This window comes from Mycoplasma sp. CSL10166, from assembly GCF_017116885.1.
Taxonomy (GTDB): domain Bacteria; phylum Bacillota_I; class Bacilli_A; order Mycoplasmatales; family Metamycoplasmataceae; genus Mycoplasmopsis.
The window spans coordinates 115,344-161,696 of the sequence record NZ_JAFIRF010000002.1 but is presented as its reverse complement, the minus strand read 5'-3'; the positions used below and the strand labels follow the sequence as shown (position 1 = coordinate 161,696).

The 46,353-nt window shown below is 27.4% G+C and carries 41 protein-coding genes and 1 tRNA gene; 26 read left to right on the top strand and 16 right to left on the bottom strand.

Annotated features, from left to right (window positions below):
* Nucleotides 1-207 precede the first annotated feature (207 nt).
* Both recA and JXZ93_RS03025 read left to right on the top strand, forming a co-directional pair.
* Nucleotides 208-1,179, top strand: a complete 972-nt coding sequence (recA, locus tag JXZ93_RS03030; RefSeq protein ID WP_205851978.1) for a recombinase RecA — start codon at nucleotides 208-210, stop codon at nucleotides 1,177-1,179.
* 50 nt (nucleotides 1,180-1,229) lie between these two features.
* Nucleotides 1,230-1,781, top strand: a complete 552-nt coding sequence (locus tag JXZ93_RS03025; protein WP_205852689.1) for an inorganic diphosphatase — start codon at nucleotides 1,230-1,232, stop codon at nucleotides 1,779-1,781.
* A 51-nt stretch (nucleotides 1,782-1,832) separates the two neighbouring features.
* Here JXZ93_RS03025 and JXZ93_RS03020 read toward each other — a convergent pair.
* A tRNA-Lys gene (locus JXZ93_RS03020) sits at nucleotides 1,833-1,908 on the bottom strand.
* 63 nt (nucleotides 1,909-1,971) lie between these two features.
* Between JXZ93_RS03020 and gltX the strand changes: the two genes are divergently transcribed.
* The 13 genes from gltX (at nucleotide 1,972) to rplA (ending at nucleotide 15,375) form a co-directional block, all read left to right on the top strand.
* The gene (gltX, locus tag JXZ93_RS03015; protein ID WP_205851980.1) at nucleotides 1,972-3,381 is read left to right on the top strand and encodes a glutamate--tRNA ligase; all 1,410 of its coding nucleotides are present in this window, start codon (nucleotides 1,972-1,974) and stop codon (nucleotides 3,379-3,381) included.
* A gap of 1 nt (nucleotide 3,382) precedes the next feature.
* Nucleotides 3,383-3,757, top strand: a complete 375-nt coding sequence (locus tag JXZ93_RS03010; RefSeq protein WP_205851981.1) for a hypothetical protein — start codon at nucleotides 3,383-3,385, stop codon at nucleotides 3,755-3,757.
* Nucleotides 3,758-3,953: 196 nt separating this feature from the next.
* A complete protein-coding gene (locus JXZ93_RS03005; protein ID WP_205851982.1) occupies nucleotides 3,954-6,440 on the top strand; it encodes a valine--tRNA ligase in 2,487 nt (828 codons plus the stop codon).
* Complete coding sequence (locus tag JXZ93_RS03000; protein WP_205851983.1) at nucleotides 6,428-7,258, top strand: bifunctional 5,10-methylenetetrahydrofolate dehydrogenase/5,10-methenyltetrahydrofolate cyclohydrolase; 831 nt, start codon at nucleotides 6,428-6,430, stop codon at nucleotides 7,256-7,258. The genes JXZ93_RS03005 and JXZ93_RS03000 overlap by 13 nt, the downstream gene beginning before the upstream one ends.
* Nucleotides 7,259-7,274: 16 nt before the next feature.
* Nucleotides 7,275-8,249, top strand: coding sequence for a 6-phosphofructokinase (pfkA, locus tag JXZ93_RS02995; RefSeq protein ID WP_205852688.1), 975 nt, complete (start codon nucleotides 7,275-7,277; stop codon nucleotides 8,247-8,249).
* A 314-nt stretch (nucleotides 8,250-8,563) separates the two neighbouring features.
* Nucleotides 8,564-9,553, top strand: a complete 990-nt coding sequence (locus JXZ93_RS04285; protein WP_308699353.1) for a LacI family DNA-binding transcriptional regulator — start codon at nucleotides 8,564-8,566, stop codon at nucleotides 9,551-9,553.
* Nucleotides 9,554-9,591: 38 nt separating this feature from the next.
* The gene (locus JXZ93_RS02985; protein WP_205852687.1) at nucleotides 9,592-10,668 is read left to right on the top strand and encodes a potassium channel family protein; all 1,077 of its coding nucleotides are present in this window, start codon (nucleotides 9,592-9,594) and stop codon (nucleotides 10,666-10,668) included.
* Complete coding sequence (locus tag JXZ93_RS02980; protein ID WP_205851986.1) at nucleotides 10,661-11,488, top strand: deoxyribonuclease IV; 828 nt, start codon at nucleotides 10,661-10,663, stop codon at nucleotides 11,486-11,488. Before JXZ93_RS02985 ends, JXZ93_RS02980 begins: the two co-directional genes overlap by 8 nt.
* Nucleotides 11,489-11,604: 116 nt before the next feature.
* Nucleotides 11,605-11,757 (top strand): 50S ribosomal protein L33, encoded by a 153-nt coding sequence (gene rpmG, locus JXZ93_RS02975; RefSeq protein ID WP_174892645.1) that lies wholly within the window; start codon nucleotides 11,605-11,607, stop codon nucleotides 11,755-11,757.
* A gap of 81 nt (nucleotides 11,758-11,838) precedes the next feature.
* Nucleotides 11,839-12,921, top strand: coding sequence for a M24 family metallopeptidase (locus tag JXZ93_RS02970; protein WP_205851987.1), 1,083 nt, complete (start codon nucleotides 11,839-11,841; stop codon nucleotides 12,919-12,921).
* 12 nt (nucleotides 12,922-12,933) lie between these two features.
* Nucleotides 12,934-13,833 (top strand): MurR/RpiR family transcriptional regulator, encoded by a 900-nt coding sequence (locus JXZ93_RS02965; RefSeq protein WP_205852686.1) that lies wholly within the window; start codon nucleotides 12,934-12,936, stop codon nucleotides 13,831-13,833.
* A 232-nt stretch (nucleotides 13,834-14,065) separates the two neighbouring features.
* On the top strand, nucleotides 14,066-14,677 hold the full coding sequence (gene rplK, locus JXZ93_RS02960) for a 50S ribosomal protein L11 (RefSeq protein WP_205852685.1): 612 nt from the start codon (nucleotides 14,066-14,068) through the stop codon (nucleotides 14,675-14,677).
* 14 nt (nucleotides 14,678-14,691) lie between these two features.
* Nucleotides 14,692-15,375 carry a 50S ribosomal protein L1 gene (gene rplA / locus JXZ93_RS02955; RefSeq protein WP_374962877.1) on the top strand — a complete coding sequence of 228 codons (684 nt, stop codon included), beginning with the start codon at nucleotides 14,692-14,694 and terminating at the stop codon, nucleotides 15,373-15,375.
* A 247-nt stretch (nucleotides 15,376-15,622) separates the two neighbouring features.
* Here the strand turns inward: rplA and obgE are convergent, their stop codons facing one another.
* From obgE to JXZ93_RS02930, 5 genes are all read right to left on the bottom strand, one after another.
* Entirely contained in the window at nucleotides 15,623-16,891 is a 1,269-nt protein-coding gene (gene obgE, locus JXZ93_RS02950) for a GTPase ObgE (RefSeq protein ID WP_205851991.1), read from the bottom strand.
* A gap of 150 nt (nucleotides 16,892-17,041) precedes the next feature.
* Nucleotides 17,042-19,021 (bottom strand): excinuclease ABC subunit UvrB, encoded by a 1,980-nt coding sequence (uvrB, locus tag JXZ93_RS02945; protein ID WP_205852684.1) that lies wholly within the window; start codon nucleotides 19,019-19,021, stop codon nucleotides 17,042-17,044.
* 46 nt (nucleotides 19,022-19,067) lie between these two features.
* Nucleotides 19,068-19,793 carry a glucosamine-6-phosphate deaminase gene (gene nagB / locus JXZ93_RS02940; RefSeq protein ID WP_205851993.1) on the bottom strand — a complete coding sequence of 242 codons (726 nt, stop codon included), beginning with the start codon at nucleotides 19,791-19,793 and terminating at the stop codon, nucleotides 19,068-19,070.
* A gap of 2 nt (nucleotides 19,794-19,795) precedes the next feature.
* A complete protein-coding gene (gene nagA / locus JXZ93_RS02935) occupies nucleotides 19,796-20,917 on the bottom strand; it encodes an N-acetylglucosamine-6-phosphate deacetylase (RefSeq protein ID WP_205851994.1) in 1,122 nt (373 codons plus the stop codon).
* Nucleotides 20,910-21,761: an N-acetylmuramic acid 6-phosphate etherase gene (locus JXZ93_RS02930; protein WP_205851995.1), complete on the bottom strand. Its 852-nt coding sequence runs from the start codon at nucleotides 21,759-21,761 to the stop codon at nucleotides 20,910-20,912. Before JXZ93_RS02930 ends, nagA begins: the two co-directional genes overlap by 8 nt.
* Nucleotides 21,762-22,011: 250 nt before the next feature.
* Between JXZ93_RS02930 and JXZ93_RS02925 the strand changes: the two genes are divergently transcribed.
* Both JXZ93_RS02925 and JXZ93_RS02920 read left to right on the top strand, forming a co-directional pair.
* Nucleotides 22,012-22,293 (top strand): hypothetical protein, encoded by a 282-nt coding sequence (locus JXZ93_RS02925; RefSeq protein WP_205851996.1) that lies wholly within the window; start codon nucleotides 22,012-22,014, stop codon nucleotides 22,291-22,293.
* Nucleotides 22,293-23,954: a PTS transporter subunit EIIC gene (locus tag JXZ93_RS02920; RefSeq protein ID WP_205851997.1), complete on the top strand. Its 1,662-nt coding sequence runs from the start codon at nucleotides 22,293-22,295 to the stop codon at nucleotides 23,952-23,954. Before JXZ93_RS02925 ends, JXZ93_RS02920 begins: the two co-directional genes overlap by 1 nt.
* 79 nt (nucleotides 23,955-24,033) lie before the next feature.
* Here the strand turns inward: JXZ93_RS02920 and tsaD are convergent, their stop codons facing one another.
* From tsaD to JXZ93_RS02900, 4 genes are read right to left on the bottom strand one after another with little or no spacing between them, the layout of a single operon-like run.
* A complete protein-coding gene (tsaD, locus tag JXZ93_RS02915) occupies nucleotides 24,034-24,966 on the bottom strand; it encodes a tRNA (adenosine(37)-N6)-threonylcarbamoyltransferase complex transferase subunit TsaD (RefSeq protein ID WP_205852683.1) in 933 nt (310 codons plus the stop codon).
* Complete coding sequence (locus JXZ93_RS02910; protein ID WP_205852682.1) at nucleotides 24,966-25,523, bottom strand: hypothetical protein; 558 nt, start codon at nucleotides 25,521-25,523, stop codon at nucleotides 24,966-24,968. Before JXZ93_RS02910 ends, tsaD begins: the two co-directional genes overlap by 1 nt.
* A gap of 1 nt (nucleotide 25,524) precedes the next feature.
* On the bottom strand, nucleotides 25,525-25,911 hold the full coding sequence (gene tsaE, locus JXZ93_RS02905; protein ID WP_205852000.1) for a tRNA (adenosine(37)-N6)-threonylcarbamoyltransferase complex ATPase subunit type 1 TsaE: 387 nt from the start codon (nucleotides 25,909-25,911) through the stop codon (nucleotides 25,525-25,527).
* Complete coding sequence (locus JXZ93_RS02900) at nucleotides 25,892-26,758, bottom strand: DegV family protein (protein ID WP_205852681.1); 867 nt, start codon at nucleotides 26,756-26,758, stop codon at nucleotides 25,892-25,894. Before JXZ93_RS02900 ends, tsaE begins: the two co-directional genes overlap by 20 nt.
* Before the next feature lie 48 nt (nucleotides 26,759-26,806).
* On the opposite strand from JXZ93_RS02900, the gene tapR reads away from it, so the two are divergent.
* Both tapR and tyrS read left to right on the top strand, forming a co-directional pair.
* Nucleotides 26,807-27,397 carry a TyrS-associated PheT N-terminal domain-related protein TapR gene (gene tapR / locus JXZ93_RS02895; protein ID WP_205852002.1) on the top strand — a complete coding sequence of 197 codons (591 nt, stop codon included), beginning with the start codon at nucleotides 26,807-26,809 and terminating at the stop codon, nucleotides 27,395-27,397.
* Complete coding sequence (tyrS, locus tag JXZ93_RS02890) at nucleotides 27,382-28,626, top strand: tyrosine--tRNA ligase (RefSeq protein WP_205852680.1); 1,245 nt, start codon at nucleotides 27,382-27,384, stop codon at nucleotides 28,624-28,626. Before tapR ends, tyrS begins: the two co-directional genes overlap by 16 nt.
* A 37-nt stretch (nucleotides 28,627-28,663) precedes the next feature.
* Here tyrS and topA read toward each other — a convergent pair whose 3' ends face one another.
* On the bottom strand, nucleotides 28,664-30,523 hold the full coding sequence (gene topA / locus JXZ93_RS02885; RefSeq protein ID WP_205852679.1) for a type I DNA topoisomerase: 1,860 nt from the start codon (nucleotides 30,521-30,523) through the stop codon (nucleotides 28,664-28,666).
* Nucleotides 30,524-30,710: 187 nt separating this feature from the next.
* On the opposite strand from topA, the gene rpsF reads away from it, so the two are divergent.
* From rpsF to rpsR, 3 genes are read left to right on the top strand one after another with little or no spacing between them, the layout of a single operon-like run.
* The gene (rpsF, locus tag JXZ93_RS04280; protein ID WP_205852678.1) at nucleotides 30,711-31,139 is read left to right on the top strand and encodes a 30S ribosomal protein S6; all 429 of its coding nucleotides are present in this window, start codon (nucleotides 30,711-30,713) and stop codon (nucleotides 31,137-31,139) included.
* A gap of 29 nt (nucleotides 31,140-31,168) precedes the next feature.
* Nucleotides 31,169-31,735, top strand: a complete 567-nt coding sequence (locus JXZ93_RS02875; RefSeq protein ID WP_205852677.1) for a single-stranded DNA-binding protein — start codon at nucleotides 31,169-31,171, stop codon at nucleotides 31,733-31,735.
* Nucleotides 31,736-31,753: 18 nt separating this feature from the next.
* Nucleotides 31,754-32,014: a 30S ribosomal protein S18 gene (rpsR, locus tag JXZ93_RS02870; protein WP_205852676.1), complete on the top strand. Its 261-nt coding sequence runs from the start codon at nucleotides 31,754-31,756 to the stop codon at nucleotides 32,012-32,014.
* A 72-nt stretch (nucleotides 32,015-32,086) separates the two neighbouring features.
* Here the strand turns inward: rpsR and JXZ93_RS02865 are convergent, their stop codons facing one another.
* Complete coding sequence (locus JXZ93_RS02865) at nucleotides 32,087-32,488, bottom strand: hypothetical protein (protein WP_205852675.1); 402 nt, start codon at nucleotides 32,486-32,488, stop codon at nucleotides 32,087-32,089.
* Between the two features lie 170 nt (nucleotides 32,489-32,658).
* Here JXZ93_RS02865 and JXZ93_RS02860 point away from each other — a divergent pair, with 170 nt between their 5' ends.
* Entirely contained in the window at nucleotides 32,659-33,393 is a 735-nt protein-coding gene (locus tag JXZ93_RS02860; RefSeq protein ID WP_205852674.1) for a nitroreductase family protein, read from the top strand.
* A gap of 39 nt (nucleotides 33,394-33,432) precedes the next feature.
* Here the strand turns inward: JXZ93_RS02860 and mip are convergent, their stop codons facing one another.
* Genes mip through JXZ93_RS02845 form a run of 3 tightly spaced genes read right to left on the bottom strand, consistent with a single transcriptional unit; the run spans nucleotide 33,433 to nucleotide 41,210 of the window.
* On the bottom strand, nucleotides 33,433-36,465 hold the full coding sequence (mip, locus tag JXZ93_RS04275) for an Ig-specific serine endopeptidase MIP (RefSeq protein ID WP_205852673.1): 3,033 nt from the start codon (nucleotides 36,463-36,465) through the stop codon (nucleotides 33,433-33,435).
* Nucleotides 36,466-36,475: 10 nt separating this feature from the next.
* Complete coding sequence (locus JXZ93_RS02850) at nucleotides 36,476-38,830, bottom strand: putative immunoglobulin-blocking virulence protein (RefSeq protein WP_205852672.1); 2,355 nt, start codon at nucleotides 38,828-38,830, stop codon at nucleotides 36,476-36,478.
* 37 nt (nucleotides 38,831-38,867) lie between these two features.
* A complete protein-coding gene (locus tag JXZ93_RS02845; protein ID WP_205852671.1) occupies nucleotides 38,868-41,210 on the bottom strand; it encodes a putative immunoglobulin-blocking virulence protein in 2,343 nt (780 codons plus the stop codon).
* Nucleotides 41,211-41,463: 253 nt separating this feature from the next.
* On the opposite strand from JXZ93_RS02845, the gene JXZ93_RS02840 reads away from it, so the two are divergent.
* Nucleotides 41,464-42,795, top strand: a complete 1,332-nt coding sequence (locus JXZ93_RS02840; RefSeq protein ID WP_205852013.1) for an MATE family Na+-driven efflux transporter — start codon at nucleotides 41,464-41,466, stop codon at nucleotides 42,793-42,795.
* Between the two features lie 23 nt (nucleotides 42,796-42,818).
* On the opposite strand, the gene ptsP is transcribed toward JXZ93_RS02840, so the two are convergent.
* On the bottom strand, nucleotides 42,819-44,519 hold the full coding sequence (gene ptsP / locus JXZ93_RS02835) for a phosphoenolpyruvate--protein phosphotransferase (protein ID WP_205852670.1): 1,701 nt from the start codon (nucleotides 44,517-44,519) through the stop codon (nucleotides 42,819-42,821).
* A gap of 272 nt (nucleotides 44,520-44,791) precedes the next feature.
* On the opposite strand from ptsP, the gene JXZ93_RS02830 reads away from it, so the two are divergent.
* Both JXZ93_RS02830 and JXZ93_RS02825 read left to right on the top strand, forming a co-directional pair.
* Nucleotides 44,792-46,009, top strand: coding sequence for a YitT family protein (locus JXZ93_RS02830; protein ID WP_205852015.1), 1,218 nt, complete (start codon nucleotides 44,792-44,794; stop codon nucleotides 46,007-46,009).
* A gap of 75 nt (nucleotides 46,010-46,084) precedes the next feature.
* Entirely contained in the window at nucleotides 46,085-46,321 is a 237-nt protein-coding gene (locus tag JXZ93_RS02825; protein WP_205852669.1) for a hypothetical protein, read from the top strand.
* The last annotated feature ends 32 nt before the right edge of the window (nucleotides 46,322-46,353 follow it).

The window sequence follows — 46,353 nt, the reverse complement described above, 5'->3', positions numbered from 1 at the left end:
ATACATTTAGCTGACCATTACTAATAAATTGATAGGTTTAGAAGTTAAGATGTATTTAAGACATTTTAATGAATTATTAATTACTATTCAGTTTTCAAAGAATAAGCCCAGAAGGGCATTTTTTTATGCGTTTTATCTCTTTTTAATAAAAAAGGTTTTTTTAAAGTTCTTTTTTAGTTTTATTAATAAATATTATTCGGAGGAATAATGAATAATGATAACGAATTAAAAAATATTATAAATATAATAGAAAAAAAATATGGAAAAGAGACTATAATGTTTCTAGGAGAAGTTCCAGAAATTGATTTAGAAACATTTCATAGTGGAAGTTATATTTTAGATGATTTATTAGGGGGTTTTGGGTATCCTAAAGGAAGAATTATAGAAATATATGGGCCTGAAAGTTCAGGAAAAACAACACTAACTTTGCATGCTATTGCAGAAGTTCAAAAAAATGGTGGGCTCGCAGCGTTCATTGATGCAGAGCATTCGATAGATCCATCTTTTGCACAAAAAATTGGCGTAGATATAGAAAATCTTATTTTATCTCAACCTGATTCAGGAGAACAAGCCTTAGATATCGTTGACATATTAGTCAAATCAGGAAAAATTGATCTTATAGTAGTAGATAGTGTTGCCGCCTTAGTGCCTGAAGCAGAACTAAATGGTGAAATGGGCGACCAACAAATTGGTGCACAAGCTAGACTTATGTCAAAAGCACTAAGAAAAATTACTGCGAATTCAAATAAAAATAAAACAACAATAATTTTTATAAATCAAATTAGAGAAAAAGTGGGTGTTATTTTTGGTAGTCCAGAAACAACTCCTGGAGGTAGAGCTTTAAAATTTTATTCATCAATAAGGGTTGAAGTGAGAAAAGGAAGTCCTATTATCGAAAATAAAGATATTATTGGTGCCGAAATAAAACTTAAAGTTGTAAAAAATAAAATAGCTCCTCCTTATAAAAATGCTCAAACAGAATTTTATTTTAATGCAGGAATTGATAAAATAAGTGAATTAGTAGATATTGGAGAAAAAATAGGTAAATTTACTAAAAAAGGTTCATGATATTATATTGACGGCAATAGTGTTGCTCAAGGTAAAAAAAATATGAGAGAGTATTTAAGTGAAAATGTAAATTTACAAAAAGAAATAATAAATTTTATTAAAGAAAATTAAAGTTTATTATAAAGTGTAATTATTGTTTTTAAATATTGTATAATATAGGAATGAAAAATATAATTGATGTAAAAATTGAAATTCAAAAAAATTCAAGAATAAAATATGAATATAACAGAAAGACAAATTTAATAGAAGTTGACCGTATTTTACGTGGAGATTTTGTTTATCCATGTAATTATGGTTTTGTACCTAACGCTTTAGATTGAGACGGGGATGAATTGGATGTGTTACTATATTCTGATGAAACATTCCAACCAGGTGTTTTATTAAAAGCTAGAATTATAGGTGCAATGAAAATGATTGACGATGGAGAAACAGATACAAAATTAATTGCAGTTCATGCCGATGATTATCGTTTGGATAATATTCAAACTTTAGAAGACTTACCTGAACCTTTTTTAAAAAATGTTGAAACTTTCTTTAGTACATATAAAAATTGAAAAAGACCAGGAATTACAAAAGTCTCTGGTTTTGAAAATGTAAATTGAGCATTACATGAGTACGAAGAGTGTGTACATTTAATGAATAAATATGGTTCAATGGACAAAAAAGAATTTATTAAAAAAATGCAAAAAGAACATCCTGAAAAGTATGAGTAAAATAAAAATGCTAGAAAACTAGCATTTTTGATTAAAAAAAGTATAAAAAAATGGTACATCATACAGGGTTCGAACCTGCGACCCACTGGTTAAGAGCCAGTTGCTCTACCTGCTGAGCTAATGATGCACTCTAATTATATTCTTTTTATAAAAATAAAAATTATTTTTTTAAAAAAAGGAGATTTTTAAAATGAAGAAAATAAGAACAAGATATGCTCCAAGCCCAACAGGTTATTTACATATAGGTGGTGCAAGAACCGCTTTATTTAATTACCTATTTGCGAAGCATTATAAAGGTGATTTTATTTTTAGACTTGAAGATACCGATATCAAAAGAAATGTGGTTGGAGGTGAAGAGTCACAATTAGATAATTTAGCCTGATTAGGAATAATACCAGATGAATCGCCACTTAATCCTATAGAAAAATATGGTAAGTATAGACAAAGTGAAAAAATAGATAGATATAGAGAAGTTTTGGAATATTTATTTAAATTAGGTGTGGCCTATAAGGCTTATGATACAACAGAAGAATTAGAACAACAAAAACTTGAAAGTGATCAAAAAGGTATTCCAAACTTTAGATATAATAAAAACTGATTAAAATTAAGTGATGAAGAGAAACAAAAAAGGGATAAATCAGGGGAATATTCTATAAGATTAAGTATTCCTAAAAACGAAGAATTATCTTGAAACGACATTGTTAGAGGAAAAATTTCTTTTAATTCTAACGATATAACAGATTGGGTAATATTTAAATCTGATGGATATCCAACATATAACTTTGCGGTTGTTGTAGATGATCATGATATGGAAATTACTCATGTTTTAAGAGGTGAAGAACACATTGGCAATACTCCAAAACAATTAGTTTTATACAATTATCTAAAATGAGAAAAACCAGAATTTGGTCATTTAACAATTATTACAAATATGGAAGGTAAAAAACTTTCTAAACGTGATACTAGTTTAAAACAATTTATTTCGGATTATAAAGAAGAAGGCTACATACCACATGGAATATTTAATTTTTTAACATTATTGGGTTGAACTTCAAAAGATGGTTCTGAATTAATGACACATGATGAAATAATAGAAAAATTTGAACCTGAAAGACTAAGTAAGAGTCCATCTAAGTTTGATATTTTAAAAATGAATTGATTTTCAAAACAATATTTAAAAAATATGAATAATCTAGATTTAATAAAATTATTTAGAAATGAAAAATTATTTTCAGAAGAATGATTATTTCTCTTTATTGATACTTTTAAACAAAGTTCAACTACTATAAAGGAATTATTTTCAAATTTAGAAATTTATAAAAATCCAACAAATAAAGAAATCGAATTCACTAGTGAAGAATTAATTGTTGTTAGAACTTTTAAAAAGATGTTAGTCGAAAAAATAAAAGACAGTAAATTTACTGTAGAAGATATTCAAGAAGTTATACAAAATGTACAAAAAGAATTAAATGTAAAGGGTAAAAAATTATTTATGCCCATTAGATTAGCTTCTACTTCTCAAGAACATGGTCCAGAGTTAGCTAAAGCTATTTATTTATTTGGATACGAATTTATTTTAAAATCATTGGATAAATATTAAAATGAAATTAAAATTTTTATCGTTAATAAATCAGAATGGTGAATCTAATAAAATTCAATTCGAAGTAGAGTGTAAGTTGAATGTAAATGGTAAGTTTACTTCATTTGAATTTATAGATCCACAAAGCAAAGAAAAAAATCTCATCGAAATTAGTGAAGATGAAATTAATATTTTTTCATCTAGTGCATCTATTTTCTTAAAATATAATCAAAAAATAAAATTTGATTATGAAATTGAAAATCAGATTTTACCTCTTAGTTCAAAATGAACGAATAAAGACTTTTCGAAAAATAAATATAACTTTACATATTCTCTAAGTAGTTCTGATTTTGAAATTGGGACCTATCAAATTTCTATTGAAATAATTCGAGATTAAAATACTAATTAAAAACAAACTGAATATTATGGTTTGTTTTTTTACAAAAACTATTTTATTTTAATTATAAGTTTTAAAAAAGGGTAAAAGAAAGATATAAGGTTTGGTATTGTGAATTTATTCTTTTAGTTAAAATAATGTATAATTTAAATATTAGGATAATGGTTATTGATTACACTATAAAGAAGGGATTTTTATGGACAAAATTTACAATCATAAAGAAGTAGAAAAGGGTATTGAAAAAAAATGAAGAGATAAGAAATTTTTTATGACACATGATGTTAAAAAGAAACCTTTTTCAATTTTGCTACCTCCACCGAATGTAACAGGAAAATTACATATTGGGCATGCTCTTGATTCTTATATTCCGGATACAATTATTAGATTCAAAAAGTTAAAAGGTTTTGATGTTTTATGATTACCTGGTATGGATCATGCGGGTATCGCTACTCAATCTAAAATAGAAGATATTTTATTTAAGACAACCGGACAAACTAGACATGATTTAGGTTATGAAGCATTTATAAATAAAATTTGAGAATGAAAAGAAGAGTATGCGAATTATTTTAGAAATCAATGACAAACACTAGGTTTAGCTTTAGATTATTCTAGAGAGCGTTTTACCCTTGATGAAAATAGTAATGAAGCAGTATTGAAAGTTTTTGTAGATTTGTACAATAAAGGTTTAATTTATAAAGGTGTAAGAGCGGTGAGTTGAGATATAAAATTACAAACCGCAGTTTCTAATATCGAAATAAATAATGTACCAACCGAACAAAAAATGTTTTACATTAAATATTATTTAGAAAATTCTAATAAATATTTAACAGTTGCAACTGTGAGAACCGAAACTTTATATGGCGATGTAGCATTGGTTGTTAATCCTAAAGATAAAAGGTTTACTAATTTAGTAGGGAAACGCGTTATGCACCCTCTTAGAAATGTTTTAATACCTATTATAGAAGATAGTTATGTTGACCCAAAATTTGGAACAGGTATAATGAAATTATCAACCCATGCAGAAAGTGACATTGAAATAATTCAAAAACATGGTTTTGAATTAATTGAAACAATTGATAAATATGGTTATTTAAAAGTTCCTAATTCTCAATTTGATAAGATGGAACGCTTTAAAGCTAGAGATGCAATTGGTGAATATTTAAGTAAAAATAATATGCTAGAAAAAGTTGAAATAACAACTTCTAATATTTCAATTTCTGATCGTTCTAAAACAGTTATTGAAACTTTAATATTACCTCAATGATTTTTAAAAATGGATTCATTTAAGGAGTTGATATTAAAAGATTTAAAATCAAAAGACGGGGTCGAGTTTTTACCTAAAAAATATAAAAAAACAATGAAGCAATGAATGGATAAAGTTTATGATTGAACTATTTCAAGACAGCTTTGATGAGGACATCAAATTCCTGCTTGATATAAAGATGGTGAAGTAAAAGTTCAAATCGAGTCACCTGGAGAAGGATGAATAAGAGAAACTGATGTTTTAGATACTTGATTCTCATCTGGATTAGCACCATTTGTATTTATGGGTTGACCTAAGAAGAATAGTATTTTAAAAAGATATTATCCAACTAATTTAATGGTTGCGGGGACTGACTTAATTTTCTTTTGAATAGCTCGTATGTACTTTTTTGGGCTTGAATTTATGGATAAAATTCCGTTCAAAAAAGTTATGTTACATGGGCTTGTTCGTGATTCTCAAGGTAGAAAATTTTCTAAATCATTAAACAATGGAATAGACCCTATTGAAGTCATCGAAAAATATGGTTCAGACGCTTTACGTTGATCTTTAATTACTAACTCAACCCCTGGATTTGATCTCAAATTTTCGAATGAGAAAATCGAGAGTGCTTGAAAGATAAATAATAAATTATGAAATATAGCAAATTACATTAATGAATTGCCTGAAAATCATTCAAATGAAATGGTTGATGCAGATAAATGAATATTGGATAAATTATCAGTATTGTCAAAAAACATTAATCGTTTAATGAAAAAATATGATTTTACAGTAATTGGTTCTGAAATTTATAAATTTATTTTTAATGATTTAAGTAGTTGATATTTAGAATTTATTAAAGTTAACAATAACAAAAAAACAACATTAGAAATATTTAAAAAAGTTTTAATAATTCTCCATCCTTTTATGCCTTTTATAACTGATAAAATTTATTCAGAATTATATAAAAGTGAAATTTTAGAATATAAATGACCTAGATTTTATAAAAAAGACAAATCTAAGTATATTGATAGTGTTATTTTAGTTGTAAACGAAATTCGTAAATATCGTGAAGAATACAATATTTCAAAAAAAGAAGTTATCGAATATTTTACAGACATAGAATTAGATATTCATTCTCGTAATATCATTAATAAAATGACAAATTCAACATTTAAACAGAATAATGATTATTTAATTTCAATAAAAGGAAAATCTTTATTTATTGTTGTTTCTGATGATCAAAAAAATCAAAATAAAATTTCTTTATTAAAGAAAATAGAGACAACAAAATTCGAAATAAATAGAGCCGAAAAAATCCTTTCAAATAAGAGATTTGTAGAGAGTGCACCTAAGGAAAAAGTTGATGCTGAAAGACAAAAATTAGAAATGCATCGTAGTAATTTAGAAAAATACGAAGAGGAATTAAAATGAAAATATTAAGTGGTAAAGAATTAGCAAAACAAGAAACAGAAAAACTAAAAGAATTAGTAAAAAAAATAGATCCGGATGATAAACCTGTTCTTTCTATTGTTCAAGTAGGGGATAATCCAGCTTCTACAAAATATGTAAATGCTAAATTAAGAAAGTGCGAAGAAATAGGTATTAAAGGGATTTTACATAAATTTCCTGAAACTATAAGCCAAAATTCGTTGCTTAAAAAATTAGATGTAATTAACGAAAGTTCTACTGGTGTAATAATTCAATTACCTTTACCAGATCATATTCCACAACAAGTTATATTGGATGCTGTTCCTACAATTAAGGATGTTGATGGTTTAAGTAGTCGAAATGAATTTATTTTATACAATGATATCGAAGAAAATCATTTTGTTCCTGCTACTGCTAGAGCAGTTTTGGAATTAATGGAATATTATAACATCGATGTAAAAGATAAAAAAGTTTGTGTAGTAGGCAGAAGCCATGTTGTTGGTAAACCTCTTGCGCATATAATAAAAAGAATGGGCGCTGACGTAGCGACGTATAACGAAAATACAGGTGTTAAGGGAGTCGAAACCGGCGATATAGTCATTGTCGCAATTGGTGTTGCCGAATATATAAAAGAACAAAATATAAAAGAAGGTGCAATAGTTATAGATGTAGGTACAAATTTAGATGCTAAATTAACTGAAAAATTAGTTGGTGATGTGGATGCTGAGTCCGTTTCTAAAAAAGCTTCCGCATTATCTCCTGTTCCTGGTGGAGTAGGGCCTATGACTGTTGTTTGCTTATTAAAAAATTTATTAGATATTTATAGATAATTAAAAAGAGGATAAAATGAGAAAAATAGCTATTTTAACATCTGGTGGTGATGCTCCAGGTATGAATAACGCCGTTAGAGCGGTGGTTAAAGGTGCTAAATCAAATGGTTTAGAAGCGTTTTTAGTTTATGAAGGTTATAAAGGTTTATATAACGATAATATAGTTAGTGCGGATAATGTTGATTTAGATTTATTTTTAAATCAAGGTGGTACTGCAATTTATTCAGCAAGATTTCCTGAGTTTAAAAAACCAGAAGTAAGAGAAGTTGCAATTAATAATCTTAAAAATAGAGGAATAGATGCTTTAGTTGTTATTGGTGGTGATGGAAGTTATCAAGGAGCTCAACTTTTACATCAATCAGGAATTAAAACAATTGGGTTACCAGGTACTATTGATAATGATATAGCTTCAAGTGATTTTACTATTGGTTATGATACAGCGTTAAATACAATAGTTGATGCGATTGATAAAATAAGAGATACTGCTCGTAGTCATAAAAGAATTATGATAGTTGAAGTTATGGGTAATGGTTGTGGTGATTTAGCACTTTACTCAGGTCTTGCAACAGGTGCAGAAATTATTGCTACTAAAGATTTTCAACCTTCAATGGAGGAAATTGCAAATACATCATTACAATTGACTAAACAACCTAACCGTAGAAGTTTAGTTATTGTTGTTTCTGAAAAGTGTTATGATATTAAACAACTTGAAAAAATAGTACAAGATAAAACAGGTTGAGATACACGTATAAACCCATTAAATCATATTCAAAGAGGTGGAAGACCTTCGGCTCAAGAAAGAGTTTTAGCAACGTTATTAGGTTCTAAAGCAGTTGAGTATTTAATTGAAGGAAAATCAGGTTTGGCAGTTGGAATTTTGAATAATGACGTTGTTGGAATACCAATTTTAGAAGCTTTATCAATGAAAAATGCTTCCAAAGAAAAAGCGGTTCAAAGAGCTATTAAATTTAATAAATTGAACCAATCATAATAAAAAATAGTTAACAGTATATTAATTTATTGTTAATTATTTTTTATTTTATTATTTTATGTTATAATATTATTGATTCTTACGTAAGGTAAGTGTGAGATCCTTTTAAAGATCACTTCTTGAGACATTAGCCCTCCTTTCAAATTAATAATTAAATTAGAACATAAAAGATTAAAAAACACTTGTTAAAGGTGTTTTTTAATCTTTTATTTTCAATTCAAAACCAATTATGATAATCACTTTTAATTATTATTTTCAATATCTTAATTTGTTAAAATGTTAAAAATAGTTGTTTTTTAATATATAATAATTTTATGAAGAAAAAAATTTCGTACAAAGATATTGCTGAACAAGCAAATGTTTCGGTTTCTACAGTTTCAAGATTTTATAATGATGGTTATGTTTCAAAAAAAGCTAGAGCTAAAATCACTGAGGCAATAGAAAATAATAATTTTTATCCTAATACTGGAGCAAGAATAGTAAGAGGTAGAGATAATTCAGTTTTTATTATTATGCCCATATGAGCTCAAAATCTTTATTCTTCAATTGTGAGTGGGATAACAATAGCTTGTGCTCGTAAAGGAAGAAGGGTTAATACAACTTATGCTGGTAATTCTACTAAAGAATATATTGATGCAATTAGATACGCTTTTTCGTGGAAACCATCTGCAATTGTCGTTTTTGTTCCTCAATACTACAAAGAATTATTTGATTTTTTAAAGGGTTTAGAGGACATTACAGTAATATTATACGAACATCAAGTTAACGGAATTAACTCAATAAAAGTCGATATTACGAAAGGTTTTTACACATTAACTGAAAAATTACTGAATTCATCAGCCAATAGAAACGAAGATGGATCGTTAATAAGTAAAAAAGTTGCATTCATAAGTGATGGTAGACTTTCGAATACTCAAAAAACCGAAAGATACCAAGGTTTCGAGCGTGCATGCGTTGATAATAATTATGATTATTATGAATATAGTTTTAGTTCTAAAAAAACTCTAGAAGATATTGCTCAAATTTCTAAGTTTTTAAGACAATACAATATTCATAATGTTGTTTGTTCGACTCACGAAACTTATGTAGCTTTAGCTCAAGCACTAGGTACTAAAGAATATAATTACACTGATATTGGTTATCAATCCATATATGATAATATTAAAAAATATGTAGCTAAAATTTTTATTGATTATCCAAATTTAGGCTTTAGGATTGAAGATATGATTACTAAACATAAAATAAATAATGAAATAATAACAAAAACTATACCAATTGAAATTATCGAAACCGCAAAAAGATAAATCTTTTTGGTTTATCTTTTTTAATTAAAAGGAGAAAAATGAAGAAAAGAAATTATAAAATGATTTTTGAATTTTTAACGCCAATAGTTTGAAACTTTAATGATGATATGAAAAATAAAAATAACATTTATAAAACTCAGTCTAAATTATTCAAATTTGTTTATATATTATTGGTTATTTTAGCTTCTTTAGTATCTGTTTTGTCGATTGCTACAACTGCTAAAATATTTGGGCAAGGCTGGAAAAATTTTATTACAATACTACAAATTTTTACTTTTTTCTTTTTTATTGTTGATTATATACTACATTTATTGACGTATAGAACATATAAAAAAATAGATAATCATACTATGTTGTATGAGAGCTCATATAAGTTTATTTTTTCAATTAAAGGTATTGTAATATTGCTATCCATTTTGTCTTCGTTACATATTATTGAATATTTTATAGAGGTAGATTCTACTTCGCAAAAAGCTTTCGAATTCTTTAAGTTACTTAATTTTTTTAGATTTGCAAGACTTTTTTGAATTTTAACAATTTTTACTCCTTTTGCAATAATTGCTGCCGCATTCAAAAAGCAAAAAAAAGTTTTAACATATGTTTTACTTTTAGCTATATTGTTAATATTTATTTTTGCCATTATCATTTGAAGTAACGAAACATCTTATTTAGAGGAACAAAGAAATAACTTTTTATTGTCCAATAAAATAAAACCAAGGGAAGATTCATGAAAAATTTATCTTGAGGCACAAGAATCTAATAATAAAGAACTTTATTTAAAAGAACATTTATATTATGATCAAGATAAAATAGCTATTTATGATGCCATTTTCCCAAATTACGACCAATTAAAATCGGGTTATGTAATTACATTTTTAGATGCAATATATTTTGCAACTATTACGTTAACAACAATTGGTTATGGAGATTTACTACCACATTCTCCAATAACAAAAATAATAGTTTCAGTAAATGCGTTAGTTGCTTTAGCGATAATTGCAATTCCATCTGGTATTATCGCCGGTTCGTTTTTAAATGAAATGCAAGAGCATTTAAAAAAACAAAAGAAAGAGAAGTCAAAGTTAAATAATGAAAAGGAAGTAAAAAATGATTAAATTAGGTTCACATATATCTTTTAAGAGTCCTGGTTATTTGGTTGATTCCGTTAAGGAATCTATGAATAATAATGCAAATACAATGATGATTTATTTAGGTGCCCCACAAAATACTAAAAGAGTTAGTGTTGAAAAGTTTAATCTTGAGGAGTATGAAGCTAGATTTCAAAATTTTATACCTAAAGAAGACATCATAGTTCATGCTCCTTACATTATAAATCCCGCATCTTTAGAAAAATCTAGTTTTGCAAAAGAATTTTTAATTGAAGAAATCAAGAGAATGAATTACTTAGGTTTAAAATATTTAGTTTTACATCCTGGGGCATATACTATTTATAGCGAACAAGAAGCATTGGATGAATTAGTTCAGACCTTAACATATGTAATCGAAAATACTTCAGATGTTGTCATATGTATTGAGACTATGAGTGGTAAAGGAACTGAAATTGGAACAAATTTTGAACAATTAAAATTCTTAATAGATTTTGTTAATTCTGAACGTCTTAAAATTTGTTTAGATACATGCCATATGTGAGATTCTGGATATGATTTGCAAAGTTATGATGAGTTTAAAGAGGAATTAATAAGATGAGATATATTAAAACATGTTAAAGTTATACATTTAAATGATTCTAAGAACGAAGTTTTTTCACATAAGGATAGGCATGCAAATATTGGCCGCGGTACAATCGGATTAGAAACATTAAGAAAATTTGTTCATGATCCAGATTTTGATAACATTCCTATTATTTTAGAAACACCCGTACCAGAAGATGGACCAATTTATGATCAAGAAATTGAAATGTTAATTCGAAAATAAATTATTTATTTTTTAAAAAACCAAAATTAAAAAAAAATTTTTAAAAAAATAAAATTAAATTATAATATAAATACTATTTATACAATATTTAAATAAAACATGTAAAGGAGCATATTATGGCAAGAGAAGGTTATACATTAGTTTGTACAGTATGTAAAATGGAAAACTACATTTCTAAGAAAAACAAAAAAACTCACCCTGAAAAAATTGAACTAAATAAATTTTGTGCAAAATGTGGTGCACATACAGCTCACAGAGAAAAGAAATAATAATATTTTTGATGCTTTTAGCATCTTTTTTATTATTTTTTTATTTAACATATATAATTTATATAATAAAGGAAGGTAAAAATGAATAGAACAAAACTTGATATTTTTTTTAACAACAACCCTGAAGTTGATGCTCTTATATCTGAAGCTCCCCAAACAAGATTGTGATATGCTGGAGTTCAAACAACTGATGGTTTTATTATAATAGAAAGAAATAAAGCAACACTTTTTGTTGATGGTAGATATATCGAATACGTTAGAGCAAATGCTAAAAATGTTGATGTTCAATTATTACAAAGAACAAAAGAAGGAAGCTCAATAAAGAAATTCTTTGAAGAAAAGAAATTTAAAAAAATAGCCTTAGAGAAAGATTACTTAATTAAAGATGTTGAAAATTACATTTTGTCATTAACAAATTTAACCTCTAAAGATGTAGTATGAGTAAGTGCTCAAGAATTAAGAATTTTAAAATCAAAAGAAGAATTAAAATATTTACAAGAGGCTGTTAATATTTCGTTAAAATCACTCGAACAATTAAAAGAATGAATTAAACCTGGTATGAATGAAAAAGAAGTTGCGGCCAAATTAAATTATTTACTAAAAATGAACGGTGCCGAAAAGGAGGGTTTTGATGAAATAGTTGCTGCTGCACAATATGCTTCTGAACCTCATCATCATCCAAGTGAGAATAATTTATTAATTGAAAATCATTTGTTAAAAGTTGATTTTGCCGCAAGATATAAAGGTTATACAGCCGATATAACAAGAACTTTTGTAGTAGGTGACCCTAAAAAAACAAACCCTGAGTTATTAAAAATTTTAAAGATAGTTGAAGAATCGGCCGCAGAAGGGCGTAAAATAGTTCGTCCAGGTATTAAAGCTTCAGAAATTGATAGAGTTTGCCGTGAATATATTGAATCAAAAGGATATGGTAAATATTTTGTTCATTCTACTGGGCATGGTCTCGGTATTGATGTGCATGAATTTCCAAATGTTTCTTCATCTAGTGATGTTATTTTAGAACCTGGTATGGTTTTAACTGTAGAACCAGGTATTTATATCGAAGGTCTTGGTGGAGCAAGAAATGAGGATGATGTATTAGTAACAGAAGATGGTTACTATGTATTATCAAAACCGGAGGAAAAGAAAAATAATTTCTTTTAATAGAGGTTAAGTATGAAAATTAATATTATTGATTTACAAAATCTTGACAAGGAGAAAATTGACAAGGTTTCTATTGACACAATAAATAAAATTAGAAATTTTATTGAAAACAAAACAGATGATTTTTTAAAAATGAATTCTTCTGAATTGGCAGAACATTTAGATTTATCTCAATCAACAATTTCTAGATTTGCAAAAGGGTTAGGTTTTAAAAGTTATTCTGATTTTAAAATATATGTTTCTAAAAGATTGCAATTAAAACAAGATACTTATGATGATAATATAGATAATTCAAATATTAATTCTATCAATCAAGTTTCCAACAACATAAAAACCCATTATATATATTCGGTACAAAAAACTGTTGAAAGATTTATAGACAGTAATGATTTAATGGGATATATCAATACAATAAGAGAAAATAAGGTTAATGTCATTTTCGCAATCGGAGAATCTGGAATGGTGGGACGTTATTTTTCGTGAAGTATTAGAAAAATTGGTTTTAATACTATATTTGTGGATAACATACACTCATTTTTTGGTTACTCGAGTTTAATAACATCTTACAAGAAAACTCATGTAACAATAATTTCAAAAAGTGGAAAAACATTAGAAGTTAAAAATATTATTAACTTTTTAATAAAAAACAACGTTACTTATTCAATTTGAACTAAAAATACAAAAATAAAACCCGAAAATTGTAAAAATATACTTCTTTTAGAAAGTATTGAGCAAAATTATCGTATTAGTCATATTGGATCAAAAATTTCAGCATTCTTAATTAGTGATATTATTTTTTCTTACTTATCATCAGTTATTGATCAAAAGAAAATAATTTTTAAAGAAATTAACAATCAAATAAAAGAATGAAATTCATTGCTTCCTGATATGGAACAAAAAGAAGAAAACTAAAGAAAGAGGCAATTTAAAATGCCTCATTTTTTTAGTTTTCTTTTTTATTTTGCCTATAAAATGACATGAAAAAAATTATTCCCTTATATTAAAGGGATAAAAGAATTGAAAGAAAATTATTAAAAAAAATAGATTATTATATAATATTAAAGCAATATAGGAATATTGCCAAAGTGGGAGATATTTTTAATTAAAATATCGTTGGACCACAATATCGAAAGGATACATAAATATGGCAAAAAAAGAAATTCAAAGAATTGCTAAATTGCAATTCCCTGCTGGTAAAGCTAAACCAGGTCCAGCTTTAGCTGGTGTTGGTGTTAACATGCCAGAATTTACAAGAGCATTTAATGACGCGACTAGAGATAGAGGTGACGAACCAGTTCCAGTAAAAATTATCGTTTACAAAGATAAAACATTTGAATTCCAATTATTCACATCTCCAGCATCATACAAAATTAAACAAGCTGCAAACTTACAATCTGGATCAAAAAATTCTAAAACTACAATTGTTGCAACAATTTCAAAAGACCAATTAAGAGAAATTGCTGAATATAAATTACCTGATTTAAACACAAATGATATTGACGCCGCTATGGCTACAATTGCTGGTACAGCTAAACAAATGGGTGTTTTAGTTGAAGGATACGATGACATTTTTAAAGCTAAAGCCGCTGCTAAAGCCGCTGCTAAAGCCGCTGCTAAAGCCGAAAAATTAGCACAATTAAAAGAAGCAGAATTAGAAGCAGATTTAGCTAATTTAGCTGAAACAAAAGGACAATCAATTGAAGTTAAAACAATTTCAGATGAAGAATCTGAAAATATAGAAGAAGGAGCAAAATAATTATGGCTAAAAGATTATCAAAAAACCTTAAAAACGCTCGTGAATCATTTGATAGAACTATTGCTTACGAATTAGAAGAGGCTATTGAATTAGCTAAAAAAACTTCATATGCAAAATTTGACGCTTCAATTGACTTAGCTTTTAATTTAAACTTAGACGTTCGTAAAGCCGACCAACAATTACGTGGTGCAGTATTACTTCCACATGGTACAGGTAAATCAATTACTGTATTAGTAGCAACAAATAATGTAGAAAAACAAAAACTAGCTAAAGAAGCTGGTGCCGACTTTGTATTAGATGGTCCGGCGCTTGAACAAAAAATTAAAGAAAATGACTTTAATTTTGATGTTATGGTTGCAGATCCAACAATGATGCCTTTATTAGGAAAATACGGTAAAGTTTTAGGTCCTAAAGGTTTAATGCCAAACCCTAAAACAGGAACTGTTACTCCAACTCCAGAAAAAGCTGTTGAAGAACTTAAAAAAGGTAAAGCTAACTATCGTACAGATAAAGCTGGAATCGTACATTCATTAATTGGTAAATCAAGTATGGATACTGAAAAACTAGTTGAAAATGCTAAAACTCTTATTTCTTTAATCAAAAAACTTAAGCCAGCTGCTGTTAAAGGTACATATATGTTGAATTTAACAGTTTCAGCATCAATGGGACCAAGTGTAAAGATTAAAATAGAAAAATAGGTTTAATACCTATTTTTTTATAAAATTTTATATTTAAAAATTGCAATTTTCACAATTGCAATTTTTAAAATTAAATGTGGTTAAATATTAAAGCTAATATAATAGTAATACCTATACCTGTTATTAGACCAATGATTGCTGGTCAAAATAGCTTAATTTTTTCTACAGAAAATTTTTTCATAATATGTCCTTATTATTTTTTATAAATATATCGTAATTATAACATTATTTTTAAAAAATATGAAATTTATTCCTCATCATCTCATTCAAATTCAAATCCAAAAATAGATACTGTATCTCCTTTTTGGATGTTTTGCTTAATTAATTCGTCTCAGACACCAATTTTTTTCAATATATTATTAAATCTAACTAAGTTATCGTAAGTATTAATCGGGGTTCTATAATATAATTCTTCAACTTTTTTTCCGCTAACGTTAAAGTAACCTCTATATTCCTGTTTTACTATAAAATCTGGCTCAAATTCGATTACTTTGTACTCTTCCTCATCTTCTTCATCTATTGTTGAGTAATCAAAGTTTTTAATTAGATCTCATAATTTACCTTTTAATTCGTTTAAATTTTCTCTAAAAATAGCAGAAATTTTAACGATTGGAATTAATGGATATTTTTCCTTAAATTTAGATATATTTTTTTCAAAATTTGGTAAATCACTTTTATTAGCAACAACTAATTGAGATTTATTTTCTAATTTTAAATTATATGATTTTAATTCATTGTTTATTATTTCGAAATCTTCGATTGGATTTTTTTCTTCAGAACCAAAGTCAATAATATGTGCAATAACTTTGCAACGCTCAATATGTTTTAAGAATTGTGTCCCTAAACCTTTGCCTAAGGAAGCTCCTTTTATTAATCCTGGTAAATCTGCAACAGTATATGAATTATCGAAAAATTCAACCATACCTAGTTGTGGTACTAATGTTGTGAATTCGTATTCTGCTGCTTTTGCTTTAGCATTGGAAATAGCACTTAATAAAGTAGATTTACCAGCAGATGGTTTACCAACAATACCTACATCAGAAAGTATTTTTAAAACTATTTTTGCTTCAAAACTTTCTCCAGGCATACCGTTTTCGCTTATTCTTGGTGCGGTGTTTTTTGGTGTTTTAAATTTATTATTACCACGACCACCTTTACCTCCGGAGGCAATAAGGTATGGTGTATTAGGTTCTATTATGTCTGCAATTTGTTTATCATTTTTATAAACTAATGTTCCAACAGGGACTTTAATATATGTATCTTTTGCGTTTGCTCCGTATAAATTTTTTGGACCACCTTTTACTCCGTCTTCGGCTTGAATTATTTTATTACTATAAAAACTTAGTAATGTATTTTTTCCAGAATCTCCAATAAAATAAATGTGTCCACCTCGACCACCATCTCCGCCGTCTGGACCACCTTTATCAACGTGAGCTTCTCTACGGAATGAGATCATACCATCTCCACCCTTTCCGGCTTTTAGTTTAACCGTAACTTCATCAATAAATTTTGCCATTTATAACCTCCTGTTTTTAACTTTAAATTAATTATTTTAATAAAATTATTATTTAAAAATATTGAATTTATATATATGTTTTTGTTTTAAAACTATTGTATTAATTATATCATAATAAAAAATGAGTTTTTAAGCTAGAGATATAAAATATTACTTTTTATCTCTTTTTAATTCATAAATCATATCTCTAAGTTCGATTGCTTTTTCATAATCTCTTTGTTTTGAAGCTTCTTCCATTTTTTTAGTTAATTCTTCTATTATGTTGACTATCTCTTTTTTCTTAAATTTAGATTTTCTATTTAAAATTAAATCTAATGAATTGTTTGTGCCGTCACCATAAATAGATTCGGGTATTTCTTTTAAAATAGTTTTTGGAATTATATTATGTTTTCGGTTATATTCCTCTTGTATTTTTCTTTTTTCTATATTATCTTCTATACATTCTTTCATTGCTTGAGAAATTTTATCTGCATAAAATATTGCCTCACCTTTGGCGTTTCTAGATGCTCTACCAACTATTTGCTTTAAGCTAGTAGCACTACGCATGAAACCTTGTGCGTCAGCTTCTAAAATTAATACTTTTGTAAGTTCAGGTATATCTATCCCTTCTCTTAATAAATTTATACCAACAATTGTTTCGTAGTCTCCAAGCCTAAATTTTCTTATAATTTCATTTCTTTCAAATGTATTGTGTTCAGAATGCACATATCAACTTTTTATTCCTAAATTAATCAAGTATTCATTTAACTTTTCCGCACTTTCTTTCGATGTTGTAAGCACAATAGTTCTACCATCACTCTCTCTTTCTTTTATTATTGTGTCATAAATATCATCAACTTGATTTAAAGTTGGTTTAATACTAATTTTAGGATCAAGCAATCCTGTTGGTCTAACATACATTTTAGCAATATTATTTTTTGAAATATTCATTTCATATTCGCTAGGTGTAGCTGAAATAAATATTTTGGTAAAGTCAAAATTTTCAACAACTTCATCATAACTAAGGGGTCTATTTTCTTTAGCGGAAGGTAATCTAAAACCGTAGTTAACCAAATTGTCTTTTCTTGCTTGATCACCTTTGTACATACCACCCATTTGTGGCACAGTAAGGTGCGATTCATCTATTATCATTAAAGAGTCTTTTGGTAAATAGTCTAATAAAGTGTATGGTCTTTGCCCTATTTCACGGCCATCAAGGTACATTGAATAATTTTCGATGCCTTTACACATTCCGAATTCTTCCATTTCATCAATATCTGAAGTTATTCTTTGACTTAATCTTTGCGCTTCTAAAATTTTATTTTTACTATTAAAATAATTTAATTGTTCTTTCAATTCTTTCTTTATTTTTGGGATTATTATATCGTAAACATTATTGTCAACGGCATATTCATCTCCTGGAGAAAGAATATAAGCTATATGTTTCTTAATTAAGTTTTTGTTAAGAGGATCAACATTTGCAATTTCTTCAATTTCATCACCAAAAAAAGAAACACGTATCGCTTCATTTTCTTTGTCAGAAGGATAAATAAATACATTGTCACCTTTTACTGCAAAATTACCATTTTTCGGTGCTAAATCATTTCTTTGGTATTTTACTTTTGTTAAGTCTCTTATGAATGTTTTTAATTCTATATTTTGACCTTTAAAAAATCTATAAAAACTTTTTTTGTAGATTTCAGGGTTTAATGCACCATAAATTGCACTAACACTCGCAACCACAATTACATCTTTTCTATTTAAAAGTGAATTTATGGTGCTTAAACGCATTATTTCTATTTGTTCGTTTGTTTGTGATTCTTTTTCTATGTAGGTATCGGTGTCTGGTTTATAAGCTTCAGGCCTAAAATAATCAAAATACGAAATATAATATTCTACAGCATTATTAGGAAAAAAAGATTTTAACTCTGAATATAATTGACTAGCCAAAGTTTTATTGTGTGATATTAAAATTACGGGTTTATTAATTCTGCTTATGACATTAGCAATGGTAAAAGTTTTTCCCGACCCAGTAACACCATTTAATACAATATTCTTTTCATTGTTTTTGATTTTATCAACTATAAAATTTATTGCTTCAGGTTGACTTCCAGACGGTATCATTTTTGTTTCTAATTTAAAATTGCTCATATGTAAATTATATATAAAAAAACGAACTAAAAGTTCGCCTTTGGTTTTATTTTAAAAGTTTTGCTGCGTTTTTATCAATTATTACTGTTACATCATTGTGTGATTGTAAAAAGCTAGCTGGTACATCTTCTGTTATAGGTCCTTGAATCATTTTAAATATAGCATCTGCTTTATGTTCGCCATCAGCAAGTAAAATTATTTTTTTAGATTCTAAAATTGTACCTATTCCCATTGAAATTGCAGTTTGAGGAACGTCTTCTTTTTTATCAAAGTACTTTTGATTTGATTCGATTGTACTTTGAGTTAAGTTAACTTCACGAGTCCTATCTGTAATTTTTGAACCAGGTTCATTAAATGCTATATGACCGTTTGTACCTATTCCTAATATTGTAAAATCAATTCCACCTTTTTCTTTAATTAACTCTTCGTATTGTTTTGCATTTAATTCTATATCTCCGTTACCTAGAGGTAGATTAATATTTTCTTTTGAAATATTAATGTGATTGAATAAAACATCATGCATAAAGTAGTAATATGAACATTTGCTTTCTCTCGGTATACCTACATATTCGTCTAAATTAAAACTTGTTAATTTAGAAAAGTCTAATTCACCATTTTTGTAGTATTCAATTAAATTTTTATATGTTGCTATTGGAGAGTTTCCTGTCGCAAAACATAAATTTGTGTTTGGTTTATTATTTATTTGTTCTTTAATAATTTTAGCAGCTTCAAAAGCTACTTCTGTTGCGTTATTTTTTATAATTACTTTCATATTTATCCTTTTATTTTTTTACCATCAATATAAACTTCTTTTATCTTCAAAGTTTCGTTGTCTAAGATTACTAAATCAGCTAGAAATCCGGTTTCAATTTTACCTAAATTTTGTATATTTAAATATTTAGCCGAATTATATGATGTCATTTTAACAGCATCGTTAAGTGAATAACCAATTTTGACAATATTTTTAAATGCATCATGAATAGTGATTCCAGAACCTGCTATAGTGTTTGTACCTTTTAATGTGATTAAATTTCCTTTTTTAATAACAGGTATATCACCTGAAATATTTTCCCCATTAGGTGCATAAGCAGGTTTTATAGAATCAGATATTGCTATTATTTTATCTACACCTTTTAATTTAATAGAAAAATCAATAGATTCCTTTGAAACGTGTAATAAATCTATTATTAATTCTGTATATACATCATTATTATATAGAGCCGCTTCCAATAATCCTGGATTACGAGAATCTACACCTGACATGGCATTTCACATATGACAAACTGAGTAACATCCATTTTTAAAGAAATTGTCAGCAATTTGGAATGAAGCACTGCTATGTCCAATTGAACCAATAATCCCTAATTTAGATTGCATATATTTAAAAACATCTAGATTTACCATTAATGGGTCAAAAGAAATTTTCTTTAACATATTGTTTGAGGTTGCATACATTTTATCGATTCTACTTTTTGTACCTTTAATTAAATATTCAGGTTTATGTGCCCCTTTTTTTGACATTCCAATGAAAGGACCTTCGATATGTATTCCCAAATTACGAGAAACTCATTTTTTATTTTCTGAAACATCTTTCAAAGCTTTTAAAATAGTTTTTCAAGAGTTTGTCATTGCAGTTGGCATAAATGAAGTAACACCATGTTTTGCAAGTTTTCTAGAGATTATCTCAACAGCTTTAGTACCATCCATAACATCTTGGTTATATATACCGTGAATATGTGTGTCAATAAAACCTGGAACTAATATATTTTTACCTTCGCCTTCCTTTTCGACAACTTCAAATATTTTGTTATCCATTATGTATACATCAGCGTTTTGTATTGTACTTTCAGGATTAATGATTTTTACATTTTCAATTTTAATAATATTTTTATTCATGTTCAATAACCTTTCTTAAGTTAGAGTTATTTTTATTTAGTAAATCCACTGCCTGTTTATAATCAATGTTTTTTAATATCATAACTATGGCTGTTTTAGCGTTTTGTCTAGCTTCATTATATTTTTCTTTTGCATAATCAAAATCAACATTTGCAATATCTACTATCATATTTATTGATCTTTTTACTAATTTTTCGTTTATAGGTTTGACATCGATCATGTATTCATCATATACTTTTCCGGTCTTTATTGCTGTCATTGTTGAAATTGAATTCAATATTAATTTTTGCATTGTAGCTGCTTTTAGTTTTGTTGATCCTGAAATAACTTCGTTACCTAACTCTAATACTAATGTAAAATCAGCAAATTCTTCGATAGCACCATTTTTGTTATTTGATATTAAAACTGTTTTTGAACCTTTTTCTTTGGATTTTGCAAGAAAACCTTTTACATATTTGGTATTTCCTGAAGCGCTTAAACCTATTACTAAGTCGTTTTTATTAATTTTATTTTCAATTGCATTTGATTCTCCGAGCTTAAAATCGTCTTCATTCATTTCAAGGGAATCTAAAACTGCATCGTCACCGCCGGCTATTACATATTTAAATCAATTTTTTTCTCCATAAGTTGGATAAAAATCTAATGCATCTAGCATTCCTATTCTTCCACTAGTACCTGCACCAATATAAAAAACTCTTCCATTTTTATTAATAGATTCAATACACATTGATGCTATTTTTTCTATGTCTTTTGAATGTTCTTTATAAGTATCAGCAACTTTATAGTTCGCTTCAACAAATAAATTGTTTAATTCGTTTAATTCGTATTTATCTAATTTTTTCATATTGTTCCTCAACTTTTAATATATTAGGTTCAAACATATTTTAGTTTTAAAACTTATTACTAAAATATAAATGAATAATATATGTTTTTATATTTTTATATATAACAAAAAGTAGTTTTTTTCAAAAATATAATGAATACTTTATGCAAAAATATTTTTATCTTTTTTAAAATGTTTAAATAATATTGAGCGACCTAATAGTTGCTCGACTAATGAAAGGTTATTTTATTTAATAAAAATGTCTAAAAAAATGTCAAATAAATTATCCTCATTACACAAATCACAATATGCATATATTGCTTTATGAATATTATTCGCAGTATTACTTGTGGCAGTTGTACTTCTAAGTACACTATACACAAAACCTGAAGATGCGGCCGCTATCGCATCAAGAGCGAATACTATTGCTGCAATTGCGCTATTATTCGTTATTGTGTTTTTAGGAGCAATCGTTGCTACAGTTTATGTACACGGTTTTGTGCTTAAAAAAGCTCAAAAAAATTCAATTTCAAAATCTGGAGGTAAAAAATAATGATGTCAATGTCAAAAAATAACCAACAAACCAGTTTTTGAACAAAAGTAATGTCAAAATTAAGCTCAATTGGTGCTACACTTATGTTCCCTATCGCAGTTTTACCAGTTGCAGCCGTTCTTTTAAGAATTGGTGCTGAAATCCCAACAGATACAGCATTCTCAAAATTAATTCAAGAAATCATTATCAAACCTGGTGCTGCAGTATTTGATAATTTACCAATTTTATTTGGTGTAGGTTTAGCTTTTGGATTTACAAAAGATAAGCGTGCGGAAGCCGCATTTGCCGGATTAATAGCTACATATATTGTTATAGCTTTAGTTCCTTCATTTACAACAGGATTCTACGGAAATGTTGCATTTAGTGAAGGAAATGGTTTTGAAGCCTTATTTGGTGGAAAATATAATGCGGTTTTAGGAGGAAACGTACTTAATGGACTTGCAATTGGTGCTTTAGTTGCGTATGTATACAACAATACAAATTCAGTTAAATTACCAAAAGTTCTTGGTTTCTTCTCAGGAAAAAGATTAGCTCCAGCATTAGCTATCATTTCTGGTTTAGTATTCTCATTCGTATGAGCAATTGTTTTCCCATGAATAGCATACGTAATTTACTTAATTTCTAAAGCTATGTCAGATGCAGTTTCAATAAAAGAAGGTTCAGATTTTGAATCAGCTAGATGAACAAGAGCTGCAATTATGGGAGTTTATGGATTTATAAATAGATTATTAATTCCATTTGGATTACACCACATTCCAAATAACTTATTCTGATTCCAATTAGGAACATTCGCTAAAGAAGGTGGTGCAGCAGGCGAAACAGTTAACGGAGATATTTTCATCTTCTTACAAGGTGTTGCTAAAGGTAACCCTGGTGGAATCTTCCAAGCAGGATTCTTCCCAATGATGATGTTCGGTTTACCAGCTTTAGTTTTAGCATTTGTTAAAACAGCTGCTACAAAAGAACAAAAAACAAAAGTTATTGCTTTATTTGGTTCAGCAGCCGTAGTTTCATTCTTGACAGGTATTACAGAACCAATCGAATTTGCGTTCTTATACATTTCACCACTTCTATACTTCATTCACTCATTATTAACAGGAATATTTGCATTTATTACAGGTGCATTCGGAATTCAATTAGGATTCGGATTTAGTGCTGGATTTATGGACTTCGTTCTTTCAATTCCTAAATCATTAAGAATTATTAATGAATCTGGTTACGAAGGTGCTGCTAAAGTTATGGCAAATCCATTCTGAATTTTACCATTAGGATTATTAACAGGTGTAACATACTACTTCACAGGTTACTTCATGATTACAAAATTAAACTTAAGTACACCAGGACGTGGAGCCGGAGTTATTGCAGATAGTGAACAAGAAGAAACAACTTCTACAACAGAAGAAGGTGAATTATCAGCAAAAGCTAAAAAAATTGTTAGTGCATTTGGTGGATGAGACAATATTGTTGAATACAACAACTGTGCAACAAGATTAAGATATACAGTTAAAGATTCTTCAAAAGTTAACGAAGAAGAACTTAAAAAATCAGGAATTTTTGGACTATCAAAAGTTTCAGATACAGGATATCATGCAATTGTTGGTGTTGAAGCAGAAAGTTTAAACAACGAAATAGTTTCAAACAAAGGTGCAAAATTACAATAATATAATTTAAATAATATAATAAAAATTCAAGTATTTAAGATGCTTGAATTTTTTTAAATAAAAAAGTTCTAATTAATATTTACTTAGAACTTTCAAGTTTTAAATATGCAACTTGTGCAATCATTGCTCCATTATCGGTGGAGTATTTTAGCGATGGAATAATTGCATCTTTGTGTAATTTTAAAAATTCATTTCTAAGAAAAGTATTTGCGCTAACACCACCGCCTAATACAATACTTTTTGGATTATATTTTTTTATTGCAACACTCATCTTTTCAATTAAATATTCAACAGCAATTTTTTGAAAACTAGCGGCTATTTTATTTTTATCAATTGAATTATTTTTCATTTTTTCAGAATTAATTAAATTTAAAACCTGAGTTTTTAAACCGCTAAAAGAAAAATCTAATTCATTTTCTGTTTTAGGCTTTGTAAAGTTAAAAAAATCTCCTTTGTAATTTTGATAAATCTTATCTATTAATGGTCCTCCAGGAAAACCTATACCAGTTCTAGAGGCAACTTTATCAAACGCTTCTCCAACAGCATCATCCAAGGTTTCGCCTACAATTTCAAAATTATTGTAATCTTTTGCATATAAAATTTGGGTATGTCCTCCTGAAACTAATAGGCATAACGATGGAAAAAAAATCTTTTCTGTTATTGTAGCAGACAAGAAGTGACCATGTAAATGATTTACCGGAATTAGAGGTTTATTCATAGATATAGATAATGCACTCGCAAATAAATAACCAATTTGTAAAGAACCTATTAATCCAGGTTCTTTAGTATATGCTATATAATCAATCTCGGACAAATTATATTTTTTCATGATTTCATTTTGTAGTATCGCTATATTTTTAACATGTTCTCTAGATGCCAATTCAGGTATAGTTCCGCCATATTTTTCAAAAATATCAGTTTGAGAAATTGATCACATATCTAATATTTTTCCGTTTTCCATTATTGCAATTGAAGTGTCATCATGAGAGGTTTCTATGCCAATTATTTTCATTACTTAATTTCTCCTATTTGAGGCATTTTAATGTATAAAGGTTCTATTTCCAATAAATTTTTAGTTTTGAAAATATCTTTATAATTTACGAAATTTAATTTCATTTCAAAATAATTTATCTTACTTTTTTGTTTACCGTTATCATCTAAAATTTTAATTGATGTTTTAATTTCTTTATTTAAATCTAGTTTGTTATAAAAATACATTTTTTTACCTTGAGCATCAATAAAAAAATCTTTTTGATTTGGATTTTGAATTTCTAAGATAGAAAAAGAATTTGTGTAAAATAAGTTTTTATTTTCCAACATTGCCATTGTCCTTAAAAAAACCAAACTAGATCTTACTCCTGTGAAGAAACCAGGACCGACATTTGTATAATATGCATCAATTTTTTTATTAGTTAAATTGTTTCTACTTAATATTTTTTTGTATTGATCGACAATTAAATCGACTTTCTTTTTATAACCTTCTAAAATTATTGAATCAACTACATTAAAATTATTATCAAATAAAAAAATAACAAAATCAGTTGATGAAGTGTCTAAAAATATATTCATTTTATTTCTCCTCTAATTCAATAAATCTTTGGTCATTAATTATACTAATCTTAATTTTTGTAAAATTATCAAACTGATATTTTAAATATTCAGACCATTCGATGGCAACAATATTATCTTCGAAATAATCTACAAATTCGTCTAAATCTCCCTTGTAGTTATATAAATCAATATGTATAAGTCCGTTATATGTTTTCATGTAATTAAAACTTGGAGATGTAATTTTGTCTTTTATTTCTAGTTGTTTTGCTAACAACTTAACGAAAGTTGTTTTGCCTGAACCTAAATCACCGTATAATAACAAAATTTTATTTTTCTTAATCAATGGTAATATTTTTCTTATAAAATCATCCAATTCTTGTAAATCATTAATTTTTATTTTCATCATTATTTTCTCAAAATTTATTTATATCTTTTTTAGTAGCTACTACGACCGCTTCTGGTCCAACATGAATCAAAATAACAGAAGGAATAAATGCACTTTTTGCTATTATGTCATATTTGTTTTTTATATATTCTATATAATAGTTAATTGTCTCTAAATCAGAAGATATTATCAATATATCCGTATTATAATTATGTTTTTTTAATTTAGATTCAATTTCTTTCTCTACCGTTCTATTAAAAACTAGACCTTTACCTTGTTTTAAAAGCTCTCCGTTTTCAAACCTTATCAATGGTACTACTTTAAGGAGTTTTGCAAGTGTGGCTGCAGCGGGTGTTAAACGTCCTCCTTTAAGTAAATAATTATTATATTTCGGTATTAAAGTAACGTCTAAATCTTCGTCTCATGGCTCAACCTGTTTTATCGAATATTCTAAATCATTAGTTTCTTTGTATGTTTTAATAAATTTATTAACTTGCATTTGCAGTGTTCCTGAAATATTTACCGATTCAATAACTCTAAGTTTAGGATAATCTTTTTCTAAATTTTTTAACATTGAGTATTGACTTGATAAGTATTTTGAAATAGGAAAAACCACTATTTTATCATATTCTTTTGATAATTTTTCGATCATTTTGCAAGAATAACCTATTGGTGTAGCGGATGTAGAATATGTTTTAGTTTCTAAATTAAAATTTTCAAAAATATTGTAATGACTAATATCTATTCCATCATAAAAATTTTTACCATCAATTTCAATAATTAGAGGTAAAAAATAAAAACCTTTCGAGTTTGCTTCTTTTTCTGTTAAACCAATTGATGAATCCACTACTATTGCTATTTTTTTCATACGTATATTATAATATAAAATAACAATTAAATGTGTTATAATATAAAAATGATTATATGCAATGTTTTAAATGAAAATTTCGCAAATACAAGTATTGTTTTTGTTAATTCAAATATTAAAAAAATTAATAAAATTTATGGTGATAAAATAGTATTTTTTGTTGACGAAAACAAGAATGTTTCTTCAATAAATATTTTGGATAATAAGAAGTATTTTATTGAAAATAATAATAAATTTTTTAGATTAAGTAGCGAGCAAATTAATATCATTAAAGATGAGGCTAATAAACTAGGATTAGTGATAAAACCTATAAAAATGTTTCAATATGGTAAAATCCTAAAAAGAACTATTCATGAAAAAAGTAATAAATTGTTTGTTTTAGAGGTTAATTTTAATGAAGAAAAAACTACTCAAATAATAACGAATACATTGGATACTTTAGAAGGAAAAGTGTGTGTGTTTGCTAGAATTGGTGCAACCACCTTCTCAGGACTTGAAATTTTAAGTGGTAAAGTTATGAATATAGAAAGTAACGGTATGGTAACAAGCTATAAAACATTAGGAATTGAAAGAGATGGTTTAATTTTTGGCGATGAGACACAAGTGGGACAGGAGTTTGATTTATGTCAAGACATTTAGTTTTAAAAGACCTTGAAAAAAGAGGTATTCTCAAAGATACAAGTAATATTGAAAAGTTTTATAAAACTGACGATGAAAGTGCTGTTTACGCTGGTTTTGATCCTACAGCTGATAGTTTACACCTTGGTAATTATATTCAAATTGCAATACTTTTAAGGTTTAAATCATATGGTTGAAAAGTTATTGGTGTTTTGGGTGGTGCTACCGGTATGATTGGAGACCCTTCTTTTAGAGATAGCGAACGTCAATTGCTTGATAGCGAAACTTTAAATAAAAATAAAAATAAAATTAGACAACAACTAGAAGGATTTGGGATAGAAGTTATTGATAATTTTGAATTTTATAAGGATATGAATTTTTTAACATTTTTAAGAGATGTTGGAAAATTAGTAAACATATCAACAATGATTAATAAAGATTCAGTTGCTAGAAGATTAGAAAAGGGATTGAGTTTTACTGAATTTTCATATCCGTTGATACAAGGGTGAGATTTTCTTCAACTTTATAAAAAGTACAATGTACGTGTCCAATTTGGCGGTTCAGATCAATGAGGAAATATTACAACAGGTTTAGAAATAATTTCTAAAGTTGTTGGAAACGATCATGAAGCTTTTGTGTTTACTTCCGGGCTTCTTACTGATGAGAATGGTAATAAATTCGGTAAATCCACAGGTGGAGGTAGTTTGTGACTCGATAAAGAACGTACAAAGCCTTTTAATATGTATCAATTTTTAATAAAACAAACTGATACTATAGTAGAAAAATTACTTTTATGATTAACTTTTTTACCTATTGAAAAAATAAATGAAATTATGGAAATTCATAATTCTAATACATCATCTCAATATGCTCAAAAAACACTAGCATATGAGGTTATTAAAAATATTCATGGAGAAAACGAGGCTATTAAATCAAAAACAATAAGCGAAATTTTATATAATAAAAAACTTGATTTGAGTAGTTTTGATTCTAATATTTTATCTTCTCTTGAAAAAGAAATACCTTTAGTAGAAATTAAAAAAGACTCTAATTTAATAGAACAATTAATCAATAAATCAATTTTAAAATCTAAAAGAGAAGCAAGAGAATTTATCCAAAATAAGGCAATTAAATTTAATTTAAAGCCAGTAAACGAAGATTTTGTTGTTTATTCAGAATATTTTAACAACAAATACGCGTTATTGCACGTTGGTAAAAAAATTATTTATATTGTTAAAATAATTTTTTAATTTTAATAAATAAAAAAATCGCATTTTGCGATTTTTTTTATTCTTCTTCTTCATCGTACTTATCGTTATTTGAAGAATTATTACCTTCTTCGTAACTAGCAGTGTATTTACAATTAGGAAAATTACTACATCCGATAAATTTTTGTCCTTTTTTATTATTTCTAATAAGTAATTTATTTCCACATTGTGGGCAATTTTCATCAAGTTCAATTAATTCAAATTGAACTACACTCATTTTATCTGTAGCTTGTTCTAATGCCACTTGAAATTTGTTTCAAAAAGCTTCCATTAAATTATTTTTTTCGAGTTCATTATCTGCAATTTTGTCTAATTGCTCTTCAACTGAAGCTGTATACAATTCATTAAAAATATCTGGAAAGGCATTTATTAAAGAATCACTTACTTTTATACCAAATTCTGTAGGTACAAGTTGTTTACCTTGCATATTAACATAAGCACGATCTTTTATTATTTTAATTGTTGAAGCAAAAGTTGAAGGTCTACCTACTTTTATTTCATCTAGTTTTTCAATTAATGTTCCATCATTATATCTTGGAGCAGGTTTTGTCTCATGTTCTTCAAAATTAAATTGTTCGACAGCAACAATTTGATTTAGCTGATAATTTGGATCATTTTGTTCTAATTCTTTATTTGTAACTATATAATAACCATCAAAAATAATTTTTGAATAAGTGTTTTTAAACATATATTCTTTAGTTTTATAAGTATATTGTTTACTTTCTCTAATAGGTTGTTTTATTAGCGCCATTAAGGTGTTTTCATAAATTAATTTATAAACTTTTAACTCACTTTCTGACATTTCGGGATACTTACTTTTTGCTAATTCTGGAGTCAGTTCTAAATCTGTTGGTCTAATAGCTTCGTGGGCATCTTGATCACCACTAAAGCCTTTTATTTCTTCAGCTATATAGTCTTTTCCTCATTTTTTAGCAATAAATTTATGAGCTTCATTCACAAAAGTTTGCGACATTCTTGAACTATCGGTTCTTGGGTAGCTTATTAATCCTCCGTCTCCATAACCCTCATAAAGATTTTGTGCAGCAGATTGTGTAGAAGAAGAACTTAATGGGCTTTTTTTGTATAATGTAGCTTGTTTGAAAGGTGTTAATGCTCCAACTTTTCTTTGACTTTTTGCTATATTAATTACTTCTAATTTTAGATCTATGTTTTCAAAATCTTTTTTAATTTTATCGATATCTTTTGTTTCGATTCATTCTCTTCTTTCTGAAATATTTTCAGAATTAAAATACATAGCTAAAACATCATTATTTACTAACTTTGCATTCAACTTGTAATATTGCTCAGGTATAAAAGCATTTATCTCTTTTTCTCTATCTACGACAAGCTTAAGTGCAATTGATTGAACTCTACCCGCAGTTGGCGTACCAGGAGAGTTTTTGAATTTTTTTCTGATCAATTGACTTACTCTAAAACCAATGATACGATCTAACATTCTTCTAGATTTTTGTGCATCAACTAAACCTTCATCTAGTACGCTTGCCTTTTCAAAAGATTTTAAAATTGCATCTTTTGTTATTTCGTTATATTTAATTCTTGAGTACATTTCAGGTTTTATTTTGAAATATTCAACAATATGTGATCCTATCGCTTCACCCTCACGGTCGGGGTCAGTTGCAATGTAAACATGTTTAGCTTCTTTTAATGCGCTTTTTATTCCGCTAACTAATTTACTTTTGCCTCTTTCTAGAGAATAAGAAGGTTCTCAATTTTCAAAATCAATACCTAAACCGTATTCTCCGCTTGTTTTCATTTTTAAAAAATGACCTATTGAAGCAATAACTTCATAATCGTCACCTAAATATTTTTTAATTGTATTTACCTTATTTGGTGACTCAACAATAACTAAATTTTTCATAACCATAAATATATCACAATTATTAACTTTTTTGTCAAGTTTTTCATTTTAATATTTATTAAATTTAAAATTTAAATTTCTTAAAATATTATTAAGAAAATATACAAAATTTTATATAATTAACTATGAGTATGTATAGAGTACTCCTTGGCAAATATTGCCCAGAAAGACCAAAAGGAGATAAAAAATGGTTAAATACGAAATTATGATGATCGTTGATCCTAAAGCAGACTCTAAAATTGCATTTGATTTACTTAACGAAGTTTTCGGTGCAGGAGTTAAAAAAGCTGAAAAATTAGAGAAAAACGAATTAGCATACGAAATAAATAAATCTAAATTTGCACAATACATTCAAGCAGAAGTTGAAACAGAAGCTAACTTACCTGCAGAATTTACACGTCGTGCAAATATCATTAAACAAATTTGAAGAACACTTGTAATTAATTTAGATAGTGAAAAAGGTTTAAATAGTTCTAAAAAAGAAAAACCAAATAGAAAAAGAAGAACATTCAAACCACACGATAAAAACAACACAAGAAATGAAAATAACTCAACTGAAAATACTGAAAAACCAAGAAGACGTACAACAGTAAAAACTGAAAAAGTTGAAAAATAATTTTCGAGAAAGAAAGGTAGTTATTTAATATGAATAAAGTTATTTTAATAGGTAGATTAACATCTACCCCTGTGTATAACGCAACAAGCTCAGGTGTAGGATACACAAGATTCACATTAGCAATAAATAGAAGAATATCAAATTCTTCTAATAATGAAATTACTGATTTTATTAATGTTATTGCTTGAAGATCTACAGCAGAATTAATTGCGAAAAACACAACAAAAGGTTCTAAAGTTATGATAGAAGGTAGTATACAAACAAATACTTATACTTCTAGAGAAACTAATCAATTAGTTAGGTCGTTTGATGTTGTTGTTGATACATTTGAATTCTTGGAATCTAAAGATGAATTCCAAAGAAGATTGAGAAATAACGACAATAACAACCAACAAATGTCAAATAATGGATTTAATAATAATTTTAATAATAATAACTATCAACAACAAAATAATTTTAACAATCAAAACCAATGACAAAATAATAATTCGGTTCAAAATAATGTTATGAATAGTAAACATAATTTCGAAGATATCACAAGCGGATATTCTGAAAATGAAAATAATGAACCAGATGACCAAGAAGTTTTTGGTTAATATTTCAAGGAGATTAATATGGCTTACAACAAACGTAAAAAAGTTTTTTCAGGTAGAAGAAAAGTGTGTTCATTTTGTGAAAACAAATCTAACTATGTTGACTACAAAGACGTTGAATTATTAAACGGTTATGTATCAGCAACTGGACAAATTAAATCAAGATCAATTACAGGTACATGTGCAAAACATCAAAGAAAAGTATCTACAGCTATTAAAAGAGCTAGATTTATTGCTTTAATGCCTTACACAGTAGTTCGTGTTCGTAACTTATCAAAATAATTAATAGTTACAATTCATAATAAAAGCCTCTCAAATTAAGTTTTTGAGAGGCTTTTTGTATCGATTAAATTTTTATTCAGTAATTATTTTGTTTTTGTTTACGAATTCTTTTTTAGAAGAACTTAAAATCATTATTGTAGCAGCAAAAGTTGCAAACGGAGCGATGAATCCGATTAATAATAAAGTTCTAATTTTATCTTTTGCATTTATAGTTAAAATAATATGAGTAACAAGTGTTATTATAGAAAATGCAAATAATAAAATTCCTATTATTATAGAACCGATTAAAACTCCCTTAGCACTATTATAAACTTCACTTTTGTTTGTGTAATAATTACCATATCCATAATTGTTATAATTGTTGGTTGCTTTTACAACGCTTGTTACGTTTATGGCTATAATTACTATTATAAGTATTAAGATAAGAATTTTACTTAATAAATTTGTTAAAGCTAATTTTTTATTTTTATTCATTTTGACCTTTCTATTTTTTGAATTAATCAATATAATTCTAAAAAAAAAAAAAAACGGAAGTATTTTTAAAAAATTTTATTAATTATTTTATTTAAAAAAATTTAAAAGTAAATTTAAGCATAAAAATGTATTTTTCAAAGTGATATAATTTTATGTAGATAGGAGTTATTATGGATTTTCATGAAAAAATTTTATCAAGACAAAGTATTAGAGAATATGATCTAAATCATCCGGTTTCTGAAGAAGAAAAAGAATATATTATAGATGTAATTAAAAATACGCCAACTTCTTCGAATTGACATTCATCAAGTGCTATTGTTATTACTGATAAAACTATTTTAAATAAAATAGCTGAACTTTACCCTAAAGGAACACACATTAGAACTGCTTCTATGTTTGTTATATTTTTAGCAGATTTTAATAGAATGAATATGGTACTACAAAGTAATCCTGATGTTAAATTTAACAAAAATTCAACAGAAACATATACTATAGCAGTTGGTGATGCCTTTATTCAAGCTACTAGCGCACAAGATCAAGCAATTGATTTAGGGCTTGGAACATGTTTTGTTGGTTTTGTTAGACATATAGCAAAAGAAATAATTGAACTATTAAATATAAAAGGGCAAGCATTTCCGGTCATTGGTCTTACAATTGGTAATAAACTTAATAACAATACTTTAGTTAAGCCTAAAATTAATCGTGTATTTATGAATAATTATGATATTGAAAGAATATCTTCGGATATAGAGGAATATAATCCAAAATTAGTGGATTATATAAAGGAATCTTTTCCAAATATAGATCCTTTAAATTATGTGGACTCTTCAATAAATTCGGCAAAAAGACATTCGGTTCAAACTGAACTTATTGAAGAAATTTGAGATTTAGAACTAACTAAATAAAAAAATGAAAGGAAGCATTTTCCTTTCATTTTAATTTTATTAAATATCTGATGTATTTTTTGTTGGTGTATATTCTATTAATTTATTATTGTCAAATTGGAATTCTGTAGGAATATTTGTTTTTTCAAAACCATTAGGGAATAGTCATGTATTTTTAACTTTATTTTCTTTAAAAAGTTTTTCCATACTTTCACGATATGAATTTTGTTGATCTTTCCCACCACCATAAATTAAATCATATTGTGGTAGGTTATAATCTCCGAATAAACCTTTATAATTATATCCTTCTGATCTAAAAGCAGATGATAATCCGGTTTTAGCTCCTTGAAAACTTGCGTGATATACAGAAACCATTTCGTTATTTTTTGTTCTCACACCACTTCCCGAAGCTCCACCACCCGGAACATAATTTCTTGGTAGATATTCAAGACCGTATAAAATGTATTTTTTGTTATCGTCAGAAATATATAAGTTATCAAATGGTTTTTGTTTTGCTCCTACGGTTGGTGAAGAAATGAAAGCGTCGACAACACCTGGTTTGTCTATAAAACCACGCCAAGCAACATTGTATGATAAAAAGTTACCACGGTCAAGTTTTTCTTTTGTTCTTTTATCGAACTCGTCTTCTGTCACAGTTTTATTATAATAATCCCCATCAGCATTTGTTCATAAGCTATAACCATATTCACGAGCTTTCATTTGATCTTCTTCGACATATTGTTTTATAAACCAATCTAATCAATTGTTAGATTTTGATTTAGGATAACCTAAAATAATTAATTGATCCAATTTATTTAAGTCTACATTTTTAGATAAAATAGGATTATTTATTTTTTCATAATTTTTTAAATATGATTCTGATTTAAACTTAACTTTATCTTCGTCCTTTCAATTTGCATAATCATTTGTTATTCATTTTGCAAATTCTTGAGGACTTTTACCTTTTAATTCGTTGGTTGAAATTTTTTCGAAATCAATTTCAAATATTGAAAAATCAAGAAATTCTTGTACATCCTTATATTTTTCTTGCTGTTTATTTATCAAATATTGTGATGGATTTGTTTTTAAATAATCTTTAGCATCAAAAATTCTTTTTAACGATTCTTTTTGAATAACTCCTGTATTATATTTATCAGAATCTAGTGGTATTACTTTTAATTTTGAATAATCACCTCTAACAGATTCCTTATTTACATTTGTTATTGACATTCCCGCAAATCTACTTGGATTTATTGCATCCGCAACATGTAAGTTTGTACCAAAGTAAAATTTAGTTGGATAATGTCCGCTTTCAGGTAACTCGTAATCCATAATTCAAATGGTTCCTGCAATAACATCCTGAGAGTCTATAAATTTATTTTGAATATCTCACATACTTTGTGCTTTTCTTATAAAGTTTTCTGCGTTTTGTTTGGTTTGTTCGTTTATTTCATTATCTGATTTTATTTTATTTAAAACAACATCTTTATATTTATTTAAGTAATCTGTGTAAATTCTAGCTGCACCATTTTCATCGCCATTCATTTGTTGAACTAATGCTCTAAAAATATCGATTGTTATTTGCTCTAAATAATCTTGAAGAGGATTTTCCATAGTATCGCCGTGTGCTTCGTTAATTCTTCTAATAAATTCATCTTTTGCGTTTTTGTCGTTTATTTTTTCTGCAAATTCTTTTAATTTTTCAGGGTTCTTAACGTGCTTTCTTAATAGGTTTCTTTGATTTTCATCTTCACTAGCTAAATAATTATTAATTTCTACGTGATATGTAATGTAAGATGCATCTAAATAATTTTTGTTTGTTATTGTTCTAGCTAAACCTTTATCGTTTCCAGGTTTTTTTCCTAAAGAATCTACTCACGAATCTTTTTTACCTATTTCCATTACATCATTTAAAGCCAAACCTTCTACACTATTGTTTGATCCATATTTTGGTAATGTAAATCCTTTATATGCAGCACTTTCGTAAGGGCTAAAACCAACTTCCTTGGCTTTTTTATTGAAGAATTTTATGTTTTCGTCAGTGTTTGATATTAATTCTGGTCTAATTGTTTGTAAATCTCCCGCACTTTTTATATAGTTCTTTAAAGCGGTTAAATAAATGTTATCGTCATATTTAAATTTTTCGATTGGAGTTTTTTTAACGTATTCTGTTATTTCGTTGTTTGATGTAGGTTTTTGTAATCCGCCTAATTCAGTTCCACCGTATTGCTCTCCGTTTTCGTCAGTACCTTGTTGGTTGCTTTTAAAACCAGAAATTTGAATTTGTTTAACTTCTGATGTCTCTTTAGTTAATCTATTTTTAAATGTAACATAAAAAACAACATTTCCTGTTTTGTTTGGATTTTCTTCTCCTTCTACACCTTTTGCGTTATTTACTTCTATATCTAAGAATCATGCATATTCATCGGTAGGTACAAATTTATCTAATAACATATTTCTAATTACTTGTGAAGGTAAAACTTCAGATTTACTTTGATTTCTAATAGATTCAAATGCGAAATTAAAATGTGTTCCTTCAGCTGGGGCAGTAACTACTTCAGTGAATTTTTGTTTAGATAATTTTTTTTGTTCTTCGGTTGCAGGCTTTTCCGCTTCTTGAGTTGCTGATAAAAATAAATTAAGTAGTTGTTTATTTTTATCAGATACATTAGTTTCGTTATTAGCATCATCTATTTTTGAATTAATTTCACTTCTTTTTGATTGGTCAACTATCCTTCTCGAAATTTCTTTTGTTGTTTTTACTAATTGTTCAGAATTACCATTTTCTAATATTGATTTTTTTATTTCGTCATTAATTGCATCGAGTGCTTTATCATCGCTTGCTTCTCTAATTTTGTTGATAAATTCGTCCTTATTAACATCGTTTGGTAAGAAATTTATTAATTCAGTAACTTTATTCTTTTTGATATCAATTGCACTTTTAGGTTGACCTTCATTTTCTGAGCTATTAGTAGAATTGCTATTAGCTTTTTCAGAAGATTGTTTATTGTTTGCTCCACACGAAATTGCGGTGACAATCGAAGTCATTCCGAATGTTAAAGATAACAATTTAGTTCATTTATTTTTTTTCATTTTTTATCTCCTATGAAAATTCTCATGTTTCATCACTATCAACAACTTCATATCCATTTGCTTTTAGTTGTTCGATTAAAGCGATATTTTCTTTATCCACTTTTATTGTATTTTTAAGTTTACCCAATGATATTAAAGTTCTTAATTCATTAATACCACTTGTACTTAAAGTTGTATTTCCTTTAATGTAAACATATTGAGTTTCATTATTATTTGAAAAGGTAATTTTGGTTTCGGGTGGTCCCGGTTCTCCTATAACCATATTTTTAGAAAATCCGGCATCATTTAGTTCGTTTGCGTAAATGTCGAAGTAAGAACCAGTATTAAATAAATTAACTTTTCTAAGTCTTCTTTGTGGTTTTTCTGGGTGAACTATGTCGGTGAATACTAAATTTTTGAGTGATCTAATTTGTGGGACTCTGCTAAAATCTAAATTCATTGGGTACGAGTAATCTCCACTACTAAAAAAAGGTTCGTGGTGCCTTGCTCAATATACCAATCTTAGACCGTCGTTGATACGTTTAAATTTAGCAACATCATTTGGAGCATTTTCTATTAAGTCTCCTTTATCAAATGAAATTGTATTAAATACTAATCTTGTAGCTAATTTTGAACCGGGTTTATAATCAAAACCTACGTTATAATCAATGCTGTTTACTCAAGCAACATTACGGAAAGAAAGTGGGTTAAGATTTCATTCTTCTTTTAACGAATTACCTTCTGTGTATAACGAAAGTTCGTCAATTTCTTTATCTTCAAGTTCAATTAATGATGAAGTATTAGAAGCTGCCGCATCAAAAAATAATTCTAATTGCGGTAACTTTTTGGGTAAAGCTTTTAAAATGTCTTTGAATTTTTGACCTGCTGATTTTTGACCCATGTTTAATATTCTATATGAAGTTATTTCAACTTTATCTTCTGTAAGTTCTTCAATTAATGATTTGGTTTTTTCGTAAGCTCTATCATCACTTGCGTCAATACTTACAACAGTACCTTTTTCTCTCTTGATTGCAGGGTCATTATTGGTTCTTGTAAGTTCATAAATTTCTATACCATCAATGTTTTGGATATTATATTTTTTAAATTTAGGATCACTTTTTATATTTCTTTTTTCTCATCCAGGGTATAAGCCGTCTTTAATTTGTCCGCCAGTTCTCCACATTCAATCATTATATCCAAACGCTCTTTTTTCAATATTATCTCTATAATATCTATTTAATGTTTGGTTATGACCATCGGGAACGGCACCTATATGACTGCTTATTTCACCTTTTTCATTTATATATGAACCTTCCGCTCCTAAAGTATGACCTTCCTTGAAAAGATTCTCTACATCGTTAGAAATCTTTGTTAATTTAGTTTGATCTAAATTACTCATTAATCATAAAAGTCTCTCATATTTTATCTTTTCATATGGTTTGCCTTCATATAATTTTTTATGTTCAGGCCACTCTCTTTGTCCTTGCTCTGTTAAAAAATTAACAAAGTTTTTTTCGTTTTTAGGATCAAATAACAATCCAAATCTATCCTCAAATTTGCTAAAAGTATTTTGATTAGATGGTCTACTAAAATAAAGTTCTCAATCTCAAGTTTTACCAGTTTGTTCAGTTTGTTTTACTATTTGTTTGTAATCTTCTATGTGTGCTTTAAATAAGCTTTTATTAGTAAATAAGAAATCTGTAGCTTTTGTAACTTGAGCTTTTCTAAGTTCTTCTGTTGCTTCAATGCTTGTGATTTTAGTCCCTATTAAATCAATATATTTAATCCTATTATTTAATTTATTATTAATATCATATTCTTCTACAACCGGTTCTTTCGGAAATTCTCTTTTTACTCTAACTCTAACTCCATCAATAACTGCCCTATTATCTGACGGACTAGGTTCCGGATCTTTAACTTCTTCAGGTACAGGTTCCGGCACTACTTTAACAATTGGTGAAGGTTGTTCAACTGGTTTTGACTCGGGTTTTTCTATTGGTTTAGGTATTGGTTTAGGAGTAATTATTTTGGGTTTTTCTATTGGTTTAGGTATTGGTTTAGGAGCAATTTTTTCTCTTTTAGGATTTATTTCGTTTTTGATTATTTCTTTTTCTTTAATTGGTTCTGGTTTAGGTTCTTCAATAGGTTTTGGTTGTGGAATTTCTTTTAAATTATCATCAATTATTGAAGTTTCACCTCTGACAATATCTAAATTATTTTTATTAATTAATTTTGGTCTTGTGTTTTCTATTTTAAATTCGTATTCACTTGAATTTTTTCCTGATGAAAAATTATAAACACCAGCGGCCAAAGAAGTGGAAATAGCTAACGAGGAAATAATGATAGCCACATTTATCTTATTTTTCTTTAATTTTAAAAAATGCATTACTTTCCTCCTATTAAATTTAAATCATAAATTTGAACTATGATCATTGGATATCGCCTTCTTGTTCGTCGTATGTACTTACGTTGTATCCACTATTTCTCAATTGATTAATTAAATTTGTTTCATCTTGTGGAACTTCGATTATAGTGTTTCTACTAAAAGTATTATCACTAAAATCAATTAATGTATTTAAGTTATTAAATCCGCTCGGGTTGAGAGTATGACCTTTTGAAGTTCCTTTAATACGTATTTTATTGGTTGTTTTTCCGTTACTAAAAATAATTTTTGATTTAGGAACATTGAATGAATTTCTATCAATAATATCATAGAATTGAGCATTATTTAATTCGTTAGTATCTATTTCGAAATAATCTCTATCATTAAATAAAACTAATCTTCTTAATTTTCTTGTTCCTGGATTTTTATGTTCTATATCATTAAAAACTAAGTATCTTAAAGATTTCATTGCAGGTACCCTACTTAAATCTAAACCAACAGGATAACTGTTGCCCGCTTCGTTTCTGTCAGGTTTTAAACCTGGACCAAAACCACCTTGGAATATTTTTTCATTATTTCTAACTCAATATGCCATACGCAATCCGTTATTGACTGAAGTTGCATCTACTCCGTTATCTGTCTTAATAAAATCTTCCTTGTCAAAAGATAAACTATCAAATGTAATTCTTGAAACTATTTTTGCATCGGAGGCATATCCGAAACTTACGTTATAGTCGGCTGTATTAACTCAAGCTGCCCCTTTAACTGCTCATGGATTTAAGTTTCATTCTTCAACTAAAGAATTTGTTGTTGTATAAAATGCCATTTCATCAATTTCTTTATCTTTAAGAGCTCTTAATGATGAAGTGTTTGTACTTTCTAAGAATAATTCTAATAATGGTATTTTATTAGGTAATGCCGCAAAAATATCTTTAAATTTTTGTGAACTATCGTTTTTACCTATATTTTTAAATCTAAATCCTACAACTGGAATATTTTTTTCTTTTATATCATTAATTAATTTGAGAGCTTTTTTATATCCAATATTATTACTTGCGTCAATTGTAATAACATCTGCTTCATTTAATTTTCCTTCTTCTCTTGTATCTCTTGTTAAGTGATCGACTTTAATTCCGTCGCCAGGTTGAATATCTAAATTATGTTCGCTTGCGTAATTTGAAGTTACATCTCTATTACTTCAACCATAATATCCACCGTTTGCAATTTGTTCAGGATTACGAGTATAAATGGTTTTAAATCCAAAAACTCTTTTTTCGGTGTTATTACGTTCATATTCTGCTGTAACTTTATTTACAATTGGTGAGTATGTATGAGAGTCTAATTCCCCATTTTCAGTTATGTAAATATTAGGATCATCTGGGTCTATAAAATAACCTTGTTCTAGTTGTTTTCTAGCATTTAGTGTAGGGTTTTTAAATTTTTCGAAATCAATATATGTTATAAGAGCAATGTCGCTAATTTTAATTTCATGGCGGTTACCGGCTCTATCGTAATACTCATAGGTTCCTGGTATTTGTTTTATTTGGTCATATTTTTGAACCCCTTCATCTGTAAGGAATTCTTTTATTTTATCTCCATTTTGTAGCAGTCTACCAAATTTATAAACTATGTCAATATAATAATCTTCGTTTTGTCTAATTAGTGATTTTTTTGCTGTCTCAGTTTGTCTTGAGTCCAAATTAAATTCATTTAGAATAAACTTAAATGTATTTATTTTAGTTGAAATCGATTTTCTCGCGTTTTCAGCGGTTCTTGCAATTAATTGATCAGTCACAGTAATACCATTTAAATCTGGTGTGATTTCCGCTCTATAAGGAACTCTGTTAACAATCCCTTTTTCAACATCATTTCTAAAATCCTGTCTTTCCGGAAATTCTGTAACACTAACTTCTACTTCTCCAAAGTTTTGATAAACTTTTTTAATTGTTTTGGTTTTATATTCTTCTTTGGGTTTAGGTTTAGGTTGTTCTTGTGGAGTTAATTTAGGTTCTTCTTTTGGTTTGATTGGTTCTTTTATAACTTCAGGAATAACTTCTTTTGGTTTTTCAATTTTTGGTTTTTCCTCAATAGGTTTCGGCCTGTCAATAATTACATTTTTAATTGGTTTAGGTTGAGGTTTTTCAATAGGTTTCGGTTCAGGTTTTTCTTTGATGTTTCTATCAACAACGCTTGGAGTATAAACGTCTAAATCTAAATTATTTTTGCTAATAATCTTAGCATCACTACTTGTTATTACAAAACCTGGTTGATTATAGTTAGAGTTTAAATTGTTAGCAGCATAAACTACCACACCAGATAAAGCACTAACTGATGCACTTGTAAGTCCTATAATCAAGTTAACTTTTACTTTTCTACTAAACATATTCATTTCTCCTTAATACAATTAAATTATATTCTTTTAATAATTTAAAAAATATTTTACCAAATTTTTTAAATAGCAAAACATTATTACTTTTATGCCTTGTATATAGGTATATATAATTATTTTATAATTATAAAAATTCATTTTTTTAGTTTTTTTATTATAAATTTTTATTATTTTATTCTTTTTTTTATTTTTTATACCTTATTTTTGTAAAATAAATTTGTTATTAAAAATGAAAAGGAGTTTTAAAATGGTTATTCATAAAAAAATATTTCAAGGAATTAATTTAAGAATGTTTTTGGCTTTATTGTTTTTTGGGTTTTTGCCAACTATTTACAATACAATAAGAATTTATTGACTAGGTCAAGTTCCTAATGTTTGAACCTTCTCTATTGCTGCTCAAATGCAATGAGTTCAATTGTTATATGAAATTCTTCAAGAGTCCTTTATATTACCTTTATTTTTCTTTGTTGGAGCCGTTATTAGTCAAAAAGAAAAATTAATTAATAGGTTGAAAACAGGTATGTTATTTACTTTTTCAATTTATTTACTTTTAACATTTATTGTTATTGGAGCTGCTAGGCCTTTAACAATAGCGATGGCTCAAAATGAGTCTATTATTGATCAAACCGTTGCTTATGTTAGGTTAGAGTCTATTGCAAGTATTATTAACATAATGTTTAGATTTATTTTGGTTTCCTTAATAACAATGAAAAAAGACAAAAATATCTATATACCATTATTTTTACAATTATTTTTAATTATAATTTTAGATATTTTTTTCATTTCTAATTTAAGTATTTCTTTACAATTAGGAGTAAATGGTGTTGCTATAACTAATATAATAGTTTCGTCTGTTTTGCTTATAGTAAGTTTTATCTTGTTACATTATGAAAAAATTAATATTTGAAAACTTTCTAAACTAGATTTTAAGTGATTTAGAGAATTTTTGCCAATAAGCGGATTGTCTGGTTTAGAAACTTTAGTTAGAAATTTATTTTTTATGTTCATGGTTGTTAAAATGGTAAATATGGTTGGTTCAGCTGGTGATTTTTGAACTGCAAATAGCTTTATTTGAGGCTGATTATTACTTCCTATATTACAACTTGGAGAGTTAATCAAAGCTGAAGTTGGTACGAATAAAGAAAAAGCTATTAAAAATAACACATTTGGATATTTTGTTATTGTGAGTTTAGTTATATTGATTTGATTTTTAACAATCCCGGGGTGAGATCCTTTTTTAAAAAATGTAATGGGATTAAAAAATCATAAAATAATTTATCATTTAGCTTTAATTAGTTTAGGTTTTTATATTACTTTTGCGTACAACAATATTATTGATAGTATATTTTATGGTTTTGGTAAAACAAATTACATGTTATTTCAATCGTTATTTGTCAATATAACTTTCTTCGGAATAATGTTTATACTTTATAAGACTAATGTTTGAATTCCGAGTTTAGAATCAATAACACTAATGTTTGGTGGAGGTATAGCGGTCGACTCTCTTTTAACATTTGGAATGTTTTATTGATTTCTTAAAAAAAGAAAAATGAGTATATCCAATTTAATTAAAAAATAGATGCCTAAAACATCTATTTTTTGTTAAGCTATTTTTCTTAATAACTCAAGAACTTCTGCTTCTGTTGATAATTCTACTGCTTGACTTGCCAAATCTTTCATTTCTTGAAAACTTAATTTATTTACTAATTCTCTTGTTGGTAAAACATTTGATGCACTCATTGAAAATTCATCTAATCCGAGTCCAACTAATAAGGGAACCGCTCTTTTATCACCAGCCATTTCTCCACACATACCTGCTCATTTTCCGTGTTTGTGTGCTCCATCGATAACATGTTTAACTAATCTTAAAATTGATGGATTAAGTGGTTGATATAAATAAGAGATATTTTCGTTCATTCTGTCTGCTGCCATTGAATATTGAATTAAGTCGTTTGTACCTATTGAAACAAAATCCGCATACTCTGCAAACTTATCTGAAAGTATTGCTGCCGCAGGTGTTTCCATCATTAATCCTACTTCAATTTCATTTTTGTTTTTAATGTTTGGATATTTAGGTTTTACTTCTTCATATGCTTCGTCAAAAACGGCTTTAGCATCTAAAAATTCCTTAACATTTGTTATCATCGGAAACATAATAGCTACTTTACCGAATTCACTCGATCTTATTAAAGCACGTAGTTGTGTTTTAAATATATCTGGATTTTGTAAACAAAATCTAATTGCGCGATATCCTAAAAAAGGATTCATTTCTTCTGGGAATTTAAAATATTTAAGAGTTTTATCTCCACCAATATCAAGAGTTCTTATAACAACTCTTTTTCCATTCATACGTTCAACAACTTCTTTGTAAGCTGCAAATTGTTCTTCCTCTGTTGGTCAATGATCGTTATCCATATATAAAAATTCTGAACGGAATAAACCAACCGCTTCCGAGTCGTTTTCTAAAACAGCATCTAAATCTTTTGGTGTACCAATATTTGCTGCTAATTCAACATGATGATCATCTTTGGTTTTTGATTCTTTACCTTTTAATTCTTTGATTCTTCTTAAATAGTCATCATATTCATTTTTGAGTTTATTGTATTCGTTCATTTCATCTTGATTTGGATTAACAATAACCTCACCTTTTGCACCGTTAAGAGCTATAATGTCGCCATTTTTGGCATTCTTCATTATTGTGTTAGTACCAACAACTGATGGTATTCCTAAACTTCTAGCCATAATAGCTGTATGTGAAGTTGGCCCTCCAATGTTAGTTACAAAACCTTTAACGTATTTTTTGTTTAATTGTACCGTTTGAGATGGACTTAAGTCCTCTGCTACAATAATAACTTCTTTATTAATGTTTAATAAATCAGGTTCTTCAATACCGTTAATTACATACAATAATTTTTTTAATACATCTTTTATGTCTGCAGCTCTTTCTCTCATATATTCATCTTCCATATTTTCGAAAATAGATGCAAATTCATTATAAAATGTTTTTATTGCGTATTCAGCACTAATTTTTTCGCTTGTTATTTTATTATTAATTGTTTCTATTGCAACAGGATCTAAAACAAATCCCATGTGAGCATCAAAAATTGCTTTGTGTTCTTCGTTGCTAGCCAATTCTTTTGTTTTGTTTAACTTCTCTAAAACAACATTTCTAGCATTTTCATATAGTTGGACTTCTTTTTCTACATCTTCGGTATTAGTAGTTATATCTACCGGAAGTTCTTCGATTTTAAAAACTTCAGCAATAGCAATTCCGTTTGATGCGCCTATACCTTTTATTTTCATAATTTTACCTCACTTTGTTTGTGTTATTGACTTTAATTATTTTTTAATTATTTAAACATGTAAAAAATTTATATCATTTAAATGAATAAAAAAAACATGAAAACAATGCCATAAAATATCCTTAAAAACTAATAAAATTTATGTTAAATTATTTTTAAGATAAAATGGACTTTTTTATGCGGCTTTTCGTAATAATAATACATTATTTATGCATTAAATATATAAAATAAAAAAATAATTTCATTTTTTAAAAATATAATACAATTATAACTATGAATAATAAAAAATCAACTAACACAGATTCAAATTTAGTACCAGATTTAAAGAAAAAAAATATGGATTTTAAAAAAATACAAAAATATAAATCAGCTTTTTTTAAACAAGAATCTACATCAAATAATCAGGATATACTTCTAGTTAATAACGATGCAGCTATTGAATTAGAAAAAGAAAAACTTAAGTATAAAATGGGTATATACTTAAAAAACAACAAAAAAGTTAAAATAGACTTAAAAATATTATTTCAAAGATATTGATGAAGAGTTTTAACTATTTTAGTTGCTGCAATAGTATTTAATTTAGGTACTTACATTTTCCTAAGGCGTGCCCAAACCATACCTTCTGGTGTCACAGGTATACCTACTTTAATCAATTATGCTTTTGAATCTACTAAAAAATATTTTTCACTAATATATTTGGCGATAAATGTTCCATTATTTTTAATATTTGGATGAAAAATTAAGAGGTCTTTTTTAGTTTTAACTGTATTATTTATGCTTTTTCAAATTTTAGTTCAAACAACAATTTTTGATCAAGAATCAGTTTTAAATTTTTTTAACGAAAAATTTGTTTTAACTAGCAAAGTGAATTTAAAAGAAGTTCATGATAACGACCCTTCTAATCTACTTTATACAATGATTGGAGCAGCTTTAATAGGTATTGGTATTTCTCTTTCTTGAAAAGCTGGTGGATCAACCGGAGGAACAGACGTAATTGGTTATTATTTTTCGATGAAAGCTAAAAAAAATATAGGTTTTACATTAAGTATTATTGGTTATGTAACCGCAATTATGTTTCTAATTATTTTTGCTTTTTTAAGACCTAATGAAGTCGAAGATGCAAACGGTAATAAACATAAAGTTATTTTTGGAGTTCGAGAAATTTCGACTTTTATATATGTTTTTGTGATTAATTATGTAGTTGATTTAATATATCCAAAGTATAAAAAAGTAACTCTTTCTATTGTAAGCAATACACCTGATAAGATACTTGCTTATTTTAAATTAATTGAATACTGACATTCGTATAGAATTGAAAGATTTAAATCTGGTTACACCGGTAAACAGGGCGTAAAGATAACTACATCAATATTAATTTTAGAGTCCCCAAACTTAATTCATGATTTAAAATTCATAGATCCAAATATATGAATTTCGATTACAGATGAGAGAAAAATAGTCGGTAAATTTAATACAAATTATGTTGAATAGCGGAAAAAACGCTATTTTTTATTTATTTAGTTTGTAAAACGAAAAAAATATAAATATATAGCGAAAGGAGGTGAAATGGTTTTGAATCAACTAAAAGAAATTGAAAAAGATAAAATGACAAGTATTAAACCTGGATTTGCTTTTACTTCTTTAATTGCCGGAATTCCGCTTTTTATAAATTCATTGGCTACAGTGTTAGGTTTTTTTAGAACGGCTTTTAGTAAAAAAGGTGAAATTAAAGATAAATTAACAACATTTAAGTGAGATGATGATGTAAAAAACACGAATAATGATCAATATACTATTTTATAATTTGAGTTAACAACTTTTATTTATTAATTAAA